Source organism: Pseudoalteromonas sp. CNAT2-18.1 (assembly GCF_022347865.1).
Classification (GTDB): domain Bacteria; phylum Pseudomonadota; class Gammaproteobacteria; order Enterobacterales; family Alteromonadaceae; genus Pseudoalteromonas; species Pseudoalteromonas ruthenica.
This window is the reverse complement of the sequence record NZ_JAKRFR010000005.1, coordinates 344032-401495: the sequence shown is the minus strand read 5'-3', so window position 1 is coordinate 401495 and position 57464 is coordinate 344032. Positions and strand designations below refer to the sequence as shown.

At 48.0% G+C, this 57464-nt stretch carries 55 protein-coding genes (2 of these 55 only partly in view); 47 read left to right on the top strand and 8 right to left on the bottom strand.

Features of this window, described 5'->3' with window-relative positions; genetic code table 11:
* The 12 genes in view from gspD to MHM94_RS13400 are tightly spaced (at most 52 nt apart) and all read left to right on the top strand, a layout consistent with a single transcriptional unit that may run on beyond the window.
* Positions 1-2010, top strand: partial view of a type II secretion system secretin GspD gene (gene gspD / locus MHM94_RS13455; RefSeq protein WP_022943734.1) — the 3' portion only. Its footprint begins 57 nt before the window's first position; the window shows 2010 of its 2067 coding nt (coding positions 58-2067); its start codon lies off the left edge, out of view; its stop codon occupies positions 2008-2010.
* Positions 2011-2062: 52 nt separating this feature from the next.
* A complete protein-coding gene (gspE, locus tag MHM94_RS13450) occupies positions 2063-3559 on the top strand; it encodes a type II secretion system ATPase GspE (RefSeq protein WP_231658024.1) in 1497 nt (498 codons plus the stop codon).
* Complete coding sequence (gspF, locus tag MHM94_RS13445; RefSeq protein ID WP_045979098.1) at positions 3559-4791, top strand: type II secretion system inner membrane protein GspF; 1233 nt, start codon at positions 3559-3561, stop codon at positions 4789-4791. Before gspE ends, gspF begins: the two co-directional genes overlap by 1 nt.
* 41 nt (positions 4792-4832) lie before the next feature.
* Positions 4833-5255 (top strand): type II secretion system major pseudopilin GspG, encoded by a 423-nt coding sequence (gspG, locus tag MHM94_RS13440; RefSeq protein WP_026110940.1) that lies wholly within the window; start codon positions 4833-4835, stop codon positions 5253-5255.
* A 5-nt stretch (positions 5256-5260) separates the two neighbouring features.
* Complete coding sequence (gene gspH, locus MHM94_RS13435; protein WP_235419464.1) at positions 5261-5839, top strand: type II secretion system minor pseudopilin GspH; 579 nt, start codon at positions 5261-5263, stop codon at positions 5837-5839.
* Positions 5836-6240 (top strand): type II secretion system minor pseudopilin GspI, encoded by a 405-nt coding sequence (gene gspI, locus MHM94_RS13430; RefSeq protein ID WP_022943739.1) that lies wholly within the window; start codon positions 5836-5838, stop codon positions 6238-6240. The genes gspH and gspI overlap by 4 nt, the downstream gene beginning before the upstream one ends.
* Entirely contained in the window at positions 6227-6883 is a 657-nt protein-coding gene (gspJ, locus tag MHM94_RS13425) for a type II secretion system minor pseudopilin GspJ (RefSeq protein ID WP_138508107.1), read from the top strand. The genes gspI and gspJ overlap by 14 nt, the downstream gene beginning before the upstream one ends.
* Entirely contained in the window at positions 6870-7868 is a 999-nt protein-coding gene (gspK, locus tag MHM94_RS13420; RefSeq protein WP_235419465.1) for a type II secretion system minor pseudopilin GspK, read from the top strand. The genes gspJ and gspK overlap by 14 nt, the downstream gene beginning before the upstream one ends.
* Complete coding sequence (gspL, locus tag MHM94_RS13415) at positions 7865-9073, top strand: type II secretion system protein GspL (RefSeq protein WP_045979102.1); 1209 nt, start codon at positions 7865-7867, stop codon at positions 9071-9073. The genes gspK and gspL overlap by 4 nt, the downstream gene beginning before the upstream one ends.
* Positions 9070-9537, top strand: coding sequence for a type II secretion system protein M (locus MHM94_RS13410; protein ID WP_235419466.1), 468 nt, complete (start codon positions 9070-9072; stop codon positions 9535-9537). The genes gspL and MHM94_RS13410 overlap by 4 nt, the downstream gene beginning before the upstream one ends.
* Positions 9538-9539: 2 nt before the next feature.
* Positions 9540-10304: a type II secretion system protein N gene (locus MHM94_RS13405; RefSeq protein ID WP_235419467.1), complete on the top strand. Its 765-nt coding sequence runs from the start codon at positions 9540-9542 to the stop codon at positions 10302-10304.
* Positions 10304-10909, top strand: a complete 606-nt coding sequence (locus tag MHM94_RS13400; protein WP_235419468.1) for a UPF0149 family protein — start codon at positions 10304-10306, stop codon at positions 10907-10909. Before MHM94_RS13405 ends, MHM94_RS13400 begins: the two co-directional genes overlap by 1 nt.
* 197 nt (positions 10910-11106) lie before the next feature.
* Here MHM94_RS13400 and MHM94_RS13395 read toward each other — a convergent pair whose 3' ends face one another.
* Positions 11107-11448: a hypothetical protein gene (locus MHM94_RS13395; RefSeq protein ID WP_152441301.1), complete on the bottom strand. Its 342-nt coding sequence runs from the start codon at positions 11446-11448 to the stop codon at positions 11107-11109.
* A gap of 187 nt (positions 11449-11635) precedes the next feature.
* Between MHM94_RS13395 and ccoG the strand changes: the two genes are divergently transcribed.
* From ccoG to MHM94_RS13375, 4 genes are read left to right on the top strand one after another with little or no spacing between them, the layout of a single operon-like run.
* Positions 11636-13069 carry a cytochrome c oxidase accessory protein CcoG gene (ccoG, locus tag MHM94_RS13390; protein WP_022943748.1) on the top strand — a complete coding sequence of 478 codons (1434 nt, stop codon included), beginning with the start codon at positions 11636-11638 and terminating at the stop codon, positions 13067-13069.
* 1 nt (position 13070) lies between these two features.
* Positions 13071-14048, top strand: coding sequence for a serine/threonine protein kinase (locus MHM94_RS13385; RefSeq protein ID WP_022943749.1), 978 nt, complete (start codon positions 13071-13073; stop codon positions 14046-14048).
* 40 nt (positions 14049-14088) lie between these two features.
* A complete protein-coding gene (locus tag MHM94_RS13380; protein WP_026110942.1) occupies positions 14089-14709 on the top strand; it encodes a thiol:disulfide interchange protein DsbA/DsbL in 621 nt (206 codons plus the stop codon).
* A 12-nt stretch (positions 14710-14721) separates the two neighbouring features.
* A complete protein-coding gene (locus tag MHM94_RS13375) occupies positions 14722-15354 on the top strand; it encodes a thiol:disulfide interchange protein DsbA/DsbL (RefSeq protein WP_130147092.1) in 633 nt (210 codons plus the stop codon).
* 65 nt (positions 15355-15419) lie between these two features.
* Here MHM94_RS13375 and trmA read toward each other — a convergent pair whose 3' ends face one another.
* The gene (trmA, locus tag MHM94_RS13370; protein ID WP_151173532.1) at positions 15420-16517 is read right to left on the bottom strand and encodes a tRNA (uridine(54)-C5)-methyltransferase TrmA; all 1098 of its coding nucleotides are present in this window, start codon (positions 16515-16517) and stop codon (positions 15420-15422) included.
* Positions 16518-16712: 195 nt separating this feature from the next.
* On the opposite strand from trmA, the gene MHM94_RS13365 reads away from it, so the two are divergent.
* From MHM94_RS13365 to MHM94_RS13345, 5 genes are all read left to right on the top strand, one after another.
* The gene (locus tag MHM94_RS13365; protein WP_235419469.1) at positions 16713-17864 is read left to right on the top strand and encodes a DUF5610 domain-containing protein; all 1152 of its coding nucleotides are present in this window, start codon (positions 16713-16715) and stop codon (positions 17862-17864) included.
* Positions 17865-18235: 371 nt separating this feature from the next.
* Positions 18236-19297 carry an OmpA family protein gene (locus tag MHM94_RS13360; RefSeq protein WP_045979110.1) on the top strand — a complete coding sequence of 354 codons (1062 nt, stop codon included), beginning with the start codon at positions 18236-18238 and terminating at the stop codon, positions 19295-19297.
* A gap of 257 nt (positions 19298-19554) precedes the next feature.
* On the top strand, positions 19555-22152 hold the full coding sequence (gene acnB / locus MHM94_RS13355; RefSeq protein ID WP_022945501.1) for a bifunctional aconitate hydratase 2/2-methylisocitrate dehydratase: 2598 nt from the start codon (positions 19555-19557) through the stop codon (positions 22150-22152).
* Between the two features lie 229 nt (positions 22153-22381).
* Positions 22382-23014, top strand: a complete 633-nt coding sequence (locus MHM94_RS13350; RefSeq protein ID WP_022945502.1) for a 2OG-Fe dioxygenase family protein — start codon at positions 22382-22384, stop codon at positions 23012-23014.
* Between the two features lie 9 nt (positions 23015-23023).
* On the top strand, positions 23024-24265 hold the full coding sequence (locus MHM94_RS13345) for a cysteine desulfurase-like protein (protein WP_235419470.1): 1242 nt from the start codon (positions 23024-23026) through the stop codon (positions 24263-24265).
* Between the two features lie 40 nt (positions 24266-24305).
* On the opposite strand, the gene MHM94_RS13340 is transcribed toward MHM94_RS13345, so the two are convergent.
* Complete coding sequence (locus MHM94_RS13340; protein ID WP_235419471.1) at positions 24306-25010, bottom strand: 2OG-Fe(II) oxygenase; 705 nt, start codon at positions 25008-25010, stop codon at positions 24306-24308.
* A 27-nt stretch (positions 25011-25037) separates the two neighbouring features.
* Here MHM94_RS13340 and MHM94_RS13335 point away from each other — a divergent pair, with 27 nt between their 5' ends.
* A complete protein-coding gene (locus tag MHM94_RS13335) occupies positions 25038-25430 on the top strand; it encodes a thioesterase family protein (RefSeq protein WP_053909906.1) in 393 nt (130 codons plus the stop codon).
* A gap of 125 nt (positions 25431-25555) precedes the next feature.
* Here MHM94_RS13335 and MHM94_RS13330 read toward each other — a convergent pair whose 3' ends face one another.
* Genes MHM94_RS13330 through MHM94_RS13320 form a run of 3 tightly spaced genes read right to left on the bottom strand, consistent with a single transcriptional unit; the run spans position 25556 to position 26288 of the window.
* Positions 25556-25783 carry a hypothetical protein gene (locus tag MHM94_RS13330; RefSeq protein ID WP_151173531.1) on the bottom strand — a complete coding sequence of 76 codons (228 nt, stop codon included), beginning with the start codon at positions 25781-25783 and terminating at the stop codon, positions 25556-25558.
* Positions 25780-26049, bottom strand: a complete 270-nt coding sequence (locus MHM94_RS13325) for a hypothetical protein (RefSeq protein ID WP_235419472.1) — start codon at positions 26047-26049, stop codon at positions 25780-25782. Before MHM94_RS13325 ends, MHM94_RS13330 begins: the two co-directional genes overlap by 4 nt.
* An 11-nt stretch (positions 26050-26060) precedes the next feature.
* Positions 26061-26288 carry a hypothetical protein gene (locus MHM94_RS13320; RefSeq protein ID WP_022945508.1) on the bottom strand — a complete coding sequence of 76 codons (228 nt, stop codon included), beginning with the start codon at positions 26286-26288 and terminating at the stop codon, positions 26061-26063.
* A gap of 266 nt (positions 26289-26554) precedes the next feature.
* On the opposite strand from MHM94_RS13320, the gene MHM94_RS13315 reads away from it, so the two are divergent.
* Complete coding sequence (locus tag MHM94_RS13315) at positions 26555-28690, top strand: winged helix-turn-helix domain-containing protein (RefSeq protein WP_235419473.1); 2136 nt, start codon at positions 26555-26557, stop codon at positions 28688-28690.
* 45 nt (positions 28691-28735) lie between these two features.
* Here MHM94_RS13315 and uvrA read toward each other — a convergent pair whose 3' ends face one another.
* Positions 28736-31558, bottom strand: a complete 2823-nt coding sequence (gene uvrA, locus MHM94_RS13310; protein WP_235419474.1) for an excinuclease ABC subunit UvrA — start codon at positions 31556-31558, stop codon at positions 28736-28738.
* A 242-nt stretch (positions 31559-31800) separates the two neighbouring features.
* Between uvrA and MHM94_RS13305 the strand changes: the two genes are divergently transcribed.
* The 3 genes from MHM94_RS13305 to MHM94_RS13295 all read left to right on the top strand — a co-directional run bounded on the left by MHM94_RS13305 (position 31801) and on the right by MHM94_RS13295 (position 35644).
* The gene (locus tag MHM94_RS13305) at positions 31801-33168 is read left to right on the top strand and encodes an MFS transporter (RefSeq protein WP_235419475.1); all 1368 of its coding nucleotides are present in this window, start codon (positions 31801-31803) and stop codon (positions 33166-33168) included.
* 19 nt (positions 33169-33187) lie between these two features.
* Complete coding sequence (gene ssb, locus MHM94_RS13300) at positions 33188-33895, top strand: single-stranded DNA-binding protein (protein WP_235419476.1); 708 nt, start codon at positions 33188-33190, stop codon at positions 33893-33895.
* 153 nt (positions 33896-34048) lie between these two features.
* Positions 34049-35644 (top strand): EAL domain-containing protein, encoded by a 1596-nt coding sequence (locus MHM94_RS13295; protein WP_235419477.1) that lies wholly within the window; start codon positions 34049-34051, stop codon positions 35642-35644.
* Here MHM94_RS13295 and MHM94_RS13290 read toward each other — a convergent pair.
* Positions 35631-36539 (bottom strand): pyridoxal-phosphate dependent enzyme, encoded by a 909-nt coding sequence (locus tag MHM94_RS13290; RefSeq protein WP_235419478.1) that lies wholly within the window; start codon positions 36537-36539, stop codon positions 35631-35633. The two genes, MHM94_RS13295 and MHM94_RS13290, sit on opposite strands and share 14 nt — an antisense overlap.
* A gap of 90 nt (positions 36540-36629) precedes the next feature.
* Between MHM94_RS13290 and MHM94_RS13285 the strand changes: the two genes are divergently transcribed.
* From MHM94_RS13285 to mreD, 21 genes are all read left to right on the top strand, one after another.
* Entirely contained in the window at positions 36630-37565 is a 936-nt protein-coding gene (locus MHM94_RS13285) for an MSHA biogenesis protein MshI (RefSeq protein ID WP_138508097.1), read from the top strand.
* The gene (locus tag MHM94_RS13280; RefSeq protein WP_235419479.1) at positions 37562-38155 is read left to right on the top strand and encodes a PilN domain-containing protein; all 594 of its coding nucleotides are present in this window, start codon (positions 37562-37564) and stop codon (positions 38153-38155) included. Before MHM94_RS13285 ends, MHM94_RS13280 begins: the two co-directional genes overlap by 4 nt.
* Complete coding sequence (locus MHM94_RS13275; protein WP_235419480.1) at positions 38152-38808, top strand: agglutinin biogenesis protein MshJ; 657 nt, start codon at positions 38152-38154, stop codon at positions 38806-38808. Before MHM94_RS13280 ends, MHM94_RS13275 begins: the two co-directional genes overlap by 4 nt.
* Entirely contained in the window at positions 38786-39103 is a 318-nt protein-coding gene (locus tag MHM94_RS13270; RefSeq protein ID WP_235419481.1) for a hypothetical protein, read from the top strand. Before MHM94_RS13275 ends, MHM94_RS13270 begins: the two co-directional genes overlap by 23 nt.
* Positions 39087-40778, top strand: a complete 1692-nt coding sequence (gene mshL, locus MHM94_RS13265; protein WP_235419482.1) for a pilus (MSHA type) biogenesis protein MshL — start codon at positions 39087-39089, stop codon at positions 40776-40778. The genes MHM94_RS13270 and mshL overlap by 17 nt, the downstream gene beginning before the upstream one ends.
* Positions 40778-41680 (top strand): AAA family ATPase, encoded by a 903-nt coding sequence (locus MHM94_RS13260; RefSeq protein WP_045979140.1) that lies wholly within the window; start codon positions 40778-40780, stop codon positions 41678-41680. Before mshL ends, MHM94_RS13260 begins: the two co-directional genes overlap by 1 nt.
* On the top strand, positions 41677-42882 hold the full coding sequence (locus MHM94_RS13255) for a hypothetical protein (protein ID WP_235419483.1): 1206 nt from the start codon (positions 41677-41679) through the stop codon (positions 42880-42882). Before MHM94_RS13260 ends, MHM94_RS13255 begins: the two co-directional genes overlap by 4 nt.
* Positions 42882-44594, top strand: coding sequence for an ATPase, T2SS/T4P/T4SS family (locus tag MHM94_RS13250; protein ID WP_328283339.1), 1713 nt, complete (start codon positions 42882-42884; stop codon positions 44592-44594). Before MHM94_RS13255 ends, MHM94_RS13250 begins: the two co-directional genes overlap by 1 nt.
* On the top strand, positions 44594-45820 hold the full coding sequence (locus MHM94_RS13245) for a type II secretion system F family protein (RefSeq protein WP_235419485.1): 1227 nt from the start codon (positions 44594-44596) through the stop codon (positions 45818-45820). The genes MHM94_RS13250 and MHM94_RS13245 overlap by 1 nt, the downstream gene beginning before the upstream one ends.
* 1 nt (position 45821) lies before the next feature.
* Positions 45822-46310: a hypothetical protein gene (locus MHM94_RS13240; RefSeq protein WP_235419486.1), complete on the top strand. Its 489-nt coding sequence runs from the start codon at positions 45822-45824 to the stop codon at positions 46308-46310.
* A 78-nt stretch (positions 46311-46388) separates the two neighbouring features.
* Complete coding sequence (locus MHM94_RS13235; RefSeq protein WP_235419487.1) at positions 46389-46967, top strand: prepilin-type N-terminal cleavage/methylation domain-containing protein; 579 nt, start codon at positions 46389-46391, stop codon at positions 46965-46967.
* A 24-nt stretch (positions 46968-46991) separates the two neighbouring features.
* Positions 46992-47534: a prepilin-type N-terminal cleavage/methylation domain-containing protein gene (locus MHM94_RS18460; RefSeq protein ID WP_275439941.1), complete on the top strand. Its 543-nt coding sequence runs from the start codon at positions 46992-46994 to the stop codon at positions 47532-47534.
* A gap of 3 nt (positions 47535-47537) precedes the next feature.
* On the top strand, positions 47538-47996 hold the full coding sequence (locus MHM94_RS13225) for a type II secretion system protein (protein ID WP_235419488.1): 459 nt from the start codon (positions 47538-47540) through the stop codon (positions 47994-47996).
* On the top strand, positions 47986-48492 hold the full coding sequence (locus tag MHM94_RS13220) for a prepilin-type N-terminal cleavage/methylation domain-containing protein (protein WP_053909885.1): 507 nt from the start codon (positions 47986-47988) through the stop codon (positions 48490-48492). The genes MHM94_RS13225 and MHM94_RS13220 overlap by 11 nt, the downstream gene beginning before the upstream one ends.
* Entirely contained in the window at positions 48492-49223 is a 732-nt protein-coding gene (locus MHM94_RS13215; RefSeq protein ID WP_235419489.1) for a prepilin-type N-terminal cleavage/methylation domain-containing protein, read from the top strand. Before MHM94_RS13220 ends, MHM94_RS13215 begins: the two co-directional genes overlap by 1 nt.
* The gene (locus tag MHM94_RS13210; RefSeq protein WP_235419490.1) at positions 49195-49650 is read left to right on the top strand and encodes an agglutinin biogenesis protein MshP; all 456 of its coding nucleotides are present in this window, start codon (positions 49195-49197) and stop codon (positions 49648-49650) included. Before MHM94_RS13215 ends, MHM94_RS13210 begins: the two co-directional genes overlap by 29 nt.
* A 26-nt stretch (positions 49651-49676) precedes the next feature.
* Positions 49677-53732 carry a DUF6701 domain-containing protein gene (locus tag MHM94_RS13205; protein WP_239348338.1) on the top strand — a complete coding sequence of 1352 codons (4056 nt, stop codon included), beginning with the start codon at positions 49677-49679 and terminating at the stop codon, positions 53730-53732.
* A gap of 109 nt (positions 53733-53841) precedes the next feature.
* Positions 53842-55059, top strand: coding sequence for a PEGA domain-containing protein (locus MHM94_RS13200; protein WP_235419492.1), 1218 nt, complete (start codon positions 53842-53844; stop codon positions 55057-55059).
* A gap of 148 nt (positions 55060-55207) precedes the next feature.
* On the top strand, positions 55208-56251 hold the full coding sequence (locus MHM94_RS13195) for a rod shape-determining protein (protein ID WP_022945533.1): 1044 nt from the start codon (positions 55208-55210) through the stop codon (positions 56249-56251).
* On the top strand, positions 56251-57096 hold the full coding sequence (mreC, locus tag MHM94_RS13190) for a rod shape-determining protein MreC (protein ID WP_022945534.1): 846 nt from the start codon (positions 56251-56253) through the stop codon (positions 57094-57096). The genes MHM94_RS13195 and mreC overlap by 1 nt, the downstream gene beginning before the upstream one ends.
* Positions 57089-57464, top strand: the 5' portion of a protein-coding gene (gene mreD / locus MHM94_RS13185) for a rod shape-determining protein MreD (RefSeq protein WP_022945535.1). It continues 104 nt past the right edge of the window; 376 of the gene's 480 nt are visible here — the first part of the coding sequence; it begins with the start codon at positions 57089-57091; its stop codon lies beyond the right edge, outside the window. Before mreC ends, mreD begins: the two co-directional genes overlap by 8 nt.

The window sequence follows — 57464 nt, the reverse complement described above, 5'->3', positions numbered from 1 at the left end:
CTTTTCGCCGCTGGGGTAAGTTTAAATCTATACGCAGTCGAATATGCGGCAAACTTTAAGGGCACAGACATCAACGAGTTTATCAATATCGTTGGTAAAAACCTTAACAAGACGGTGATCATTGACCCCAATGTACGTGGCAAAATTAATGTGCGTAGCTACGAGCTCATGGATGAACAGCTGTACTATCAATTCTTCCTCAACGTTCTCGAAGTACATGGCTATGCTGCTGTCGAAATGCCAAGTGGTATTATTAAAGTAGAGAAAAGCTCAGACGCGAAAAAGTCTAATGTGCCAGTCATCGGTGAAGATGACGGCATGGGCGGTGATATGCTGGTAACTCGGGTTGTGCGAGTGAAAAATGTAACCGTCCAAGAGTTGGGTCCACTGATCCGTCAGTTTAGTGACCAAAAAGATGGCGGCCATGTTACCAACTTTAACCCTTCTAACGTCATGATGCTGACCGGTCATGCCGAGTCGGTAAACCGCCTAGTGGAAATTATTCGCTTGGTTGACCAAGCCGGTGATAAACGTGTTGATATTGTGCGTCTGAAACATGCCACGGCCTCTGATGTGGTGTCTGTTGTCGATAATATTTTTAAAGACAATGGCAAAGGCAGCGTCCCCGACTTTTTGATCCCTCGGGTCGTTGCAGATGAGCGTACCAACAGTGTGATTGTCAGTGGTGAAGGGCAGGCTCGCACGCGCGCCATTGAATTAGTCAAGCGCTTAGATAACGAGCTAGAGACAACCGGGAATACCAAAGTATTTTACCTTAATTACGCTAAATCAGATGAGCTGGTTAAGGTATTACAGGGGGTTAGTAAGTCTTTAAAAGAAGAGCAGCAAGGCAATGGTAATGCTGCGCGCACCACACGTCGCGGCAGTGATGACATCAGCATTGAAGCGCACGAAGCGTCGAACTCATTGGTGATTACCGCCCAGCCCGACATGATGCGCTCACTTGAAAAAGTGATTGAACGATTAGATATTCGCCGTGCGCAAGTCTTGGTAGAAGCCATTATTGTTGAGGTTTCTGAAGGCGATGGTGTTAACTTTGGTTTGCAGTGGATCTCCGAACAAGGTGGCATGTTGCAGTTTAACAACGGCACCACCGTGCCCGTTGGCTCACTGGCAGTGGCAGCAGAGCAAGCTCGTGATAAAACCATTACCGACAATGTTGTTGGCTCAGAAAGTGGTGTGGTAACACCGATTAGCCGTACCGAAGAAGGCGACCTTGGTCCTCTCGCTAGTTTACTAGGTGGAATCAATGGCTTAGCCATGGGTATCGTTAAGAATGACTGGGGCGCGATAGTCCAAGCCGTTTCTAATGACACGAATTCGAATATTTTGGCGACCCCTTCGATTACTACGATGGATAATGAAGAAGCGTCGATGATTGTCGGTCAAGAAGTACCCATTATTACCGGCTCGTCGACCGGCAGTAACAATGAAAATCCATTCCAGACTGTTGATCGTCAAGAAGTGGGTGTGAAGCTTAAAGTAACACCGCAAATAAACGATGGCTCGGCAGTGCAGCTAACCATTGAACAAGAAGTATCGAATGTCGCGGGTTCAACGGCGGTGGATATTTCCATTAACAAACGTGCCATTACCACCACAGTGCTAGCCGACGATGGTGGTATGGTTGTGCTCGGCGGTCTTATCGATGAAGATGTCCAAGAAAGTGTCTCTAAAGTACCGTTACTTGGTGATATTCCTGTGCTCGGCCACTTATTTAAATCCACCAGTACGTCAAAGCGTAAACGCAATCTTATCGTCTTTATTCGCCCCACAATTTTACGCGATATTGAGAGCATGAACCGTTTGAGCCACAGTAAATATAAATTTATCCGTGGTGAGCAGCTCAAACAAAGCGATGACGGTATCGACTTGATGCCAACCGAGCAAGTGCCATTACTCCCTGAGTGGAATGACGCGCTTGTATTGCCACCTACCTATGAAGAGTATTTGAAAGAGCAAAATAAGGCTGAGCGAGACAATGACTGAGCAAATCGCCGCCCAAAGCAGCGCCGAGGTGCCCGTCACTGACGAAGCGCTGATGGAGGTATCAGAAACCGTTGCCACAGCGCCACTGCGACTGCCATTTGCCTTTGCGCGCCGCTTTCAAGTGCTATTGGTAGAGCATGATGAGACGTTACTGCTTTACCATAGCCATGATTTAGAGCCTCAGGTTATGTTGGAGGTGCGCCGCTTCGCAGGCCGAGGGTTTAGCGTAGAGCGGTTGCCGGAAGACAAATTCGAACTCGTCCTTGAAGCGGCCTATCAACGCGATAGTTCGGAAACCCAGCAGCTAATGGAAGATATCGGCAATGAGGCCGATTTATTCTCTCTCGCCGAGGAGCTGCCGCAAACCGAAGACTTGCTCGCTGCTGACGATGATGCGCCGATTATCAAGCTGATTAACGCCATGTTGGGCGAGGCTATCAAAGAGGGTGCATCGGATATCCATATCGAAACCTTCGAGCAAGAGCTTGTGATTCGTTTTCGCGTCGATGGCGTGCTCAAAGAGGTGCTCAAGCCTAATCGCAAGCTAGCTTCGCTGCTCGTATCGCGTATTAAAGTTATGGCTAAACTGGATATTGCTGAAAAGCGTGTTCCTCAAGATGGTCGTATCAGCCTACGCATTGCTGGGCGCGCGGTTGACGTGCGGGTGTCAACGATGCCATCAAGCTTTGGTGAGCGGGTGGTGCTGCGTCTACTTGATAAAAACAATGCCCGCCTTGATTTACAAGACCTGGGAATGACGCGACGCAACCAAGAACTGTTTGCGGAGCTCATTCGTAAACCCCATGGCATTATTCTCGTAACCGGCCCAACAGGTTCGGGTAAAAGTACCACCTTGTATGCCGGAATGACGGCTATTAATAGCCGAGACCGCAATATCCTCACTGTTGAAGACCCTGTTGAGTACGAGATCCCAGGTATCGGCCAAACTCAGGTCAATCCGAAAGTGGATATGACGTTTGCGCGCGGTCTGCGAGCTATTTTGCGTCAAGATCCAGATGTGGTGATGGTAGGTGAAATCCGTGATTTAGAAACCGCGCAAATTGGTGTTCAGGCGTCACTGACCGGTCACTTAGTACTGTCAACTTTGCACACTAACACCGCAGCCGGGGCGATCACCCGTATGGAAGATATGGGGGTAGAACCTTTCTTATTGTCCTCGTCGCTGTTAGGAGTCTTGTCTCAACGTTTAGTGCGCACCTTGTGTAATAATTGTAAGCAGGCCCATGAAGCTGATGAAAGTGAATGCCAGCTATTGGGTGTGCCCGCTGAAAACCCACCCACTATCTATCGCGCCCAAGGCTGTGAAGAATGTAACTATAACGGTTATAAAGGGCGTACCGGTATTCATGAGTTATTAGTGGTGGACGATCATATTCGTGAGCTGATTCATAACGGCCATGGCGAGCAAATGGTTGAGAAATATGTGCGTCAGCACAGCCCAAGTATTCGCCAAGATGGCTGCTCTAGAGTTCTTGCTGGAAAAACGACTTTGGAAGAAGTGTTACGGGTTACCCGTGAGGAGCAATAGTGGCGGCATTTGAATATCGCGCGTTAGATGGGCGAGGCAAAGAAAAAAAAGGCCTTTTAGAGGCCGATACGGCAAAGCAAATACGTCAGCAATTGCGTGACAAAGGACTGATGCCTGTTGCCGTGGAACTAGCTGCTTCTCAAGAAAAGGCCAGTGCTGCCAATAAAGGCTTATTAGGCAACGTATTTAAAGCGAAAATATCGACGTCAGATCTTGCCCTTATTACCCGTCAGCTTGCCACCCTTATTCAATCCGCTTTGCCAGTTGAAGCTGCGGTCATGGCCGTGGCTGAGCAATGCGAGAAGCCGCGCTTGAAGAAAATGCTGATGGCGGTACGCTCGAAAGTGGTTGAGGGTTACACCCTAGCCGATGGCCTCGCGGAGTTTCCTCACGTGTTTGATAATCTGTATCGGGCGATGGTCTCAGCAGGTGAAAAATCAGGGCATCTAGACCAGGTTTTAAACCGCTTAGCTGATTACACTGAGCAACGTCAACACATGCGCTCACAGATTACCCAGGCCATGGTATATCCTATCATTTTGGTGATTTTTGCCGTGGCCATTGTTTCTATTCTTCTTGGAACTGTGGTGCCCAAGATATTAAAAACCTTTGAAAAGTCAAAGCAAGCATTACCTTGGACCACCGAGTGGGTGATGGCTGCCAGCCACTTTGTGCAAAACTATTGGTTTGTGTGCATCGCAGTATTTGTGTTGCTCACAGTCGGTATTAAGCAAGCGCTGAAAAAGCCCAATATTCGTTTTTGGTATGACAGCAAGCTGCTGACCTTACCCGGTATCGGCAAAGTGAGTCGGGGCTTAAATACTGCGCGTTTTGCTCGTACTTTAAGCATCCTTTCTTCCAGTGCTGTGCCGCTGCTTGAGGGTATGAAAATTTCAGGTCATGTGCTTGCCAACGAGAAGATTAAAGCGGCCGTTGCCGAGGCGGCTACTCGAGTCAGTGAAGGGGCTAGCCTTCGAGCGGCGCTTGAGCAAACTAAGCTTTTCCCGCCCATGATGCTACATATGATAGCCAGTGGTGAGAAGTCAGGCGAGTTAGAGCAAATGTTAGAGCGCGCCGCCGACAACCAAGATCGTGAGTTTGAGACCATGGTCAATGTGTCACTTAAACTTTTGGAACCCGCGATGATAGCAACCATGGCTATTATCGTGTTATTTATCGTAATGGCCATATTGCAACCGATTATGGCGATGAACAAGGCCATTGGCTTATAAGCTAAGGCGCAGATGGATTTTAGCAATTAGAGGTAATGACAGTGAGAAAGCAATCTGGTTTTTCATTATTAGAAGTGATGGTAGTTCTGGTCATTATTGGCATGATCATGTCAATTGTGGCACCCAACATTATGGGGCAGCAGGAAGAGGCCGCATTAGACAAAGCAAAGCTAGATATTCAACAGCTTGAAGATGCATTGAGCCTGTATAAATTAAAAAATAAGACCTACCCAACCACGGAGCAAGGTCTTGAAGCTTTGGTGACCAAAACAAGTATTGAACCGGTGCCAAAACGTTTCCCTGATGGTGGTTTCATAGAGAACTTACCGGAAGATCCATGGGGTAATCCGTATCAGCTTATTTACCCAGGAGAAGTCGGTAAGATTGACGTATTTTCAATGGGTCCGGACGGTGAAGCGGGTACTGAGGACGATATCGGTAACTGGGACGAAGAAGAGCGTTAATTTGTATGGCAGTTGCTCGTCATCGTGGCTTTAGTTTAATCGAGATTTTAGTGGTTTTAGCGATCATCGCTTTTACCGCTAACCTCGTGGTATACAGCATCGATGACTCACATGAGGATGAGCTCGAGCAACACGCCCTCGCGCTGCAAACCAGTATTAATTATGCCTCTGAGTACGCCATTTTAAATCAGCGTCAATTAGGGTTGTATGTTGCCGATAATGGCTATGAGTTTTTAACCTATGCTGAGCAGGAATGGCGGCCATTGGAAGATGCCGAAGGGATACTGAAAGGCAAGCAATTCGAACCGCCTTTTGAGTTGACCTTGAATCAAGAAGATTTGCCATGGGCGCAAGATAGCCTGCTCAATGCCGTCGACTGGCAGCAGCTTTTAGGGGTCGATGAAGAGGACTTCCTTGAGCTGGAAAAAATGAAAATCCCGCAAGTGATGATCCTTTCCTCTGGAGAGGTCAGCCCGTTTGAGCTGGCGTTGGCCGTGGATAGCCGTGAAGAAGAGCTTATGCCCTACACCATTACCGGTGAGTTTATGGCTCCTGTTGCACTTGATAGAGAGCAGTGGCCATGAATCGAGGCAGAGGTTGGCGGTATCAGGGCTTTACGTTGTTGGAAGTTATGGTGGCCTTAAGTATATGCGCCATGGCTGGCATTGCGGCGATGCAAATCAGCGGCGAGCATATTAATCACTTAAGTACCATCGAAGAGCAAACCTATGCGTCTTGGGTGGCAGAAAACCAGTTAGTTGAAATTCGTGCTCAAGGTGACAAGTGGGCTGCTAAAAATAACCATAAAGGCAAAGTCGAGTTGGCTGGACAAACCTGGTATTGGCAGCAAAAAGTCACGCGCACGGCGGACAGTAGCTTTGTAAAAGTGGATATCGAGGTGTACACCGATGAGCAATACGAGCAGTTTGCTTACACCCTGTCCACCTATATCGATAAAGAGGCCAAAAGCAATGGCCGGCGCTAATGGCTGTCACAATGCGAGCGAAGGCGGTTTTACCTTAGTCGAGGTGTTGGTCGCGTTGGCTGTGATGGTGTTTATTATCGGCGCAACCCATCAGATTTTGGATGTAACCACACGCACCAAGGAAGCGTCAGAGCAAACCTTGGATGAGCTCTCACGGCTACAAAACGTATTTCGTATGCTAGAGCAAGACTTTAGCCAGATCACTAAACGCAAAGTGCGCAACGAGGCGGGTGATACGCAAGAGCAATTCCTGATGCACGAACGCTATTTATTCGATAGCGAGTTTGATGGTATCGGCTTTGTACGCAGCGGCTGGACGAACCCCGGCTACCTATTGCCGCGCAGTGAATTGCAAGCTGTGGCATACCGGGTACAAGAGGAGCGGCTAGAGCGGCTATATCGACTCTATGTCGATCAGTTAGATAGTACAGAGCCTCGTGTGCAAGTGCTGTTAGAGGGGGTGCAAGAGCTCACTTTTGAATTTTATGACAGTAAAGGAGAGCAGCCATGGCAGCCACAGTGGCAACAAGAGGGATTACCCAAAGCGGTATCTATTGAGCTGACGCTAAAAGACCGGGAGCCAATTAAACGTTTGTTTTTACTTGCAGGGCAAGGCAAGGAGGCAAAAAGTGGCGAAAAGTAAACAGTCAGCTCGTGGTGCAGCGCTGGTTATCGTGTTGTTTATTGTCGCCTTGGCGACGACTATAGCGGCGCAAATGAGCATCAATTTAATGGTGCAAGTGCAAAAGTCTACGAATTTAGACGATTTCCGTCAGGCGAAATGGTATGCCTATGCAGCGGAAGCGCTGGCACAAAAAGTGTTGCGGGAAAGTATTGAAAAAGAGCCCGATAAAATGCATTTACAACAACCTTGGGCACTCGCCGCTGACACCCCTTATCCGGTGGAAAACGGCACCATTAGTGGTGTGATAAGGGACTTACAAACGTGCTTAAACTTAAATGCCTTGCGCGCTGAGCCCAGTGCTGCTGAAGGCGGCTTTGTTAAATCAAATCCTGCGCATAAGGCGCTGCTAGCCTTGCTCAAAGAAGTTGAGGAGTTGCCTGCGCAAGAGTCGGAAGAGGCCATGGCTGACAGTGTCTTTGATTGGCTTGATGAAGACAGTATTACCATGCGTTCAGGCGCTGAAGAAGATGAGTACTTGTCACGTGATGTGCCTTACTTAACCGCCAATAACTTCTTCGCCGATATTTCAGAGCTGCGTTTAGTGAAGGGCTTTAACCCCTTAGTCATGCAGAAAATAGCCCCCTATGTGTGCGTTATTCCTGATGACGAGCTGTTTTCTATTAACGTCAATACCATTACTGAAGATCAGGCGCTGTTACTGGCAGCAATGGTCAATGGTCTCAGTGAGTCAGGTGCGCAGGCGGTGATTGCCGCTCGTCCCGACGAAGGATTCGATGAGCTCAATGAGTTCACCACAGAAGTAAAAAAACAAGGCGGACAGGATGTGAAGGCAGATGATGAGCGTTTTGTGTTGAAAAGTGAGTACTTTCAATTACAGACCACCGCTACCTTCGTTGATTTCGAGTTTACTATGACGTCATTACTACAAGCAGATAAAAACAACGTAACTATTTTGGCGCGAAAATTTGGAGGCGTGCAGTGAGAGAGTCCTTACTGATCCACGTGGGCGAGCGCCCCGATCAGCCCATACATTGGCTGGTCTATAACCGCAGTGAAAATGAAATTATTGGCAGTGGTCAACTACATGATGCCAATGAATTAGAGCAGTTAGCAACGAAAGCACATAACCGTGAGTGCACCTTAGTGTTACCCAGCGCTCAGGTGCAATGTCACCGCGTGCAATTGCCGACTAAGTGGAGCCGCAAGCTAGAGCAAGCGCTTCCTTATATGATTGAGGAGCAGGTTGCCGTTGATGTCGACAGCTTGTTTATCGCTCACGGCCAGGCGCACAGTGATGGCGAGCAGCACTTCATTCAGGTTGCTTTGGTGAACCGTCAATGGTTGCAAAATTGGCTATCAGTATTGAGCGATGCGCAATTGCTTGTCGAGCATATTCACAGTGATGCTCTGTTATTACCGGAGCCTCAGCCACAGCGAGCTACAGCGATGGCTGTCAATGAGCATAGCTTTTTGGTGCGCTATGGAGCGTGGCATGGTGCACAGCTAGAGCCACAGTGGGCCGAAGCCTTTTTAAGTGCCGTTGGCGTACAAACCTTAGACTTGTATAGCCCGCTGCCTGGTTATCACAGTGAGCAGATAGCCACCGAAGTACATGAAGAGAAGTTTGAGTTACCTTTGGCGATGTTCGCCACCGCCTCGTCGCCAATCGATCTTCGCCAAGGCGAATTTGCTTATAAAAAGCAAAGCTATGGCTGGTTAAAAACTTGGCGCCCGGCGATGGTGGCAGCAGCGGTGACCTTGGTCTTTATGCTTGGGGTTAAAGGCGCGCAGCTTTATCACTATAGCAGCCAAGCTGAAGCAACCAAGGCTCAGGTGATCAGCACTTATGAACGTGCTTTCCCAGGCACTAAAGTGCGTCCTCATTTATTACGGAGCCAGATTAACGGTGCTTTGAAAGAAAGTGGCCAAGGGCCGAGCGCCCAATTTTTATTATTACTACAAGATTTTGCCGATGTGGTGCAACAAAGCAAACAGTTTGTGCCGCAAACATTACGCTTTGACCAACGTCGCAATGAACTGCGCGTAGGGGCCCGAGGACAAGATTTCCAAAGTTTTGGGCAGGTAAAAGCCAAACTTGAGCAGCGCGGTTTAGATGTTGAGCAAGGCTCACTCAATAACGATGGTGAAAGCGTCATCGGCGAGTTAAGAATAAGGGGAGCACAATGAGCGCACTCACTAATTATTGGCAGTCCTTAAAGCCGCAAGAGCAGCGTTTACTCTTAATTGCTGGTGCGGTATTTGTGGTGTTCTTCTTTGTCATGGTGGTGTATCGGCCGTTGAATAATGCCATTGAAGACGCCAAGCAAGACCAGCTAAAACAACAAGAGTTGCTGCAATTTGTGCAGCAAAGTGTGGCCAAGCTCAAAGCAAAAGGCGCCGTTGCCAACACCGGTGGCAAAAATGTGACGCAAATCGTCAACCGCACCCGGGGCCGATATCAAATTGCGATCAGCCGTATGCAGCCAAGCGGTGATGGCTTACGGGTAAACATTGATAGTGTGCCGTTCAACCAGTTGTTAGCTTGGCTTGACGAGTTGGTGAACAATCACGGCGTTAGCATCGCCAATATTGAACTGTCGCAAGACCAAAAGCCTGGGCATGTGCGCGTTAGCCGCATTGTATTGGAGTAACTATGTCTGTGAAGAAAGCATTCGCTCTGGGAAGCTTATTTTTACTATCTTTTATTATCTTTGCTGTGGCTTTATTTCCCGCCTCTATCGCGCTTAATTTGGCGGCTAAGCAATTGCCGCCAGGATTACAGCTAGGGCCAGCAAGCGGTACCATCTGGCAAGGACAAATAAATGGTGTGCGCTATCAAGGTCAATACCTGAGCAAAGCGCAGTGGCAAGTGAATGCCTGGGCATTACTAACAGGTAAAGCGCAAGTGGATGTCACCTTAGGGAATAAACGTAACCCTGAAGAGCTCTCTGCGGGTGGGGTGATTAACTATGGGCTGTTTGAGAAGGACTTAACGGTTACTGACGCTAATGCCCGTATTCGTATAGAGCAGGCATTGGCACAAGTACAACTGCCTATTCCCACCCAAGCGCGAGGGCGGATTTTTGTTGATATTGCTCACTATCAATTGGGTCAGCCGCACTGCCAAGTTCTCGCTGGCGAAATTAGCTCACCAGATATCACCGTGAAAGGGCGCAATGGCTGGTTCAGTATTGGTGAATTAGAAGGGCAGTTAGCCTGTAAAAACGGCGGCATTAGCGTGAAAGTTGATAAAGAGAATCGCCTTGGGCTGCAAGTTGATGCAGGCCTTAACGAGCGTAGTCAACTTACAGCAAGTGGTTTTGTAAAGCCGGATGCGAGTCTACCTAAGGATGTGCATGATGCTGTACAGTTCCTCGGCAACCAAACCAGTGATGGGCGTTATAGGATCAACTTCTAATGAGCGACAGTGTGCAGCAACAACTGCAAAAATACTTGGATGAACATGACCACGCAATGGACTTTGTGCAGCTGCAAGGCTACTTGTTTGCCCTTGTGTGCGCCCCTCAGCCTATCGAGCCAGAGCAATGGTTGGTCGATGTGTTGGGCGAGCAAGCCGCGAAGAGCGATGAGAGCATATTATTTGCGTTAATGAATGCGCAGCAACAGGTGAGCGATCAGGTCTACAGTGAGGGGTTCAACCTGCGTAAGGTTGTGCAATTGCGTCAGCCTTGGCAGCATAACTTTGCCAATGATGCACCTATACTTTTGTGGAGCCAAGGGTTTGCGATTGGTGTTAGCTATTATATTGAGCCGTTGCTAACGGCGCAGGCGGTGGATGATGACAGTCGCGAGATGTTGCTACAAGCGGTGACCGTACTGAGTTTGTTCAGTGAGCAACAAGCATTTTGCGCACAAGCCGCACAAAGTGGGCAGAGCGAGCAACAGTTTGCCGAAGTCTTGTTCGATATGATGGCCGACTTTAGCCTCGGCTTTGCTGAGCTGATTGAGCTTGTCGCAGTGCAAAGTGGCTTATTTGATGATGAGCAAGAATGGGACGGCTAGGATAGCTGTAATAGCACGTCGGTACAGCCCTTTTCGCACCGTGCGCTCGCATAGCCCGGCTCACCCAGAGCTAGGATGACTTTTCCATGGCAGTGCTCGCAGCGCACCTCTTGACCTTTAGACAGTCGCTGTAGCAATTTTTTTTGCTGCACAAACGACTGGGTTTGCTTTTTGGTCAGTGACGAGAAATCCATAACTTAGTGGGTGCTGGCGATGACCGAGCAGCTTTGGCGCAAAGCATCACCAAACAGATACTCATTAAGCTCGCGGTTTAAACAGTATTTATGCTCCCATGCGTACATGCTCTTAACGGTACGCAAAGCAGACGCTAGGTGTTGATCCTGTTTGTCTGTCAAGCGTACCTGTTGGCGAATTTGCTCTAGGGCTCGTTTGGCTTTGACTTCTTTGTTCACTTTACTGGCCGCGCTCAAATCGGACATGGTCTGATTAAACAGCTTGTCGCGGGGGCCTTTTACTATTGGGTGGTCTATGGTGAAAAAAGCCAACACCAAAAAAATAATAACCAATAACTTCTTCATAACTAAACCTTGATCTAGGTAACTGCGAGCGCAGCCCTAGTTTAGTAAACTCTGTGTTTTAAAAGCAAGCAAAAGCCATGATATATGCCTGCAAAGGCATCATTTTTGTCGCTAAATTGATATACTTGCACTCTAAGCAGTTAAACTAACTGTCCCCTTCCTAAAAACGTGGCGTTGAGGAAAGACAATGGATAAAGAGCAGCGGATCAAGGTAAAAAATATCCCTACTGACGTGAAGATCGAAAAGCCCAGTGCGGCGCAAAGCGATCGATTTAATCCCCGTAACCGCATTTACGTTCGCGCCGTAACAGGCCTCCATCAATTGTTACGTCAACGTATTGGTCTGGTAGGAATGTTGGCCTTTATGTTACTTCCTTGGATTAATTACAATGGCCAGCAAGCAGTGTTATTCGATTTAATGAACCAGCACTTCACCATTTTTGGGCTGACGTTTTTACCGCAAGACCTCACCATTCTCGCGTTTATTTTTATGATTGCTGCCTTTGCGCTGTTTTTGGTGACCACCTTTTATGGCCGAGTATGGTGTGGTTATACCTGCCCGCAAACCGTGTGGACGTTTATTTTTATTTGGTTCGAAGAGAAGATAGAGGGCACTGCAAACCAGCGTAAAAAGTTGGATCAGCGCCCCATGGATTTTGATAAGTTTTGGCGTAAAACAGCCAAACATGGTAGCTGGCTGCTTTTCTCTCTCTATACTGCTATTACCTTCGTTGGCTACTTCACTCCGATTCGTGAGTTGTTGCCCGACTTTTTTACCTTTTCAGCCGGTGGTTATGCGGTATTAAGTATTGCTGTCTTTACACTATGCACCTACGGTAATGCTGGGTGGATGCGCGAAATCATGTGTTTGCATATTTGTCCTTACTCACGTTTCCAATCAGCCATGTTTGATAAAGATACCTTCACAGTCAGTTACGATGCTAAGCGCGGTGAGAAACGTGGTCCACGTGGGCGCAAACAAGATCCAAAGGAACTGGGTTTGGGCGATTGCATCGACTGTAACTTGTGTGTGCAAGTGTGCCCGACCGGCATCGACATTCGTAACGGCCTACAGTATGAGTGTATAAACTGTGGTGCCTGTATTGATGCCTGCGATGGCGTGATGGATAAAATGAACTATCCACGCGGGCTCATCTCCTACACCACCGAGCGCAATCTTGAAGCGTCGGCAGAGAAAACCAAACCCGTTCGTGGCAAGCTGATAGGCTATTCAGTCATTCTATTTATTCTTATTGGTGCGCTGGCGGCCAATATTATGATGCGCGTGCCGATGGACTTAGACATTATCCGCGATCGTAATCAGCTGTACCGGGTCAATATGGAAGGCTTGGTAGAGAATACCTATACCTTAAAAATTCTTAATAAAGCCCAGCAGGAACAACGCTTTAGAGTAGAGGTGCAGGGGTTGGAGCATTATCAAGTGATTGGTGAGCAGGAGTTCACCGTGCAGCCGGGGCGCTCCCACAATGCACCGTTGTCGGTGATCATTGACCCTTATGACTTACGTAAGCCAATGACCGAATTTGAGTTTGTACTTTACCCAGTGGATAGCCCTGACACTCAGCTTAAGCAATCTAGCAACTTCTTTAAAGGGCGCTAATGTGAGCGAGTTTAGTTTTGCATCTTTGACACCTGACACCATTTTAGATGCCCTTGATTCGGTTGAGGTATATGCCGAGTCGGGGTTATTAGCACTCAACAGCTATGAGAATCGGGTGTATCAATTTTTGGCGGAGGACAAGCGCCGCTATGTTGTAAAGTTCTATCGCCCAGAGCGTTGGAGCGATGCACAAATTTTGGAAGAGCACCGCTTCACTCAAGAATTAATGGATGCTGAGGTGCCAGTGGTGGCACCTTTAACAATCAACGGCAAAACCCTGTTTAAGCATCAAGGTTATCGTTTTACTCTGTTCCCAAGTGTGGGGGGGCGGCAGTTTGAAATGGACAATCTGGATCAGTTGGAGCAACTCGGGCGTTTAATCGGGCGGATGCATCAAACAGCTAAAGCGTCTGCTTTTGAGCAGCGACCAACGCTTGGGTGCGACGAGTATTTGCATCAAGCTAAGGTTCATTTACAGCAAAGTAACTTGGTGAGCACAGCCATGTCGCTGCCATTTTATACTGTACTGCAACAGGTTATTGATAAAACGGTACAACTTTATGATTGTTCGCAGAGTATTCGCTTGCATGGTGACTGTCACGCTGGCAACATTCTATGGTCTGCGGACAACACCCTGACATTCGTTGACCTTGATGACAGCCGACAAGGCCCTGCGATTCAAGATTTATGGATGATGCTCAGTGGTGACAGGCAAAATCAGTTATTGCAGCTTGATACCTTGGTTCTGGCATATGAAGAGTTTGCCGACTTCGACCATTCTCAGTTGCGATTGATTGAGCCATTGCGAGCCATGCGCATGGTGCATTATATGGGCTGGATAGCAAAACGTTGGTCAGATCCGGCGTTTGAACGGAACTTTTCTTGGTTTGCTGAAGACAAATACTGGGAACAGCAAACTCTGGCTTTAAAAGAGCAGTTGGCGGCGTTAGATGAGCCACCATTAAAACTTTTACCTTAAGCACCTGCTTTTGATGTTTAATGTATACATTGAGATGACTATGATAAAAACTTTAAAATATTCACTACTACTACTTTGCCTACCTGTTGCCGCTTGGGCAGCTGACTTTAAAGCGGGCGAGCACTATCAAGTACTTGAAGCTGAAGCGTCTGAAGCTGATAAAGTAACCGAATTTTTCTCTTTCTACTGCCCTCATTGCTTCAAGCTTGAGCCCATTGTTGGGGCGCTTGAAGAGTCACTGCCTGAAGGCGTGCCTTTAGTTAAGAGCCATGTAAACTTCTTACGTATTGATAAAGATGCGCAAAACCGCCTAACTCGGGCTTACCTCGTTGCCAAAGAAGAAGGTAAAGATGCCGAAGTAGCGCAGGCGATTTTCGATAGCATTCACCGTCAACGCGAGCCATTACAAACGCAAGAGTCTGTGGAAGCATTGCTCGCAGAGCAAGGCATTGATGCCCAACGTTTCGCTATGCTTGCTGCGAGCGAGCCTGTTGTAAATGGCGAGAAAGAAGCTGTGGATGACCAAACAACTTACTCAAAGCTAGGTGCTTTGACCGGTGTGCCAACACTTATCGTTAACGATAAGTACAAAGTGCATGTGCATAAAGTGGCATCGCAACAAGAGCTAAACGAGCTCGTAAACTATTTATTAGAAAAATAATCGGAGTACTCGATGAAGAAGTTCATTGCTTTAGCCATGATGGCATTGGCGCTGCCCATCAGTGCGATTGCGGCACAGTTTGAAGAAGGCACGCACTATGAAGTGGTTTCGGACAGAGCTAGCCGTAAGCCGGAAGTGAAAGAGTTTTTCTCTTTCTATTGCCCCGCATGTAACGCCTATGAAGGCTTGCTTATGGATGTAAAACCAAAGCTCAGCAAAGATGTTGATTTTAAGAAAAGCCACGTTAACTTCATGGGCGGCCGCAGCACCGAGAATCAAGATATGCTGTCACAAGCACTCGCAACTGCTGAAGTGCTGCCGCAAAAAGACAAGTTGATTGCAGCCATCTTCAGTCATATCCACACTAAGCGCGCTAAGTTTAACGAAGTCGCTGATGTGAAAGATATTTTTGTTGCCAACGGCGTAGATGGCGACAAGTTTGACAAGCTATTCAAAGGCTTTGCTATTCGCACCAAAGCCTCGAAGATGCAGCGCGATCAAGAATACTTTAAAGAAAAAGGGGCCCTACGCGGTGTTCCTACCTTTATTGTTAATGGTAAATATCGCCTACTACTAGGTCGTGAGTCAGGTGTTACCGACCCCGAAGATATTGCCGCACTGATTAACTTTCTTGCGAAAAAATAAGTTAAGAAAGACACAAAAAAACCGCATTTAATGATGCGGTTTTTTTATTCTGCAAATAATGTCAGCTACTTGCGAGTGAGAAATACACCGGATTCTATATGATGGGTGTAAGGGAACTGATCAAAAATCGCGAATCGCGTTACCTTGTGAGTACTTGCTAGCCTATCTAAGTCGCGCTCTAATGTGTCTGGGTTACAGGAGATGTAGACAATATTGTCATACTCACTCACCAACTTACAGGTTAACTCATCCATACCAGCACGCGGCGGATCAACCAAGATGGTCTGGCAGTTATACTCTTGTAAGTCGATGTCTTTTAAGCGGCTAAAGCTACGTTCTTGACGCATAGCTTGGGTAAACTCCTCGCTACTCATACGAATAATATCGAGGTTAGTCACCTTATTAGCAGCGATATTGTATTGTGCCGATTTAACCGATGACTTCGAAATTTCTGTGGCTAATACGCGATTGAAAGACCCTGCTAAGGCGACTGAGAAGTTACCATTACCGCAATAAAGCTCGAGCAAATCATTATTCAAAGGGGCGCACACATCTTGAGCCCAGCCCAGCATTAGCTCGTTCACCTTGGCATTGGGTTGGGTAAAGCTGTTTTCTACTTGCTGATAAACGTACTGCTGGCCATTTACCTGCAAGCGCTCGATAACATAGTCATTTCCTAACACTTCTTTTTGTTTGCGAGCACGACCAATGAGTTCAACATTAAAACGTTGTTGTAATCTTGCTTGTAATTCCTTGGCACCAGCTAGCCATTGCTCGTTGAGTGGCTTGTGGTAAAGCAGGCTCACCAACGCCTCACCGCTTAGCGTCGTGAGGTAATCGATTTGAAACAGTTTACGGCGCATCAACTCATCATCTTTGAGCTCGTTGATAAGCGCGCTCATAAGGTCATTGATTAACGGCGCACCCGGGTCAAAGTGATCAACGCGGATCTTCTCTTTGCTCACAGGGTCAAACATAATGTGGTAGAGCTCGTCCTGATCATGCCATACTCTAAACTCAGCACGTTGACGGTAATGCTTCGGCGGCGAAGCAAACACTTCAAGCTGTTGCACACCAAAGCGCGAAAACTGTGTCGTGATTCGTTGTTGTTTTTCTGTTAGCTGCGCGTCATAGGTGCTGGTATCGATATCAATTACTGGCATGCAAACCTCTCGTTATTAAGTGCGCCGCTATTGTAGGCAGTTGCCACGGTTTGTCCAGTATCGGCCATTATAAAGTGCACAAAATTTCTACAGTTTCTGTGCGTGCTGCCGATAACAGCGGTAGTAGTATATTAATTGACTCATGAATGTGTGCTGCCAAGGCTTGGCAACCACTGCAGAGGAGGGCCTTAGCTCATGAAAATTAGCGATTTAAATCATATCTTTAACCAAAGCAATCGTTCTGGTTTAAAAAATAAAGGTGATGCGCCGGCACAGCCCGCGATTAACTCTCCGAGGTTTGATAGTTACTCATCGGGTTATGGCCAAGTGGGTGCCAAGGTATTGAATGACAAATTGGCGCAAGCGTTGGGTCTCGAACAACCAAAACAGCAAAGCAAGCCGTTATTTGACTTCGAAGAGGTAGTGAAAAATGTGCTGCAGTTTGTCACTGGTGCGGTGAAAAAAGCGAAAGCCGATGGCGCCAATGACGACAAGTTACAAGAAATGCTGGCGCAAGCGCGCGAAGGCGTGCAAACCGGTATTGATGATGCCTACGGTGAGCTTGAAGATGCTGGGCTACTCAACGACGAAATTAAAACCGGCATTGAGCAGTCACAAAAAGGTATTGAGGAAGGGCTCAATGAGTTTGAGCAATCGCTTTTTGGTGAGCAAAGTATTGGTAATGGCGTAGCGGTAAGCCAAGCTCAGTATATGCAGCTACAAAATAATGCCGAGTATCGTTTTACTACCGCTGAAGGCGATGAAGTGGTCGTTAGTTTAGCGCAAAACTACCAAGCTGGTGCGGCAGCCAGTTTATTTGCCCCCGGCGAAAAGCAAGGGGCTGGCTATGCATCTGAACAGTTTGAGAAGCAGGAATTAAACTTCACGTTATCGGTTAATGGCGAATTAAATGAAGATGAGCAGCAAGCTGTAAATGATTTCATGGCACAACTGCAAGGCGTAAGTGAAGACTTCTTTAGCGGCCAATATGATGAGGCGTTCAATAAAGCCAGTGAGTTGCAGCTAGATAACCCAGAGCTAGTCGCTTTCTCTATGGATCTGACACAAACTAAAACTCGCGCTGCAATAAGAGAGTATGAGAGCACGGCTCCAGGTAAAGAAGTTGCCAAAGAGCTGCAACCTTTCAATGAGTCGCTGAAAGAGGCATACAAGCAGGCCGGTGACTTAGGGCTGCAAAATGAGTTATCGGGGTTGATGCTTTGGCTCAATCAAGATAAAGAGCAAGAGAAAGTGCAAGAGTTTATTGACTACAGCAAAGCGATGTTCTCGCAGCTGGAGCAGCTGTTAAAAGACTCACCATCGACCCCCAGCGATGACAGCGAGTAATAAACAAAAAGCACCATTTGGTGCTTTTTTAATGCCTTGGTTACATTCAGTTCATAGTACTTTAATATGATGCTCAGCAGCTATTCAGCAAACCTGTGTTTAAATTTGAAGTACAAAGTGGGGCTAAGCTTTTGTTTTTGCTTCACTGCGGTCTACACTTTGGGTGTGGAAATGAACTGTTGGCTTGGACCACGACGTAAACCACATTGATTAATGTGGCTACGATAAGAGCAAGAAATGCCAGCTAATAAAGTCAATAACAATCGAACGAGCTCAGATTTATTAAGCAGTATTAACCGCTTTTTTAATCTGGTGTGTGACGCACAAATGCTAAGCGCGTGCTCGATAATCGTTAACATGGGATGGATACAATGAAAATCAAATCACTCTCTGCAGCTATTGTACTGGCTTTCGCAACTCAAGGCGTTATGGCTGACGAACAAACAAACCCGCAAGAAGGCCTCCATATTGGTGTTTTTGGGGATTATTTCTGGGCCGATTGGGATCGCATCGATGGTGCGCCTGTAGGCACTGAAATTGGCGAATCTTTTGGCTCAGGTGTTGAAGTGGGTTATCGCTTTAACGAATATTGGACTGCACGCTTAGAGTTCGCTGCACTCGAGCTTGATATTGAAAATACCGACAATCATAAAACCGGCGAGCGTTATGGTGCGGACGTACTATACCACTTTAACGATACCGTTTATGGTGTGTTGGGTGCTAAGAAGTTTGATGTTTATAACGACTTCAATGCGGCAAATCTAGGTGTGGGTTTTCGCCATCACCTAACTTATAACTGGGCTGCCTATGGTGAAGCAAATTACTACGAAGGCTTGAACCAAAATCACTCAGACTTCGGCCTTAAACTCGGTCTTAGCTATCACTTTGGTGATAAGCCGCAGCCGAAAAAAGTAGAGCCGGCGCCAGAGCCTGTTGTTGCTCCAGTAGTGAAAGAAGAGCCGAAAGACAGCGATAAAGATGGTGTTATTGATGCGCGAGATAATTGCGCAAATACACCTATGACCGATGCGGTGGATGAGAACGGCTGTACTCGTTACATGGAAAAAGGCGATAAAGTGAGCTTGTTAGTGCGCTTCCCGCATGATAACTCAGACGTAAACCAGCGTTACTTTGATGATATTCAAGAAGTGGCTGACTTTATGAAAGAGTATCCAAAAACCACTGTGCTATTGGAAGGTCACGCCTCTGCAGTGGGTGATGCCGCTTACAACAAAACGCTCTCTAAAAAGCGTGCCGATCACGTAGCGAACCAGCTTATCGACGACGGCATTGCCGAGTCGCGCATCAATACGGTGGGCTTCGGTGAAGAGCGCTTGTTAAACGATGCAAACACTGCACAAGCACATGCGCAAAACCGTCGCGTTGAAGCACATATTTCTGTAACTGAACGCGTAAAAGTAAATCGCAACTAAGTATTATCTGATGAAAAAGCCCAGTGTGATGCTGGGCTTTTTTGTTGCAAATAGTTATTACTCAACATTCACCACTTTATATCTTCTCTTAATTGATATTCATCAAATTTATAGTGACTATTTCCTTACTGGGCAATGGCAGCAATTTTCTTCTATCTTTAAAGCCTTTATAATTGTATTCGTGTCAAAATTTTATAAATAGTACGTAAGCGCTTTGGCGATACGCGCTGTTTTCACGTCACCAAGAGGGCAAAATTGTGCTTCAAGAATATCGTAAACATGTTGAAGAGCGTGCAGCCCAAGGTATTGTGCCTGCACCACTAGATGCTCAGCAAACAGCTGACTTAATCGAACTTATTAAGAACCCACCAGCCGGTGAAGAAGAATTCATTTTAGACTTACTTGTAAACCGTGTACCACCTGGTGTGGATGACGCGGCTTACGTAAAAGCAGGTTTCCTTGCTGCAGTTGCTAAAGGCGAAACGCAAACGCCACTTATTGATAAAGAAAAAGCAGCAGAGCTACTAGGTACTATGCTTGGCGGTTACAATATTGCGCCAATGGTAGACCTTCTTGATGACGACGCTTTAGCACCGATTGCCGTAAAGGGCTTGTCACACACTTTACTTATGTTCGACGCGTTTTATGACGTGGAAGAAAAAGCTAAAGCAGGTAATAAGTACGCGCAGCAAGTTATTGAATCATGGGCAAATGCTGAGTGGTTTGAGAAAAAGCCAGCAGTACCAGAGAAAATTTCTGTTACCGTATTCAAGGTAACCGGTGAGACTAACACCGATGACCTTTCTCCAGCCCCTGATGCGTGGTCACGTCCTGATATTCCATTGCATGCTTTGGCAATGCTGAAAAATGAGCGTGATGGCATTAACCCTGATAAAAACGGTGAAGTAGGTCCTATTTCACAGCTAGAAGAGCTAAAAACAAAAGGCTTACCACTTGCCTATGTAGGTGATGTTGTCGGTACTGGTTCTTCACGTAAATCAGCGACTAACTCAGTACTTTGGTTTATGGGTGAAGACATTCCTCACGTACCGAATAAGCGTGTTGGTGGTGTTTGTCTTGGCGGTAAAATTGCCCCTATTTTCTTCAACACCATGGAAGATTCGGGCGCGCTACCAATCGAGTTAAATGTTGATGACATGAATATGGGCGATCAAATTGATATCTACCCATATGAAGGTGTGGTGAAGCGTCACGGCACCGATGACGTGATCAGCACTTTCGAACTTAAATCTGACGTGATTCTTGACGAAGTGCGTGCTGGCGGTCGTATCCCATTGATTGTGGGTCGTGGCCTTACTGATAAAGCGCGTGCCTCATTGGGTATGGAACCGGAAGATATTTTCCGTAAGCCGAAGATCATCACCGACTCAGGTAAGGGCTTTACCCTAGCGCAGAAGATGGTTGGTCGCGCTTGTAACATGCCAGGTGTTCGCCCAGGGCAATACTGCGAGCCGAAGATGACTACCGTGGGTTCACAAGACACCACCGGTCCAATGACGCGTGACGAGCTTAAAGACTTAGCTTGCCTTGGTTTCTCTGCTGACTTAACCATGCAGTCTTTCTGCCACACTTCTGCCTACCCGAAACCAATCGATGTGAAAACGCACCACACGCTGCCTGATTTCATCATGAACCGTGGCGGTGTATCACTGCGCCCAGGCGATGGTGTTATTCACTCTTGGCTTAACCGTATGCTACTTCCAGATACAGTCGGTACGGGTGGTGACTCACACACTCGTTTCCCTCTAGGTATTTCATTCCCAGCGGGTTCTGGTGCGGTTGCGTTTGCGGCGGCGACTGGGGTTATGCCACTGGATATGCCTGAGTCTGTATTGGTGCGCTTTAAAGGTGAAATGCAGCCAGGTATCACGCTACGTGATCTCGTCCATGCTATTCCTTATTACGGCATCAAAGAGGGTCTGCTTACCGTTGAGAAGAAAGGTAAGATCAACGAATTCTCTGGCCGCATTCTTGAAATTGAAGGTGTTGAGCACCTTACTGTTGAGCAAGCATTCGAGCTCTCTGATGCATCAGCGGAGCGTAGTGCCGCTGGTTGTACCGTGAAGCTTAGCCGTGAATCAATCGCTGAATACCTAGAGTCAAACATTGTCATGTTGAAGTGGATGATCTCTGAAGGTTACGGCGATGTACGTACTATTGAGCGTCGTATTAAAGCGATGGAAGAGTGGCTTGCCAACCCAGAGCTAATGGAAGCGGACAAAGACGCAGACTATAAGCACGTGATTGAAATTGATCTTGCAGAGATCAAAGAGCCAATCCTGTGTGCGCCAAACGATCCAGATGATGCGCGTTTACTTTCTGACGTAACCGGTGAGAAAATCGACGAAGTATTCATCGGTTCATGTATGACTAACATCGGTCACTTCCGTGCCGCCGGTAAGCTTCTTGATAACTACGGCGGTCGTTTGCCAACTCAACTTTGGGTTGCGCCACCAACGAAGATGGACCGTGACCAGCTAACAGATGAAGGTTACTACGGTATCTTTGGCCGTGTCGGCGCTCGTATTGAAACACCAGGGTGTTCATTGTGTATGGGTAACCAAGCTCGTGTTGCTGATAAAGCGACTGTGGTGTCTACCTCAACGCGTAACTTCCCGAACCGTTTAGGTACTGGTGCTAATGTATTCTTGGCTTCTGCTGAACTTGCAGCGGTAGCGGCGATTTTGGGTAAACTACCTACGCCTCAGGAATACCAAGAGTATGCCGAGAAGATCAATGCGACAGCGGCTGATACGTATCGCTACTTGAACTTCCATAAAATGCCTCAGTACACCAAAAAAGCGGATGAGGTCATCATCCAGCAAGCGGTGTAATGCAGCGTTAAATAAAAAAGCCCACGCAAGTGGGCTTTTTTATGCTCAAAACAAAGTTGATTAGGTGTTTATTTTTTCACTGTATAAAAATATTAGATTATTTACCTATTATATTCATATGTATGCATTTTTGATGCAAAAACACATAAACTAACTGGGTAAATAAAATCAAACCACCACCGAAAATAGCTTAAGATCCCCGCAAATTTGCATAAAAGGCAGGATCTTTATGACAACGTTAAATAATCAGAACCTTCTCCAGCTTCGTTTTATCGACCAAGCTCATATCGACGCAGTAAAGCCTTCGTTTGATAATCTTCCCGACAACCCGTATGCCGATGGTGCATTTCGTAAGCGACGTTACTCAGTGGTTAAAATGCAGCAAGGCGAGCTTACGCTACAGCCGACTAAAGCCTTTGTTCAGGACGACTCCATCAATAACTTCCAAGGCAATATTGAGCGTACCTACGAGAATCTAGAACAGTCGCTGTTGGCCAGTGCAGGCATGAAGCGCATTGTGGAAGAGTTTCGCACCATGACCGGCATCAGTGATGACCGTGATATTGAAATTCACCAGTTCCGCATGCTGGCAATTGAAAGTGACACGCCGCCGGCACCTGAAGGCGTGCATCAAGATGGCTTTGACCATGTCTGTGTATGTGGCGTATCGCACGAAAACCTAGAAGGCGGAGAGCTGCTGGTGTATGAGCATAAAGAAGCGAAACCGTGTTTTAAAATGGAGATTAAAGACGGCATGTTTGCCCTGATTGACGATCGCCAAGTTTGGCACAACGCCACGCCGATGAATAAAATTGATGATAGCAAGCCAGGTTACTTGGATTGCTTCGTGCTGACAGCTTAAGGGACAGCCATGAACTTAATCGAATTACGCCAGCAGTTTCCGGCGTTAATGCAGCAGGTGGATGGTCAATCTCCGATCTTTTTTGATGGTCCAGGTGGGGCGCAGGTTCCGCAGTCTGTTTTAGACGCGATGAGCAGCTACCTTGGCCACTACAATGCTAATTTGGGCGGCGCGTTTTTCTCCAGTGACAAAACCGTGGCGGTGATGAGCGCAGCGCGTCAAGCAGTGGCTGATTTACTTAATAGCCCAAGCCCTGAGCAAATTGTCTTTGGCGCCAACATGACCAGCCTGACATTCAGTTTCAGCCGCGCTTTGTCTAGAGACTGGCAAGCGAGCGATGAGATCATTGTCACCAATGCTGACCATTATTCAAATGTATCATCTTGGGTGCAGGCTGCTGAAGACAAGGGGGCGCGAGTGCATGCACTACGCGTCAACGAGCAGGATTGCACCTTGGATATGGCTTATTTCGAGCAGCTTCTTAATGACAATACTAAGCTGGTGGCAGTGACCTATGCTTCCAATACCACAGGCTCTATCAATGATATTAAGCGCATTATTGAGCTTGCTCACCAGCACGGTGCGTTAGTCTATGTGGATGCCGTGCACTACGCACCACATGAGCTTATCGATGTACAAGCCTTAGACTGTGACTTCCTTGCTTGCTCAGCTTATAAGTTCTTTGGTCCGCACGTGGGCATCGTTTACGGTAAGCGCGCTCATTTAGAGCACTTTACTCCTTACAAGGTCGCGCCGGCGAAAGATGTGGTTCCGGGACGTTGGGAAACGGGCACACAAAGCTTCGAGGGGTTGGCCGGTGTCACCGCCGCAATAGACTACATCGCCAGTTTAAGCGGTCTTGATGCCAGCACGCCACGTCGTCAGCGTTTGCAAGTCGCCTTTGCCAATAGCAAAGAGCATGAAATGGCGCTCAGTCGCCACTTCTTAACGCGTTTGGCAGAGTTTCCACAGATCACTCTGTATGGCATTAGCGATGTTGAACGAGTGCAACAGCGTACACCCACCTTTGCACTGACCATTGCTGGCTTCGAACCGCGCCAAATTTCGGAGTTTTTAGGCCAGCACCACCTCTGTGTATGGGATGGTAACTTTTATGCGCAAGGCCTGTGTGAGCAGCTCGGCGTGATGGATAAAGGCGGAGTCGTGCGTATCGGTTGCATGCACTATAACAGCATCGCCGAAATAGACCGCTTATTCGAGCTCTTGGCAACGCTCATTAACAACGCCTAATGATGTAGGTTAAAAGGCGGCGTAACAGCCGCCTTTTTTGTTAGCTACTAGGCTGTCCGTAAATTTGCTCGGCACGATTAAATAACACCCAGGAAGTGAGAATGTATTTGTCATTGGATATTGGCTTGTTGCCTCGGTGGGTGTGGGTGAAGTAACCCGGAGCAACCACCATGGTGCCACGTTTAGGTGCTATCTTACGGTTCTGATAATAAAACTCGGTTTCTCCCCCTTCGCTGACATCATTGAGATAAAACATAAACAGCAATACCCGATGCAGCGCTTCGTTGTGGCCTTGTTGGGGATATACTTCGCTGTGCCAATAGGGGTAACCGCCCTTATTCACTTCATACTTTTGCGCTTGGATATTCCCCAAACGAAACAGTTGCTGTAGTAAGGTGCCCATCTGCGGCTTTGCCACTTCATCAAAGTTATCCACGGTAACATCAACTGGCTGTCCGGTTTTGGGGTGATAAACTTTAAGGCCAAAGGCGCCAATCATCATAAAAAAGTGTTCTTGCACGTAGTCCATCACGTGTCGCGCTGTTACCTGCTGGATATGTTGTAGCGCTTGAGCATACTCGGGGTGGGCATTGAGGTATAAATCGCGGCTATCTTTTTTCGCTAAATCAATACCGCCTGAGGTGCGCCCTGGTTGGGTATGCGGGCTTTGCTCAAAAAGGTCGATAAACTGACTACAAAACTCGTCACTAAGCGCGTTATCATAAACGCCAATAAAGTCTGACATGACTCAACCTTACCTTTTGGAATTATTATGCTTATTGAGAAGGTTCAGCCCCGTTTTAGCGAAACTGATGTCCTTGGACACATTAACAATACCGTACTCCCTGTATGGTTTGAAGCCGCCCGTACCCCTATTTTTAAAATCTTTACCCCCGATCTCAATCCCCACCAATGGCGGTTAATCGTCGCTAAAGTGGAAGTGACTTTTATGGGGGAGTTATTTTACGGCCAAGAGGTCGAGGTAAAAACCATGATAGAGCGTATCGGGTCAAGCTCCTTCGTCATTAAACAACAAGCTTGGCAGCATGGTGAATGTTGCGCCGAGGGAAAAACGGTGATGGTGCGCTACAATTTCAGTGATAAAACCTCTCAGCCCCTGAGCGATGAAGAGCGCACGGCGCTCAGTGAGTATTTATCAGACTGACTACGCAGGCCTACTTAAGGGGCCGCAGAGGCGACGGCTGATACGATGGCAATGGCCTCTTGATGGTTTTAGTTAGCGTGCCATTGCTTATGCTCCAGCGTTCGCCCCTGCGGTCGCCCCAATATTTAGTCGATGGATTGTGGTTGCTGCTGAGGGGTGGTCGCGACCACGTAATTATAAGCATTGGCACTGTCCTGTTCGTGCCACCATGACAATTGCAACTGCTTACTATGGCGCTGTACCAACGCGCTACTCTCTCGCAATTGTTGCCAGTCAATACTGCTCAATTGTGCCAACGCCAAAGTGCCAAAGAGCAACAGGTAAGGAAGTGCTTGCTTGGTTGTTTTGGTCATCTTTCTTTTTGCTCCAATTGCTGCTCAATACGTGCTCTCAGCGCGCGTTCTAATGCTTTGTCATTAACCTCAATCACTAAGCCCTGCTCTAAGCGGCGCTGCATCTTGCGCTCAAGTGTAGCCAGCGAGCGCTGCTGTTGTGTATGCGCTGGGTTTTCAGTCACCGCCGTTGCTGTATTAAGGCTCATAAGTACTTGAGCTCCGCCGGCATGCGCCGAGCTCAACGTCAGCGCTAATAGGGGGACGGATAAACTGCTGGCTCTCATCACCGTGCTCCTTAGTTGCCTTGCTGCTCGATAATGCGTTTGGCGACATCTTGGTTAATACGGCCAATAGACTCATGTAACTGCATATCAAGTTGTTGTTCTAATTTATTGTTTAATTGCGTCAAACTGGTACTTGGCAGAGTCGCTTTGGGCTGTGTATTAACTTGCGGTTCGCCAGCCTGTGTTGCTGTCGCGAGAAGAGTGCTTATTAGTAATACTGCTTGTAGTGGCTTGTTCATAATTTAATCCTCGTTATGGGTGTTGTTTGCAAAGCCGCTTGGCTGTGCCGTTTTGTTGTTATCCATATTAGGTCGAGGTTTTCGCCGCGTCGCTTATCTACATCTTACGGATTTTTCATAACTTCATATTATTTAAAATAAATAATTAAAATCATAAAGATACCCTCAATTATTATATTTAAATATAACCTTTTATAAGGTTTTGATTCACTTTTTGTTCACCTGTGTTAGCATTGCGTTGGCTTTAATCAAGGGACTTTTTTCGAGTGCAGTACAGAGTTGGACCATGGACATTACTTGAGCAGCGAGGAGTGTTGCTTAGCGGGGATATTGAGCGAGAATTAGACCCGCTGCTGATTAAGCTGATCACTTTTTTTCTCCAACGGCCGCAGCAGATTGTTACCCGTGAACAATTAATTGAGCATGTTTGGCAGCAAGGCTATGTTGATAATAATGCCATAAATCGCGCCATTTCTGAGTTGCGGAAAAAGTTAAAACACCCTGACGATCCAGCCATTTTTATAAAAACCCACTACCGCCAAGGCTATAGTTTGGTCCGTGAAGTGGCGACATTGGATAACGCTGCCAGTGCAGCTGCGCCACAAACTGCGGCGCCAGAGCTGCTTGCGCACACTCAAGTTAACACCCACGAGGACAAGCAGCCGATAACACCTACGCGCTCAAAGCCCAGTTATGCTTGGTGGAAGTATGTGGCTGCGGTGGTGTTTATCGCTGTGCTTGCTAGTGCCGCTTACACGCTGAACGGGTCTGAGTTCTTTGCATCGTCACAAACAACCGCTGTTATCGCTGAGCAAAAGCCAATGAGTCGCCACAAAGTGACCTGGAAAGTGGGCAGTGAATATGTGCCTCTTATCAACGATAGCGGACGCTTACTGGCTTACAGCAATGAAAAAGACGCATCAGGGAAAGAAGGCGCCTTTGTTCTCGATGTGATCACTCGGGACGAAGTCGCCATAACCTATAAAGATGCTGAAGTGGCCGCCCTGTCTTGGCAACATAATAGTGATACCTTGGTGATACGCGCCAGAAACGCGACTGATAGCAGTTGCCAATATTTAGCCATAGATTTCAAAAACTTCCCTGAATTAGGCGAACCTAAGCCGCTCATGGAGTGTGATCATCGTTTTGATTACAGTGGCCAATTAAGTAATGATGGTCGCTATTTTTATTTTATCCGTGGCGAGCTTTACTCGCATTATATTGGGTTATTTAGGTACGATGTATACTCGGGCACGACTTCTCAGCTGATTGCGCCTATGGCGGACAAGGTCGGTCCAGGGTCCTTGTCGTTATCTCCAGATGGAAAGCACATCGCCTATTTACAGCTGGATCTCGACTTTCAGGTAGAGGTTTATGTATACAGCTTGGACACCGGTGAAATAAAACGCATGAACTCACCGCCCGCTAGTTTTTACAGAAACTCGGCATTGGATTGGTATAACAGTGAGACCTTGCTCTATGGTGATGAAAAAGGGCGGCTATTATTTATAGACATTCACAGCGCTGAAATCGCCGAGGCCTATGCCTTACCTGATGATATCAAGATGTCAGATATCAGCTATTACGACAACTCGGTGTATTACTCACCGCTTAGTCGCATAACCTATCAAGTGGTCGCTTTGGAAAGTTTTACCGAGGCGGCTCAATATCAGCAGCTTTATGCCTCCGATAGCAGTGAATATGGGTTAGTCGCTCATAGCACCGGGCACTACTTTATTTCACTACGCTCTGGCCGTCCTCAGGTATGGCACGCCCGAGATGGACAGGTGAATCAGATATCATTTTTAGACCACCCAGACCATGCTCTTTTGGACAACTTAAGGGTATCGCCTAGTGGCGAAAACATCGTGCTGACAGAGCAGAAAAAACCTTTCTTACTCGATGTTGAAACCGCAAAGGCAACGGCTATTAGTGAGCTTGCACACATTCCGATAATGGATTGGGCGTGGCATGAAAGTGGCCAATCGTTGTATGTGTTAAGCAAATCATCGTCACCACGGACTCTTTATCAGTTTGATTTTATCACTCGGGAGCTTAACAAGGTGCGCGAGACGGATGCCTTACAGCTAGTCACCGGTGCTAACGGCGAGGTCTTTTTGTTCAAAGATAAGACCTTAATATCATTAACGGATAATGCCCAGTACAGTGTGCCCTGTGAGCTATCAATGTCTTCTCATGTGCCTATCCATGTGCGCGATGGCTACGCCTATTCCATGGACTATACATACAACGTGTATCGTTGGGCTTTGACTGGAGAGCGGTGTGAGCAGGTGCAGCTACCATTTGAGATACTAAGCGCGGTGCCCGATGCTGATGGGCGGATCATTATCACTCGCAAAATGAGTGAAGATAGCTCAATCAACCGCCTTATGTGGGAATAATAAGGCCTGAGTTTAAACGATTAAATTCAGGCCCGAGAGTGGGTGCTACTTGAGCATAGGTTTTAAGTATTTACCGGTATGCGAGCGCTGGCACTCGGCTACCTGTTCTGGCGTGCCAGCAACGAGAATTTCGCCCCCGCCGCTGCCTCCTTCAGGGCCTAAATCAACGATCCAGTCTGCGGTTTTGATGACATCCAGGTTATGCTCAATCACCACGATGGTATTACCATGGTCGCGCAAACGGTGTAATACCGCCAGCAGCTGCTGAATATCATGGAAGTGCAGACCAGTCGTTGGCTCATCAAGTATATATAAGGTTTTGCCGGTATCGCGCTTGGATAATTCACGGGCGAGTTTTACCCGTTGCGCCTCACCACCGGAGAGGGTGGTTGCGGCTTGGCCAAGTCGAATATACGACAAGCCGACATCCATCAGCGTTTGCAGCTTGCGTTTTATCGCGGGGATGGCATCAAAGAACTGTCGCGCATCTTCTACCGTCATCTCTAACACTTGGTGAATATTCATGCCCTTGTAAAGCACTTCCAGGGTTTCGCGGTTATAGCGTTTGCCTTGGCAGACGTCACACGGCACGTATACATCAGGTAAAAAGTGCATTTCTACTTTAATTACGCCATCGCCTTGGCATGCCTCACACCGGCCGCCTTTAACATTGAAGCTAAAGCGGCCCACCTTGTAACCCCGTGAACGCGCTTCTTGTGTGCCTGCAAACAGCTCGCGAATGGCGGTGAAAATACCGGTGTAAGTGGCGGGGTTGGAGCGTGGCGTGCGCCCGATAGGGCTTTGATCAATATCGATAACCTTGTCGAAATGATCTAAACCTTGAATATCCTTGTACGGCGCAGGTTCAACGGCGGTTGCGCCGTTCAGTTCGGTGTGCGCCACCTTAAACAAGGTATCGTTAATAAGGGTCGATTTTCCGGAACCGGAGACCCCGGTGATACAGGTCATCAAGCCAAAAGGAATACGTATATCGACGGCTTTAAGGTTGTTGCCGGTGGCACCGAATAGCTCCAGCCATTTATCAGAGGCTGCATGGCGCTCTTTGGGCACGGCGATTTCTTTGCTGCCACTGAGATACTGCCCGGTTAATGAATCAGGGTTAGCCATGATTTCATCTCGGGTGCCCTCAGCAACTACATAACCACCATGTACTCCAGCGCCGGGGCCGATATCAATAACATAGTCGGCGGCGCGAATAGCATCTTCATCGTGTTCCACCACGAGAACGGTGTTGCCTAAGTCGCGCAGACGAGTCAGCGTTTGTAGCAGGCGATCGTTATCGCGTTGATGCAGGCCAATCGAGGGCTCATCAAGCACATACATCACCCCCACCAGTCCCGCTCCTATTTGGCTGGCGAGACGAATACGCTGTGCTTCCCCCCCGGAAAGGGTATCGGCGCTGCGCTCAAGAGATAGATAATTTAGACCCACATTGACGAGAAAAGACAAGCGGTCGCGAATTTCTTTGAGGATCTTATCGGCAATTTGCGCTTTTTGGCCGCTAAAATCGAGCTGCTCAAAATAGTCATAGGCTTGACCGATACTCATCAGGGTGACGGCAGGTAAGTTGGTGTCACCGATAAATACATTACGGGCCTCTTGGCGCAGTCGTGAGCCATGACAGCTCGGACAGGCTTGCGAGGTTTGGTACTTAGCCAGCTCTTCACGTACCGAGTTTGACTCGGTCTCATGGTAGCGGCGCTGCATATTGTTAAGAACGCCTTCAAACTCATGGTTGCGGGTAATTAAATCGCCACGGTCATTACGGTAGCTAAAGGCTATTTTCTCCCCTCCTGAACCTTCTAGAACCACTTTTTGTGCTTGCTCATCAAGGTCTTGGAAGGGGGTGTTAAGATCAAATTGATAGTGCTCGGCGACCGATTGCAGCATTTGGAAATAGTAGAAGCTGCGTTTATCCCAGCCTTTGATAGCGCCGCCAGCAAGGCTGAGCTCACTGTTGTGAACAACGCGGTTGGGATCAAAGTACTGGCGTACCCCTAAGCCATCACAGCTTTGACAAGCACCTGCGGGGTTGTTGAAGGAAAATAACCGTGGCTCCAGCTCGCTCATGGCATAGCCACAGGTCGGGCAAGCAAAATTGGCGGAAAACACCATCTCTTCCTGTAAGGAGTCATCCATAGCGGCAACCTGAGCAACGCCCCCTGAAAGCTCAAGGGCGGTTTCAAAGGATTCGGCTAAGCGCTGTTGCTGACCCCCTTTCACCTTAAGGCGATCGACAACCACTTCAATGGTGTGTTTTTTATGTAATTCAAGCGGCGGTGGATCGGACAAGTCACAGACTTCGCCATCAATACGGGCGCGGATGTAGCCTTGGGCGGCGAGTTGCTCGAGCAGCTTTACATGCTCCCCTTTACGGTTTTTGACCACCGGGGCGAGCAGCATCAACTTGCTGCCCTCAGGTAACGCCAAGACTTGATCCACCATTTGGCTAATGGTTTGCGCCGCTAAGGGTAAATTGTGGGTTGGGCAACGTGGCTCACCAACACGGGCAAACAACAATCGCAGATAGTCGTATATTTCAGTGATGGTGCCCACCGTCGAGCGCGGGTTGTGTGATGTCGACTTTTGCTCGATGGAAATGGCGGGGGAGAGGCCCTCAATATGATCGACATCGGGCTTTTCCATAAGTGATAAAAACTGTCTGGCGTATGCGGAAAGCGACTCAACATAACGGCGCTGACCCTCGGCATATAACGTATCAAAAGCGAGGGAGGATTTGCCGGAGCCTGATAAGCCGGTGATGACAATCAGCTTATCGCGAGGGATTGTGAGGTTGATGTCTTTGAGGTTGTGGGTGCGTGCACCGCGAACTTCGATATTTTCCATTCTTCGCCTTTTACCCGTGCAATTTAATAGCCCGTAAGTATCGCATATTTGTACAGGATTTAGCGATGCCTTATTGACCTAAAGAGTGAATACTGTAACAACGAAAAACTCAGTACGAAGCACAGCAGGGAGGGCGATCAGTGTAAGATTAATGCCGCTGGGCATGTCATATTGGCGCGTGGATATGCTATCATCGCCGGCCAATAAATTTAATTTGCTTTATGGCTGCTTAGTACTTCGTCATGTCCGCATCTCAACTTAATACTGTCGAAAAACGTGCAGCGGTATCGCTAGCCAGTGTCTTTGCATTTCGAATGCTTGGGCTGTTTATGCTGATGCCGGTGTTGGCTGTCTACGGACAAAGCCTCAGTGGCTTTTCTCCGTTATGGATCGGCCTCGCGATTGGCGCTTATGGCCTTACCCAAGCGTTGTTGCAAATTCCTATGGGGTGGTTATCTGACCGCATTGGTCGCAAGCGGGTGATCATCGGTGGGTTGGTATTGTTTACCTTAGGCTCGATGGTCGCCGCGTGTGCCGAATCCATGTATACCCTGACATTAGGGCGGGCGCTACAAGGGATGGGGGCGATTGCCAGTGCACTGCTGGCGCTTGCAGCCGACCTCAGTCGTGATGAGCAGCGCCCTAAGGTGATGGCTGTGATCGGCATGTGCATCGGCATGAGCTTTGCCGTCGCCATGTTGCTAGGGCCCATGGTTGCCGCGAGCTTCGGTGTTTCCGGGATTTTCTGGCTGACTGCTGCGCTGGCGGTGTTAGGCATGGCCATTGTTACTTGGATGGTGCCTACGGCGGTTAATCGTGCGCCCAAGGGCGAAACCAGTGTTACCCTTGCTGATGTGGGTAAGTTAGTGCGTCACCCAGACTTAGCTCGCTTAGATTTAGGGGTGCTGTTTTTGCACCTGTCACTGACGACCGTATTCGTGTCACTACCGACGCAACTGATTGCCGATGGGCTTGAAGCCGCCAAACACTGGCAATTATATATCCCCGTATTTGTGCTTTCTTTTGTGCTTATGGTGCCGATGATGATCGTCGCCGTTGCCAAGCAAAAAGAAAAACCCTTGTTTTTAGTCGCTATCGTGATGCTCATTGTGAGTATGCTTGGGCTGGTTGCCGGGGCGCATTCAGTGTATGTCATCGCGGCATGTATGATGCTGTACTTCGTGGCTTTTAACTTTCTTGAAGCCACTATGCCGGCCTTGGTATCGCGACTGTCTCCGGCGAATCAAAAAGGCTCAGCGATGGGCGTTTTTTCCTCATCTCAATTCTTGGGCGCGTTTTTAGGGGGCATTTTAGGCGGTTATGTGGCCCAAACCGGCAGCCCTGAGATGGTGTTTGCGGCGGCTGCTGTGGTTGGGGTAATATGGCTTGTCATAGCCGCGAAAATGCGAGTGCCGCCGCGTAGCAAAATTATTAGTTTGCTTAGTGCTGTTGATTCAGAGCAGGATGCACAGCAGTTGGCGGGTCGTTTAGTGGCATTACCTGGGGTGTTAGAGGCCACGGTGGTGTGTGATGAAAATCGCAGCTATCTTAAAGTAGACGACAAAAAATTTGATTTAGAGGCGGCGCAAAGACTCGTCGCCGCAGTGTAATTTATAGGAGTAAAAATCCATGGCGCGCGGTGTTAATAAAGTAATTTTGGTGGGTAATCTGGGTCAAGATCCAGAAGTTCGCTATATGCCAAACGGCAATGGCGTAGCAAATATCAGCATTGCTACCACAGATAGCTGGAAAGACAAAAATACTGGGCAAATGCAAGAGCGCACAGAGTGGCATCGCGTGGTGCTATTTGGCAAGCTGGCAGAAGTCGCGGGTGAATACCTGCGTAAGGGCTCACAGGTTTATATCGAAGGTCGTTTACAGACCCGTAAATGGACCGACCAAAGTGGTCAAGATAAATACACCACTGAGATTGTTGTCGATATGGGCGGGCAAATGCAAATGCTTGGTGGTCGTGGCGATAACCAGGGTGCTGCCTCAGGCGGTTATCAAGGTGCTCAGCAACAAGGCGGTTTTGGTGGCAATAACCAAGCACAAAGTAACCCACAGCAGGGAGCTCCTCAACAGGGTGCTGCGCAGCAAGGTGGTTACGGGCAGCAACAAAGCAATAACTATGGCCAGCAACAAAGCAACCAAGGTATGCAGCAAGGCAACCAACAGCAAGGTGGCTTTGGCTCTCACCAGAATCATCAGAGCAATCAGCATGGTGGCGGCCAGCAAGGTGGTGGCTTTGCCCCTAAACCACAAAATGCTCCCCAGGGTGGTGCTTCAAACCCTATGGAACCCCCCATTGATTTTGACGACGATATCCCGTTCTAACAACTAAAAAGTTGTGCGAAAAGCTTATTGATATCTCGCTATTTTATTCCACAAGCCCCATTCTATGGGGCTTTTTTATGGATTCTTGCTTGAGCTTCCCCCTTTCATGGACAACACTTTAGGCATGAGAATGATTATTCGTCGGCCTGTATTTTGTCTTTGTTTCGTCCATACCGTACATGGATCACTGTTGGTTTAGCGGCTATTACACTCGCTATATTGTGTAATGCTGTACTTGCGTATGCCTTGCATATGCAGCGCCAAGCCGATATCCATCAGCTATCACATCAGCTAGATCGGGTTACTGATGTAGATGATGCGTTATTAACGACCTTACTCGAACCTTATGGCTTTTTCCTTGAGCCTCCTCAGCATGCTTATGTTGACCCTGTGTCTGTGGTTATCTCCACCGGGAATGAACATCAGGAGATATTTGGCTCGCCATTGTGGTTGTCGAAAAGTCACTGGTTTATCATCGGTAATGCGCTGCTGGCGTACATGTGTTGGCAGGTGGTCAACCTTCTTAGGCGAAAGCGTATATCGCAAAAGAGCAAAGTACCATCGTTAGAAAAAACAGAACAAGCACCGATGAGTGCGAGTATTTTAGGCTTAAATCACTTGTATCAGAGTGTGTTTGCAATCGCCCATTGCACTAAACTGAGTGTTGCTGCAAACGGGGTCGCGAGTTTGCTCGAGGCTTTGTTGCAAGAAAGCTTAAGCTACCAGCAACAGCTGTCGGTGAAGGTGCTTAACACCGGCAGCTTCGCTATTACCATCCATGATATTCATTACCAACACCTCGATAAGCAACTTGAGGCACTCAGTGACACCATCTTACAAAGCTGCCGAGCTTTACTCCCTGAATTGCGGGCTGCAGAGGTTAAAGTGGGCATTTGTAACTACCGAAGCGGTGCTGACCAAGCCATTGTGTATCAATTAACGCAATCGGCGTTGGCATTGGCAAAGCAAAGTAAAGACAAACATTGCTACCGTATCCCCTTTAGCCATAACCACTCTATGTTGTTGGCAGCGAAGTCATGCTCGCTGAGTGAAAGTGTGCAAAAAGATCATTTTATTTGCTTTTTCCAGCCCGTATTTGATTTGCATAGCGAGCAAATACTGCATCACGAAACCTTGCTACGTGTTCGCCACCAGCAGTTGGGCCTGATTTCACCAGAGTACCTCGAAGAGCCGCAAACACGTAAAGCAGAAAGCAGTGTGGATAGCGCCGTTTTAGCCCGATTGGATAAAATGCTTGCCACCGAGGTGCAACAAGGTGATGTCAGCATCAACTTGCAACAATCAAGCTGGTTCGATGGTGAATTTTGGCAACGTCTTAAGCTCTTTCTCGAGCAGCATCGCAATGTTCTTATCGAATGTAAGGCTGAACTTTTAGAGCAGCATCAATATATCGTGCGTAGGCGGGTGCGCCGAACTAAGGCATGCCAACGCGGAATTATTATTGACCAATTACGAACATGGCCGAATGTGGATCTCGATAAATTGGCGGTGCCTGTACAAGCGATAAAACTGGCACCCGAACTTATTGCCCACATTGAAGTGGATAAAAATGTGCAAAAGCGTGTGTTGGCTTACGTTGCAAAGGCCCAACAGCACAGTATTCCAATAATTGCTGTAGGCGTTGAAAGGCAACAACAAGTTTTGGTGTTACAGCAGCTCGGGGTTAGGGCTGCACAAGGTGCATACTTCTCTGGTGCACTGCAACTGTCAACCTTCAAGTCGCTTTGAGTAGGCCGCGATAACGCAAGCCATTGAGCCCTTGCAAGCCCCCGGTATGTACGGCAATGATGCAACTGCCGGCAGGAAAATACCCTTGTGCAATCAGTTGCCACAGGGCGTACATCATTTTCCCCGTGTAAATAGGCTCCAGTGGCACTTGATAGGTGGCTCTGAAATCTTGGCAAAAGCGCCATTGTTTGTCACTAAAGCGGCCATAACCGCCATCATGAAAGTGCTGCATTAATTGCCAGTCACAGTGGTGTGTAGAAGTTAGTTGGCTTATTTCATGATTCAGGTAATCTGCATTTTTGAGCACGGCAATACCAAGTACTTTTCGCTGCGTATGGCCTGCGCATAACCCTGCTAAGGTACCGCCACTTCCTGTAGCGCACACTAGATAATCGTGTTCTGGTAAGGTTTGGGCTAGCTCCGCTACACCGCGTAGCGCCGCGTGGTTGGTTCCGCCTTCAGGGAGAATGTAGACATTACCAAAGCGTTGCTTAAGCTCATTGAGGTAATCTTTTTGCTGGCGCAAGCGGTAGTCTTTACGCGTGACCGCCACTAACTTCATACCGCAGGCGTGGGCAAAGCGCAGTGTGGGGTTGTGCATATCAAGTTCAGGGCCGCGCACGATGCCAATGGTGCTTAGACCAAATAGTTTTCCAGCGGCGGCCGTTGCATATAAATGATTGGAGAAAGGACCGCCAAAAGTGAGCAACTGCCTACATTCAGAAGCCTGAAAAGCCGCTAAGTTGTACTTTAATTTTCGCCATTTATTACCTTGGATCAGAGGGTGATACAAATCGTCGCGTTTGATGCTTAGTTGCACGTTGTGATGCCGCAGCAGCGGATGGTGAATTTGCTGCATTGGCGACTCTTTGATGGATGTAATGATTGAGCTCATAGTTTTGCCCTAGTTTTCCCCTAATTAACTTGCTAAATTCCGCAAATTATTGATACTTTGTATATTCTTATAGGTGATACTGCAGACTATATGGCATCTAAACTCTTAGCCCGTGTTCCTTGGCTAAATACAAAGAAAAAGTCCGAAGCAATAGTGGGCGTTGCCTTGTACGCAGACGTGTTACGCGCGGTGCAGTTAAAGCAAAAAAAGCAACAATGGTTTGTCAGTGATACCGAAGAGCTGCCGCTCAACGACTCAGCTAACTATCCGAAAGCATTACTTAAATTGCTACGCAAGATCTCTTCTGACGCTTGCGACTTGTACGTGGTGTTACCACAATCCTATTATCAGATAGTACAGGCCGAGAAGCCAGAGCTGAGCGAGCAAGAAATCACTCAGTCACTGCCGTGGACATTAAAGGACTTGGTGAGCATAAGCGCCGAGAATATCATTGCTGATTATATCGATTACCCGATTCAAAGCACCGGTCAAAAGGCCAAGATTAATGTGTTTGCCACCGATAAGCAGCAATTGCGGCCGCTGGTCTCTGAGCTCGATAAGCTCAATGACTGCCACCTTCAGCAGCTATCGGTGAAAGAAACCACCCTCGCGGCGATGACCGCCAAAGATAACTATGCCCGCTTGGTGGTGTATCAGGAGCCTGGTGATGAACCCAGTGTGTTAATCATTCGCGATCAACAATTGCTGCTTAATCGCAGGCTACGAGGGTTCAGCGCGTTACAGCAACAGCCCGATGAAACCACTTTGTCGCACTTAAGTGATTCGTTAGGGCTTGAGATTCAGCGCTCCATGGACTTTTATGAGAGCCAGCTCAAGCAGCCACCAATAAAGGAAATTCTTATTCAAGGCATCGATGATGCTCAGGCGGTTATCTCGCGTTTGCAAGCGTTTCAAACCACCCCTATCGTGGAGTTTAAACCGGTTATGGATTTGGCAGATGTGATTGACCCTAAATTCCATATGGCTTTGGCAGGCGCCTATTTTCCGATGTTGGAGCAGGCATGAAAAGCAGCATAAATTTTTACCAAGAAAGCTTGCAGCCGCGTCATGATCCGTTGCCGCTGGCTCTAGTCGTAAAAATATTCATCGCTGCATTTGTCGTGTTGGCTGTGGTTATCGCACTGCAAGTATGGCGTAACAATCATCAGCAACAGCAGTTGCAGGAGCTTACACAGCAACATAGCCACCTAAAGGCTGAAGTGGCAGAGCTCAACAAGCAATTAGCGCAGCGGCGCGATACCAAGAACTTACAGCAGCAACTAGAACAGCAACAGCGCGCAGAGCAGCATCGCCTTAGTTTACTCGCATATTTACAAGGGAAGGGCAGCGGTGCGCCGCTTACTTACAGCGTCTTGATGAATGATTTGGCGCGCTATCACAACCCACAAGTGTGGCTGACAGAAATTAATATTAGTCAGCGTCATGTGCAGTTACAGGGCAAAACGGCGGTACCCAGTGAAATAGCTCCGTGGCTTAAACAATTAAGAAATTCCAACTACTTTTTAGGTAAAGAGTTTTCGGTTTTGGAGTTCGATCAAAGTGATGAGCTAAGACAGTTTAATGTGTCTACTCGCATTGATGGGGAGCAGCCATGAAGCGTTGGCAACATATAAGTAACCAGTTTAGCCAGTTGCAACAGCGGGAAAAGATGCTGGTGCTGACAGTGGGGCTGTTCTGTATTCTGTACTTAGGTGGGTGGTTTATAAGCATGCCATTGATGGAAAATCACGACCACGCAGCCACCCAAATTGCCGGTTACCAGAGTGAGAATGCATCACTGCGCACACAGCGACAGGCACTCACTCAAGCTTTGGCTATTGATTACAAAGCTAATCTCAAGTTGCAGCTTCAAGAGCTGCACCAGCGTAACCGCGATTTAGACCAACAATTACAACAGCTCAGTGATGGTTTTGTGTCCGGCGACCGTATGCCTGATGTTCTCGGCGATTTACTAGCTCAGCAACAAGGGGTGCGGTTACTGGGTTTTAAAGTGATGGGTGCGGAAGCGGTGCAAACAGGCGAGCAAAGTGAGTCATCGTCACCACAATTACAGTTTTATCAGCACAATATGCAGATGACCTTGCAAGGTAATTACTTTGCTTTGCGAGATTATATGGCACGAATTGAGCAAGCAGCCACTCGGGTACTCATTACAGGCTTTCATTATCAGGTGCAGGAGCATCCGAGAGCGCAACTCACCTTGAACTTAGCAACGGTAAGTAACAATGAAACATTTATTAGCCTGTAGCCTGTTCATGGTCGCAAGTGTGCCAATAGCGGCACAAGTTTTACAAGACCCAACACGCCCCGCCGTGCAGGCGCAGATCTCACGTAGTACTGAGTCGGTACAGCAGCAATGGGTATTGGAGTCGGTAGTGAGTAAAAAAGGTCAACATAAGGCCATTATTTCTGGGCAGTTATACGCTCAGGGGGATAAGTTAGCCGATTACACTGTCACCAATATTAGCGCCCATGCTGTGCTCCTTGTTCAAGGTGCAAAGCAATTGAAGTTAGAGTTATATAGCAATGAAATTAAACAATAAGTTATTAGTCCACTGGTTTATAGTTGGTACCTCTTCGTTGCTGGTTAGCGCCTGTGCGACTTTCGGCACCGGAGAACGAGTGCAACCTCATATTGCCAAGGAACTAGAACCCGCAAAACAGTCGCAGGTTAGTGAGGCGCCGCAACCCCCGAAAGATTTTGAGCAAGAATTGCTGAGCTCGGTATCAGCACACACTAAGGTGCAGCCGAGCACGGCTATTGAGCGCTTCGATGTGGTCGCCAATGAAGTTGCACTGCGGCCATTTTTCAACGCCCTGGTAGACGATACCCCTTTCAGTGTCGCTATTCATCCTGAGGTGTCCGGCGCTATTAGTTTGAACCTTAAGCAGGTCAGTATGGATGAAGTGCTTAAGATCATCACCCGCATGTATCCACTTGATGTGTTTCTTGAAGGCCAGGTGGTGCAAGTCTTACCAGCAAAAATGCGCACCGAGTCTATAGCGGTAAACTATCTGATGATGCGTCGCTTTGGTGTATCGAATGTCAGCGTCATCTCAGGCGGCGTGAGCGATTACGATCAGAATAACAACGGCAACAGTGGCAACGGAAATAACAACTTTAGTGGCAATAACGGCGGTAATAACAACGCCATTAATAACAATAATGGCAACAACAGTGGCTCTGGTAATATTCAACAGCTTAATGGCTCAAATATTCAAACCAGTAGCGAGAGTGATTTTTGGGCCGACTTGAAAGAGGCGTTGCAGTCACTCGTGGGCACACATGGTGGTCGTTATGTCATTGTTAGTCCACAAGCAAGCTTGGTAACAGTGCATGCACTACCGAGTGAAATCGCTGCCATGAAAGAGTTCTTGCGCCACAGTGAGGAAAGCTTGCAGCGGCAAGTGATTTTAGAGGCGCGCATCATCGAGGTGACACTCAAAGATGAATATCAGCAGGGAGTCAATTGGTCTGAAATAGCGGCAAATATTGGCAGTACATCACTGTCATTCTCCTCGACAGCAGCGCAGCTCGGTAATCAAATTTCTGCGGAATTAGGGGGGGCTGCTAGTTTGGTCTTCTCTAATCCTGATTTTGCTGGGGTGATCAATCTATTGCAAACCCAAGGTGATGTGCAAATGCTCTCGAATCCTAGAGTGACTGCAACTAACAACCAAAAAGCAGTGATTAAAGTAGGGGAAGATGAATACTTTGTAACCGATGTGTCTAGCAGCGAAGACATCGGCAATGTCACCCAACAAAATAACAATGACATTGAACTTACGCCGTTTTTCTCTGGCATAGCCTTGGATGTAACGCCTCAAATAGACAAATATGGCTCGGTTATTTTGCACGTACACCCGTCAGTGACGCAAACCGAGGAGCAAACCAAGTCAATTAAATTAGGGAGCGAAAGTATCGAGCTGCCTTTGGCCCAAAGCAATATTCGTGAGTCTGATACGGTAATCAGGGCATCGAGCGGTGAAATCGTGGTTATCGGAGGCCTAATGCAAACCATTACTTCCGACGAGGTTTCGAAAACGCCGGTGTTAGGCGATATTCCTCTCGTTGGTAATCTGTTTAAAAGTATTCGTAAGAAGCAGAATAAAAAAGAGTTGGTAATCTTACTGCGCCCAACCGTGGTTATGCCAGACACATGGAAGAAACAACAACAACGCTCACGTAAATTGTTAGAAACCTGGTACCGCAATTAATGTATCTCAGCTTTTTTAACCTAACGGAAATGCCGTTTTCGCTCACCCCGAACACGCAGTTCTACTGTGCTCTTGAGCCTCATAACGAAGCGCTGAAAGTGCTGCTCAGTGCACTGAGTATGTCCGAAGGGTTTATAAAAGTCACTGGGGAGGTAGGTACAGGCAAAACGCTGATTTGTAGAAAGTTGATAAACCACCTTGAGGATAATTATGTGGTTGTTTATTTGCCCAACCCTTATTTGACCCCAGATGAATTGCGATGGGCGGTGGCGGCTGAACTGGGGCTGGAACTTGCGCCCGAGCAAGATCAACAAACATTGAGCCAATCCATAGAGAAGCGCCTGTTAACCCTGAGTCAAGAAGGGAAAAAGGTAGTTATGATTGTTGATGAGGCACAATGTTTTAGTTGGGAAGCGCTGGAGGCGTTGCGGTTATTAACCAACCTAGAAACGGAGCAAAAAAAGCTGCTCCAAGTAGTCCTCTTTGGACAACCAGAACTAGATACTAAGCTGGCCAATCCGCAAGTAAGGCAATTGCGTCAACGTATCGGTTTTTCCTATCAGCTGAGGCCGATGACAGCAGCGGAAGTGGACTACTACATTAATCATCGCCTTCGCCGCGCAGGCGCGCAGTCACCCCTCTTTTCACCGCGTCTGAACCACCATATAGCACGGGCTTGTCGCGGTATTCCTCGGTTAGTAAATACGGTATGCCACAAAGCGCTGCTATTGGCTTATGGGGAAGGGCAAACAGCACTCAATAAGCGCTATATTCGTGCGGCAATTGCCGATACCGAAGATTGCTACGCACCAACATCTATGCGGCGCTGGTGGTTATTTGCAGTGCTCAGTGCGACAGTGTTAGGCGTGGCGGCTATTTGGTTGTGGAGACAAGTGTTGTGAGTCTACTAAACAAGGCCCTCAAAGACATTGAGCAGCGTGATGGCGAACATGAACTGGCGTTAGAGCCGACCGTAAAACTGCCGCAGGCGCGGCCTTGGCGAAATGTCATCACCATTGTTGCGATGTTAGTGAGCGCCATGGTCGTCATCGCCCTTGCTTATTTACTGATCCCCGTAGCTCCTAAAAGCACAAGTGACAGCGTTGAAGAAGCGACAGTCGCTGATCCCTCGCACCAGGCAAAAGCGCCAACGCTCGTTATCGAAGAGACAGCATCGCAGCCCAAGCAAACGACCAGTGTGGCTTTAACGGCACCTAAAGATGATAACAGTCAGCCTGTGTCAGCCATCAATGCCGAGCTCAATAGTCCACAGCATGCCGACGTGGTAGAGAACGAGCAAACTGAGCCCCCGACATCATCACAGCAGCTACCTAGCAGCACCAAACCGGTCGAGGCAGCGCAAGCAATGGTGGCCACTGAGGACGAGCCAAGTGATAAGCCAATAGCAACGCATTCAAAATCACCTCAAGTTGAGCCACCAACGAGAGCGGCTAACGCCTCGCAGCCAGTGGCGTCATCCAGTGATACCGCTGTGAAGGTCGTCAAGGCGCTAAGTGTTCAGCAGCGCGCGCAGCGCTGGTTTGAGCAAGGACAACAGTCACTGCGCTTTGCCATGACGAACGAGGCTATAAAGCAGTTTGAACAAGCCGTTATTCTTGTACCCGAACATGAACAAGCCCGGTCATCACTCGCTGCGACCTTATATGGACAACAGCGCTTAGAAGAAGCATACAGTGTGCTTATTAATGGCTTAAAAGTGGCGCCAGAAACCCTTTCATGGCGTGTCATGATTGCCAAAATGGCCATTGAACAACAGCAATATCAGCGCGTGCTTGAGGTGTTAGGGGATGGCCAGAATGCGCGCGCAACGCAACTGGGTAATAACGACTATTGGATCTTGAAAGGATCGGCAGCGCGCCAGCTAAAGCAGCACGATATTGCCAAGGTATGCTTTACTGAATTAGTAAGGCGTCAACCCAATGTAGCGAAATGGTGGTTGGCGTTGGCCACATCAGAAGACGCACTAGGCCAATACCATAGTGCCAGAGGGCATTATGCTACCGCTTTACAATTAGGTGGCTTATCAGGGCCGTCACAACAATACGCTCGGGCTCGCTATGATAGTTTACAGGACACGCCATGATTAGACCTCGCTTAAAAATGCGCTTAGGGGACCTCTTAGTCCACGAGCAAATAATTACCGAAGAACAGCTTGAGCAAGCGCTGGCGGCGCAAAAAAGCTCAGGGCGGAAACTTGGCGCGACCCTAGTTGATTTAGGCGTGATTGCCGAGCCACAGTTACTGCGCTTTTTGGCTCAGCAACTGAATGTTCCCTTTTTAGATATTTCGCAACGTCGCATCGCGCCAGAAACCGCCACCCTCTTACCTGAGGTTTATGCGCGCCGTTACCGTGCGCTAGTTATTGAGGATAACGGCGACAGCGTGTTATTGGGTATGAGTGACCCTGCTGATTTAAGTGGCCTCGACCAGTTAGGGCCTATTCTGGGTTCGAAGCGCATTGACCTTGCGGTGGTGCAAGAGTCACAAATGTTAGAGGCGTTCGATACCGTATACCGACGCACCCAAGATATTGCTAACTTTGCTGAACAACTTGATGAGGAATATCAAGAAGGGGAAGAGTTCGAACTCAACGCCCTTGATGACAGTACCTCAGATGCAACGGTTGTTAAGCTACTGCAATCCATTTTTGAGGATGCGGTACAGGTTCGAGCTTCAGATATCCATATTGAGCCCGATGAAAAGATGCTGCGCATTCGTCAGCGGGTGGATGGTGTGTTGCAAGAGAATATCTTAGATCACGTCAAGATTGCCTCAGCTTTAGTGCTACGCCTTAAGTTAATGTCTGGCTTGGATATATCAGAAAAGCGCATTCCCCAAGACGGGCGCTTTAATATCAAAGTAAAAGGCCACAGCATAGATGTGCGGCTCTCGACCATGCCGGTGCAAAATGGTGAATCGGTGGTGATGCGTCTGCTGGATCAATCCGCCGGGCTGCTCACCTTAGATCAAACCGGTATGCCAGCACCTTTGCTACGTAAGTTACGGGAAACGCTGAAGCGTCCGCACGGCATGATCCTTGTTACCGGCCCCACCGGCTCGGGTAAAACGACGACCCTGTATGGGGCCTTGAGCGAACTTAATCAGGCTCAGAATAAAATAATCACTGTGGAAGATCCTGTTGAATACCGTATTAGCCGTATAAATCAGGTCCAGGTGAACAGTAAAATAGGCTTGAGCTTTGCGAATGTGTTACGTACTACCTTGCGCCAAGACCCTGATATTATCATGGTCGGCGAGATGCGAGACCAAGAAACCGTGGAAATAGGGCTGCGAGGTGCACTAACCGGACACTTGGTATTGAGTACTTTGCACACCAATGACGCCATCACCAGCGCCATGCGTCTTATCGATATGGGCGCGCCACCTTATTTGGTTGCCAGCTCCTTGCGAGCGATTATCGCTCAGCGCTTAGTGCGCCGTATTTGTCAAAACTGTCAGCAACCCTATGAAGCCGACGAGCAAGAACGTGCCTGGGTACGTTATTTACAGCCTCACCTAGCGGATGCGCAATTCTACCAAGGGCGAGGCTGCAACAGCTGCAATCACACTGGTTATAAAGGCCGTATCGGGGTGTTTGAGCTACTAGAAATGAACGAAGATATGATGGATGCGCTGCGCCAAAGTGATACCCAAGCCTTTGCACAAGCAGCGAAGAATAACCCAGATTTCTCACCTTTATCACATATGGCAATGGACTACGCTCAGCAAGGGATCACCACCTTGGATGAAGTATTCAAAGTAGCTGAATATGTACCTGAGGTGGTAAACAGCTAGTGGCGCACTTTCGTTATCAGGCCAAAGATAGCCAGGGCAAACTAATTAAAGGCGTGGTTGAGGCTAATAGCGCACAAGCGGCTGCGGATCAGTTATTGGCGCGTCAAAGTGTGCCCATTAAGATAGATGAAACTCAGGTGGTAAAAAGCGCCGATAACAAACCGCTTATGGCTTGGCTTCAGCCCAAGGTCGGCCTTGATGAGATGATTATCTTTTCACGGCAAATGTATTCACTGCTCAAAGCGGGGATCCCGATTATCCGCGCTATTAACGGCCTGGCTGAAACCACCACAAATCCGCGTTTTCGCGAGGTATTAAAAGAAATTACCACTCAGCTTGAGCAGGGGCGCAATTTATCCGCTGCTATGGCGAGCCACAAGGAGGTTTTTCATCGTTTAATGATCTCTATCGTGGTGGTGGGTGAAAACACCGGTAAGCTTGAGGATGCCTTTTTACAGTTGGCTGAATATTTTGAACGCGAGCAAGAAACGCGAAAACGAATAAAAGCGGCGTTGCGCTACCCAACATTTGTGATCATCGCCCTCATCGCGGCCATGTTTATCTTAAATATTTTTGTGATCCCCGTGTTCGCGCAAATGTTCTCTAAATTCGATGCTGAGTTGCCGCTGATGACGCGTATTCTCATTGGCACTTCTAATTTCTTTGTTCATTACTGGTGGTTGTTGCTAGCACTGATGGCGGCAAGCTATTACGGGATACGGCGTTACTTAGGTACCGAGCTAGGACGATTGAAATGGGATCGCGTGAAATTACGTTTACCCATTATTGGCAGTATCATTGAACGCTCCTTGTTATCTCGATACAGCCGCAGTTTTGCCATGGTGTTACGTTCTGGTGTACCAATGACCACCGGGTTATCCCTTACGGCTGATGCCGTTGATAATGCCCATATGCATCAGCGTATTGTCGAGATGCGACGCGGCATAGAAAAAGGCGACAGCCTGTTGCGGGTTTCACGACAGAGTGAGCTCTTCTCGCAATTGGTGTTACAAATGGTTGCAGTCGGAGAGGAAACCGGTCGCGTTGACGAACTGTTGCAAGAAAGTGCCGACTACTATGAACGCGAAGTGGATTTTGATTTAAAGAGCCTGACCGCGAAGATAGAGCCCATTTTAATTGCTTTGGTGGCGGTAATGGTGCTAATACTGGCATTGGGTATTTTTACTCCTATGTGGAACCTGATGTCTGCGATTAAAGGAGGCTAAAGTGCGTAATCAGCAGCAGGTGAGCCGGCGTTTGAGCCGGGTTTATCAACTGCTTATTAGTGGGCTGCTGATTTGTGTGTTTATCGGCTTTTTTATTTACTATATCAGCCAGTTATTTAATACTGTCAATGACGTGAATTTGCATAAAGCGGTGGCGGAGTTCCACCACAGTGCCGTTGCTATTCATGGTAAGTGGCTAGCCCATAAACAAGATATCATTACCTTAGAGCAGGTGAGCGCGCAAATGCAGGTGGTGGGTCAACAACAGTTTGTGGTTAATCGCTTTGGCTGGCCGACAGGTCTTGAGGGCGATGGGGCTCCCTGTCAGGGCTTATTTGCCCGCATGCAAGGGCAGGGCAACCTAGCTGGGGTCAGTGTTAAGCCGATATGGGCAGGGCAAGCCTTAGTCGGGTGTGAGTTTCTTTTTAATGAGCGAGCGTGGTTTCGCTTTGATGTACACACGGGTCAAGTGGCTGTTACACTCAAATAAACAAAATATAATGATTTTTGAGTAATTTAGCCTTTGGTCTAGAATGAATTTAGGTACTTAACTCTGTTGGAGTAGGCAATGAAACGCAAACAACAAAGTGGCTTTACACTCATAGAGCTTATTATAGTAATCATTATTTTAGGGCTTTTGGCTACAACCGCATTGCCGCGCTTTATCGGTGTTACCGATGATGCTCGCGAAGCATCGGTTGAAGGCGTGGCTGGTGGATTTGCAGCGGCGATAGGATTAGTGCGCTCACAATGGGAAGTTGACGGTCGCGTAGTCGATAATGGTGGCGCTGATATTACCACTGTGGTGTATGACCAAGTTACCTTAGGTGTTGATGGCGATATTGGCTACCCCACCAACGATGGCAGCTCCGATACCACTGTTGGCGCTATGGCGCGACAAGATTGCAAAGATGTGCTTGATCTTATTTTACAATCAGCCCCTATTAATACTATTGACCCAAATCAGGCCGCGCAAAGCCGTTATTACGTACAATTTAACGCAGCCAATTCGCAGTGTATTTACTATCTTTCAGATTCGCTCGATACCACCAATGTCGCGAATCTACCTGACGACTCTGTGCCGGATGGTACAGCCACTGATGGTTTTTCTTACTTTCCCGCAACGGGGCAGGTAACCGTATTTTAAGTTTGCTATAACGAGGTACAGACGATGAAAGCAACAAAACAACAAGGTTTCACCTTAATCGAATTGATTATTGTGATTGTTATTCTAGGGATTCTTGCAGTCACAGCGGCGCCACGCTTTTTAAACTTGCAGGGTGATGCCAATGCAGCAACGGTACAAGGTGTTAGAGGCGCGATGAACTCTGCCAAAGATATCGTTTACGGAAAGGCTATTATTGAAGGTATTCAGGGCGATGCAGGTGATGGCACCATAGGGGTTGACTTAGGCACTGATGGAACCGTTGATGTAACGACTTCCTTTGGCTACCCACAAGCCGCAGCTACTGGTATTGCCGCAGCGATGGATATTGATTTAACCAATGACTTTGCAAGCAATGTGATTGCCGCTGCAGGCGGGACACCCGCTATCTTTGTGGTAAGAGCTACAGGTAGTGCAGCACCGACTGCGGTAGTGGCAGGCAATGGCACCGGCGGTGAAGCTAATGATGGCTGCTATGTGGCCTACACCGAAGCAGCCGATGCTAATACACCGCCAGTGATCACCTTAAATCTTGACGATTGTCAGTAAACAATGAACAACCGTGGTTTTACGCTCGTTGAGCTCATAATCACGATTATCCTTATTGGGGTATTGGCGGTGACTGCCATACCCCGATTTCTCGGCTCTAATAATGAAGATGCCTACACTTTAAGAGACCGCACGCTGGCGATGATCCGCAGTATCCAGTTGCAGGCGATGCACAATCTTAATAGTGATACTTGCGTTAAAATTACCACCACGTTAATCGCGCCCCCCGCCAATCAAAATTGCGCAAATACCATTTCTACAGCCTATGACGACTACCTCGTTGTTGATAGCACCGGCACTGATATCACTTTTACCACCACCGATAACAACGGTGGCAGCTTTAGTTCCTTGTCTTTTAACCATCTAGGGCAACCAGATCTTAATTGCGCCAATACCTGCCGTGTACAGGTGGGGAATCAAGCCGTGTGCATTAGCGGCGAAGGGGCTGTGTATGGCTGTTAAGCGCCCGCGAGCGAGAGGCTTTACGCTAGTCGAATTGATTCTGGGCATTGTAATTTTTGCCATCGCGATGGTCATTGTATTCACCTTGATTGCTCCGCAAGCAAGGCAAAGCGCTGAACCGCTGGTGCAAGTAAAAGCAGCCAAGCTCGGGCAGTCATTGATGAATGAAATTCTGGGTAAAGCCTATGATGAAAACAGCGATCGTAGTCCGCCCTTTCAGCGCTGCGATGAAAAACCAGTTGGTTGTAGCACCACCATGGGCCCAGAGGAGGGCAGTCGTGATCTGTATGATGATGTTGACGACTACAATGGGTTAAGTATTACTGATGTCGGCGGCACTTATTCTGGGTTTGCGGCCTCAGTGTTGGTCGCGATTGACGGTGATTACGACCAATCCAGCAATGATAACATTGAACAGGCAAAGCGCATCGAGGTAACCATCACCGCCCCCAATGGTGAGCGCTACCGCTTTGATGCCTATCGAGGCAATTATTGATGCGTGGATTTAGTCGCAATCAGGGCTTTACCTTAATAGAGCTGATCATAGTGATTGTTATCCTAGGGATACTTGCAGTCGGGGTGACCCAGTTTATTCGCTTTGCTATGCAAATTTACAGTGAGGGTAATCAACGTTCAGGGCTGGTGGCGCAATCGCGATTTGTCATTTTGCGATTAGAAAAAGAGTTACGTAATAGTGTTCCTAACTCCATCGCGGTGGATGGCACAAACGGATGTTTAAGCTTTTACCCCATCAAGAGCAGTGGCTCTTATCTGGGGGAGGCAGACCAAGCTCCTTTGCCAGTGGTTGACTTTGACGGCAGTGCTGTTGAAAACGTTGATAAGATTGTTATTTTTCCCACCAGTGTGAATGATATTGAAAATAACGCGTTGACTATTACTGATATTGACGATCAGGGTAATAACGACAATATTTATGATTGGCAGCTTAGCGCCCAGCCACAGCGAAGTTCACCCGGTAAGCGCTTTTATGTGATTGGCTCCCAAGTTGAACTATGCGCCGAAGTGGTCGATGGCCGGGCATCTTTGGTACGCAAGCAAAATGCAGCGACCAACCTATTGGCTGTGGAAGTCAGTGATTGGCAACCACGCTATGAACCGGGCACATTGGAGCGTAATGCTTTGGTTACCCTTGATTTAACTTTTAGTTCTGAGCAAGGTGAACAGCTTAGGCTAACGCATGAGGTACATATTCCTAATGTTCCCTAGCAGCTCTTTTCGTCAGCAGCGTGGCTCAATGTTGGTTGTGGCGGTCGTGGTGGCGGTGCTGCTATTGGCGCTTGGCCTCGCGCTCTCTCGCGTGATTAACGCGGGTATCAACCAAAACGCCCTAGAATATTATGGGGCGCGCAGTTACATGGCTGCGCAAAGTGGCATAGAGCGCGGCCTGCAACGGTTGATTACTGACAGCACCCCCAGTTGTGCGCTTATAGCTGGGGCGAATTATAGTTTTGTTAGCCGCGCCTTGGAGAATTGCACCGTGGCAATAAGCTGTGCCAGTGAAGAAGGTGTTCCTGAGCCGACAGTGGTCAGTGGCGCAGTTAATTTTTATCAAATAACCAGTACTGCACAATGTAGTACAGGCAGTATCGATGTACAGCGCAGTATCGCTGTGGAAGTGAGGCTCGAAGGGTGAAGCAGTTATATCAGCAAAAACTCACAATGACAGTAAATGTGCTTCGAGTCGCTTGCGTGTGTATTTTCGCATTGTTGTTTGCACCTATCGCTTATAGCGCCCCAAATTGTGAGGACATATTTACAGGTGCCATCAATGACAACTTATTAACCTCGGGTAATGGCCTTGATCCTGGAGACTTAGCTAATGTGCCTTGGCAAAGTAACCCTTGGCCTGCTAGCGGCAGTACTTTAAGAGGTGGGAGTTATTATTTTGGTAGCCTTAATGTCAATAGTGGCCAAGGGTATCGTTTAAATATTGCTGCCAATGAACAGGTAACCATTTATGTAAATGACTCTATTAATGTGAACAACCGCTTAGAGCTTAACCCTCTTGGCGATGCTTCACAGCTTACGCTAGTCGTCCGTAGCAGTGTGATGATCAATAACCTCGCTACCATAAATGGGCTTATATTCGCAGCAGGTAGCATCTCTATTAATGCTAATAACGTTGTGGTCGGGGGGCTGGCAGCGAACGGTGCTATTGCCGTAGGGGGCAATACCAACGTCATATACGACCCTGAAGCAGCCGAAAATTTAGAGCTCCCAGGGTTGTGTATTTCTACACCAAGTACGCAGCTTTTAGCAAATTACCCGCTTGATCTGTGTACTGACTTAGACTCGGGCATATTGGAAGATTTAACCGGCAACTACCCAGCGAATGGGTATTTGCTTAGCGCTGAGCCGGGGCAGGTTAATAATGGTGCGGGTTTAAACCGCAGTGGCAATGATTATATTGCCTTACCAGCGGCCCTTCTCAACGGCCGAAATGACTTTTCTTTATCTTTGTGGGCGCAAGTTGATGATACTGGGCGCTTTAATGAGTTACTCTCTGCCAGTAACAATCAAACCAATACTGAGATTGAGTTATATGTGCGCCCAGGGGGCGAGGTACGAGTTGGCTTTAAAGGGCAATATTATGCCTTCTCTAATCCCACGCCTTTAATTACCAGCGGCACCTGGAATCACATTGCTTTGACCCGTTCGGGGCGTGATATCTGTTTATATATTAACGGGGTTAGCTTTGGTTGCCGTCAGGCTGCTTCGGGCAGTCTCAATGTGCTGCGTACGGCGTTGGGAGTATGGTGGCGAAGTAATGGCTCATTTGCCGATGAGCTCAATGGTGTGCTGGATGAAGTGCTTGTCTATGAAGGGGCGCTATCCACTGAGCAAATAACCACTATCTACACCAACCAGCTTGCAGGGCTGACCAAAGATGGCAATGTGCGTCCAGACACCTGCTTAAGTTGTATCAGCGATGACTTCAGTGGCGCATCGCTCAGTGAGCAATGGATCCCGTTTCGTAGTCGCGGTAACTTTACCCCACAACCGGTGAATGGTCGCCTACGCCTTACCGAAGCGCGTACCAACCAGGCCACTTCGGTGAATTTTCAGCGCTTGTTTCCGGCAGAGAATAACTTAGTTCAGGTTGAATTTGATTACTTTGCTTATGGTGGCAGTGGTGCCGATGGGGCTGCGTTGGTTTTTTCTGATGCCTCTGTCACTCCGCAGCCTGGCTCTTTCGGTGGTCCTCTTGGCTATGGTTATAAACCTGGGGTGCCTGGTTTTGCTGGCGGCTGGCTAGGGATTGGCTTGGATGAATACGGTAACTTTTCTAACGAAGGTGGACAGGGTTCCATCGGTCGGCGGCGACAATCAGTTGTGGTGCGCGGCTCTGGTGATGGTCAATCGGGATACCGCTATTTACGCGGCACCTGTAACAATGGCACCACAAACACCAACGGCGATTGTTTATCACCGGGAGTGGATGAGGCAACCTCCTCGCAACCCCATCGTTATCGCATTACTATCGACTCGAGAATCGCTAATCAGAGCATTGTAAAAGTAGAGCGTAATACCGGTAGCGGTTTTGAAGTGCTCATTGATAGCTTTAATGCGCTAGATAGCGGTTTTGGTCAGGCGCCGGTACCGGAAAACTTTTTATTATCTTTTACCGGCTCGACGGGCGGCTCTACTAATATCCATGAGCTCGATAACATCGAAATTTGTGCATTGCGCTCTGAGCCTGTTGGTGTCACCGTCGATCATTTTCGCTTATCGCATCCGCAGCAAACCGTGCGCTGTTATAGTGCCGACATACAGGTGCAGGCCTGTGCCGATGAAGACTGTACAGCGTTAGTTGAGCAAGATGTTGAAGTACAAATGAGTAGCACCGCTGGGACATTTGTCGGTGGTAACCCGTTTACATTGACGAATGGCGTTGGCACGACGAAGTTACAGCTACCACAAGGAGGCAGTGCGCAAATTGGTGTGGCAAGCTCCACACCGCCAGCTAAACCATTTAGCCAAGATCGCTGCTTTATTGGCGGTACATTATCGAATTGCACCATCGACTTCGTCGATGCAGGACTGGCATTTTTTGCCAGTGACGGCGTGTCTGCACCGCCAACCCTACGTGCAGGAGAATCTAATAACCTGGTATTAAAAGCAGTTGCCGCCAATGCCGTAACCGGAGCTTGTGAAGCACGGGTGGCAGGCGAACAGCAGGTGCAGTTAGGGCTTTCTTGTGAAAACCCGGGGGTATGCCAAAGTGGCCAGCAAGCTCAAATCAACGGCACAGCCATTGGCCTCAATAACCAAGGGCAACAAGCGAATAAACAGAGCGTCGCGCTAACCTTTAATAACCAGGGGGCGGCGCCGTTAGAGTTCAACTACAGCGATGTAGGTCAGCTGCAATTACATGGGGCAATGACTGTAGCGGCCACCCCCACCGAGCCAGAATTCACCCTGCAGGGTAGTAGCGCCGCTTTTGTGAGCCAACCTTACCAGCTGGAGATCATAGCGGTAGCTGCCAGTGATGGCCGCATAAATCCAGCAACTCAAGGCTCAGGGTCTGGGTTTGTGGCCGCAGGCGAGGCGTTTCAAGTGCAAGTGGCAAGCGTGAATAAGCAGGGGAATGTGACGCCCAACTTTGGTTTAGAGTCACCTTCGCAGCGCGCTCAAGTGACCTTATTCGACCGTGTCTATCCAAAGCCTGGATTTGGTGATGGCAACCTATTAAGCTCAGGGTCGTTCGCACTGACGAATACCTCAGGTGTACAACAAAGCCAACAAGTGGTGTGGGATGAAGCAGGAAGTATTCGCTTAGACGCAGCCCCGGTGAATGATCAGTATTTAGCGACCTCGTACTTAGGTGAGCAAGTGGCCAGTGCCGTGATTGGTCGTTTTTACCCCGAGCATTTTGCCATGAACTCCTCACAGCTACTTGATAGCTGCACTGACTTTACCTACATGGATCAGCCGCAGATTAGTCTGAGTTGGCAAGCACACGCTTTAAGCGCCACCGGCAGAGTATTGCAAAACTATGGTGAACATTACCAAGGCCGCGCCGAGTTTAATTACGTAGCTCGCAGTTTAGAGCCACAGCAGGCAAGTTTGGCGTCGCGCTTTAGTGCTGCTTTAGGCACATGGCAGCAAGGAGTCTACAGTGTAAATGTCAGCAATGGCATGTTTGCACGCTTGGCAAATGCGCAGCCTGATGGCCCCTTTAATCGATTGCAGCTAGGGGCTGAAATCTCGAGCGAAATTGACAATCGCCCATGGCGCAGCGCCGATATGGTAGGAGACTCGGTGGCCAGCTGCAGTAACTGTACCGCTAAAGCCTTTAGCGGTTTGCTGGATATGCGCTACGGTAGATTGCGCTTAGAAAACAACTTTGGCAGTGAGTTCGAACCACTGTTGGTGCCAATGCAAGCTCAGTACTGGCAAGGGCAGCGTTGGGCGGTGAATGGCAAAGATCATTGCAGTGCGTATACGCATAACGATTTAATCGACAGCAGTGGTGAGCTAAGTACAACGGGTAGTGGAGCGTTGGTCTCGGGGGATTACGTGGTTGACCAAGGGATTTTTGCCGACTCAGAGGAAAACCCTGGTACCTATCCGGTGAGCTACCCTGCGCCTGATTGGTTGCTCTGGGATTGGAGCGGCAATAACGCGGCTGATGAAAACCCCAGTGCGACACTCAAGTTTGGTACTTTCCGTGGTAATGACCGTATTATTTATTGGCGCGAGCAGCTCAACTAACTGACCTTTTTTAGGTAATGTGCTGGTTTTTATTCATTTTCTAGTAGAAATGGTTTTTTATACTACCCTTAACAAAACAAGATGATGCTTATTTGTTAGGAAGGAAACCATGCGACTAGCTCTGTCATCACTACTACTATGCGTCCTTGCAGTATTCAGTATGGCGACTAACGCACAAGATACCTCAAAAGTAGCGGAAATCGCCGCGCAGCTCAGTCAGAATCAACAGCAATTCGAGCGCGATCAGCTGCAAATAAAAGCACACCAAGATGAGCTTACTTTATTGCACACTCAGTTGCAGCGTATGCAAGCGCAGGTCAAGCAGGCTGAACGTCAACAACAGCTCGCCAAGCAGGCGTTAGATGAGGGGTATCAGGCTTTTCTGAAAGACCCAAACACGCCTTTGAATAGCTTACAAAAAGACTATCAACAGGCCACTCAAACTCTGCATGATAAGCAAGCGCAAATTCACGCTCAACAAGCGGCAATCAATGGTCAGCGTGAAAGTATTAGCGCACTGAATACTGCTGTGGCGCAAAACCGAAAAAGTAAACTGGCATTGCAGCAATCGCTTGACCAAGCTCGCGTTGAACGTTTACGCACCGAATTTGCCCGCAAAGGAACCTTGGAAGTGGTGCATACTATCAACTGCCAGCGTGATGAAACCTTAGGGCAATGCGAGCGCCGTGGGCAGCAACAAGGGCTTAGCAAAGCGACCTCTCGCTTTTTAGATCAAGTGTACAACAATTTATCCGAGTACCGTTTAGTCAGTGCCAAGCGTGATTTGGCCAACGCTCGGGTCAAAGTGGTATCCAGCCATGTAGTTGACAGCGCCTTTAGCGGCCAAGGTAATTTTAATGTCAATTTGAGTGTGGCCATGGCTGGCGAAATTGATTATTCGCAATTGTGTTCGTTGCTCGAAGTTGACCCAGGTTATTGCCAAAGTCGCACAATCACAGTGAACCGATTACAAAATCACAACATCAATAATAAGGTGAGTCAGGGGCAGTTAAGTGAGCAAAGCGATAATACCGGCTCGGCAATCGAGGTTGGTCGCATAGCCGCTTTAGGAGACTTCCAAGAATACCCTAAAGACGCTAATCCGGTAACGTTAACGGTACGCTCTAACGTTGTTGATGACACCGTATTTATCAATGGTGAACCATACGGGCAAACTAAATTGGATGTCACATTGCCACTGGGTGAGTATCAAGTGGAAGTGCGCAAACCGGGGTACAAAAGTTACCAAGTAAAGGTGGTGCTCGAAAAGCCCCAAGTGGTATATGCTCAACTCAGCAAAAGCGCCGTAAAATTAGCCAGTAAATAAGCGTTATTGTGGCCGTTTGTTAAACAGTTTTGCCCTTGGCGCTGTTTTTTCGTGCTAGCGCAAGCTTTATGTTGCCGCGAGGGGGATGCATTGGTAAAGTGTCTCAAGCTTTCAGATAATAAGAATTTTTCAAAGGTCAACCAGTTCCATGTTTAAGAAACTCCGTGGTCTCTTCTCCAACGATCTTTCGATCGATTTGGGTACTGCCAATACCCTAATTTATGTAAAAGAAGAAGGTATCGTGCTTAACGAGCCTTCGGTTGTAGCTATTCGACAAGAACGTGCTGGTGGACCAAAGAGTGTGGCCTCGGTAGGTACAGAAGCAAAGCAAATGCTGGGCCGTACGCCAGGCAATATAAAAGCGATTCGGCCGATGAAGGACGGCGTAATTGCTGATTTCTATGTTACCGAAAAAATGCTGCAGCACTTCATTAAGCAAGTCCATAACAACAATTTCTTACGCCCGAGTCCGCGCGTGTTGATTTGTGTTCCTTGTGGTGCAACTCAAGTTGAGAAGCGTGCTATTCGTGAGTCAGCAATGGGTGCGGGAGCTCGCGAAGTGTACCTTATTGAAGAGCCTATGGCGGCCGCAATTGGTGCCGGCTTACCCGTGTCTGAAGCAACGGGTTCAATGGTTGTTGATATTGGTGGCGGTACCACTGAAGTGGCCATCATTTCACTTAACGGAGTCGTATACTCTTCTTCTGTACGTATTGGTGGTGATAAGTTCGATGAAGCCATTATTAACTATGTACGCCGTAACTTCGGTAGCTTGATTGGTGAAGCCACGGCTGAGCAAATTAAACATGAAATCGGCTCGGCATTTAAAACCGATGATGCAAAAGAAATTGAGGTCCGTGGTCGTAACCTAGCTGAAGGGGTGCCGCGCTCGTTCACTCTAAACTCACATGAAATTTTAGAGGCGCTGCAAGAGCCGCTTATGGGTATTGTTAGTGCAGTCATGGTTGCTCTAGAGCAATCTCCTCCCGAGTTAGCCTCTGATATCTCTGCTCACGGCATGGTATTAACCGGTGGCGGAGCACTATTAAAAGATTTAGACCGCTTGTTAATGGAAGAAACGGGTATCCCCGTCGTGGTTGCTGATGACCCATTAACTTGTGTTGCTCGAGGCGGCGGTAAAGCCTTAGAAATGATAGACATGCACGGCGGTGATGTATTTAGCTACGACTAATGAAGCTATTATTTGGTCGTACTGTCTCAATGCAACTGCGGTTGACCATCGCAGTTGTTCTGAGTGTTATCTTGATTGTTGGCGATCGCTACACCAGCGGTGGCACTGCTGTTCGTACTTCGCTTAATACGCTAGTTAGCCCTTTACTTTATCTAGCAAACCTTCCTTATGAGCTGATTTCCACCAGTGCCAAAAACCTCACCTCTCGAGAGCAATTACTGCGAGAGAACCAAGCGCTGAAGACTAAGCAACTATTGCAAAGTGAACAGCTGCAGCAATTTGAATTCTTAGCTCGTGAGAATGACAAGTTACGAGCGTTATTGGGTTCGGACCCGAGGCAACAGAATAACAAGCTAGTTGCGCAAGTGCTGTCGGTGCACTCTAACCCCTATAGCCACCAAGTGGTTATCAATAAGGGCACCTCCGACGGTCTAAAAGAAGGCCTGGCGGTAATTGATGAGCTCGGCGTGGTGGGGCAAGTGGTGCAGGTGGGCGCGAATACCAGTCGTGTCTTGTTGATCACAGACACAACTCATGCCACCCCCGTGCGCGTATTACGCAACGATGTGCGAACTGTGGTTGAAGGCATTGGTAAAATTACCCGAGTTAAACTCTCGCATGTGCCCCACAGTTTAGATATTCGTATTGGCGATGTGCTGTTAAGTTCAGGTTTAGGGGAGCGCTTTCCAGAGGGTTACCCGGTAGCGGTAGTTACGGAAATTAACCGTGATGAAGGACGACCGTTCGCGCAGATTTATGCGGAGCCCGTAGCGCAACTTGATCGCATTCGTTTGTTAGTGGTCTTGAACAGTGCAGCGGCGACGCCTGAGGTAAATAATGATTAATCGTCAATTTTGGCTCATTATCGTTACCATCTTTTTTGCATTGGTGCTGGCGCTGATGCCATTGCCTATCTCTTTTGAACCCTTTCGCCCTGACTGGGTGTTACTGGTACTCATGTATTGGTCCCTTGCGGTCCCTCATCGTCTTAATATTGGCAGTGCATGGTTAACAGGGCTCGTAATAGACCTCGCAACGGGTTCACCTCTGGGGGTGCATTCGTTGACTTATGCCATTACTATTTACATTACTGCGAGTAATTACCAAAAGCTGCGTAATTTCTCTATTTGGCAACAAGGGTTGCTTGTGGCGGTGTTTTTGGCTCTGCATCATTTATTGCAATTCTGGCTGCACCACTTTTTGCTTGAAGTCT

What these genes read in the sequence shown, in the direction of transcription:
- gspE (WP_231658024.1), top strand. Translation starts at nt 2,063, where the DNA reads ATGGAGGTATCAGAAACCGTTGCCACAGCGCCACTGCGACTGCCATTT.
- gspH (WP_235419464.1), top strand. Translation starts at nt 5,261, where the DNA reads ATGGCAGTTGCTCGTCATCGTGGCTTTAGTTTAATCGAGATTTTAGTG.
- gspI (WP_022943739.1), top strand. Translation starts at nt 5,836, where the DNA reads ATGAATCGAGGCAGAGGTTGGCGGTATCAGGGCTTTACGTTGTTGGAA.
- gspJ (WP_138508107.1), top strand. Translation starts at nt 6,227, where the DNA reads ATGGCCGGCGCTAATGGCTGTCACAATGCGAGCGAAGGCGGTTTTACC.
- MHM94_RS13410 (WP_235419466.1), top strand. Translation starts at nt 9,070, where the DNA reads ATGAGCGCACTCACTAATTATTGGCAGTCCTTAAAGCCGCAAGAGCAG.
- MHM94_RS13405 (WP_235419467.1), top strand. Translation starts at nt 9,540, where the DNA reads ATGTCTGTGAAGAAAGCATTCGCTCTGGGAAGCTTATTTTTACTATCT.
- MHM94_RS13400 (WP_235419468.1), top strand. Translation starts at nt 10,304, where the DNA reads ATGAGCGACAGTGTGCAGCAACAACTGCAAAAATACTTGGATGAACAT.
- MHM94_RS13395 (WP_152441301.1), bottom strand. Translation starts at nt 11,448, where the DNA reads ATGAAGAAGTTATTGGTTATTATTTTTTTGGTGTTGGCTTTTTTCACC.
- ccoG (WP_022943748.1), top strand. Translation starts at nt 11,636, where the DNA reads ATGGATAAAGAGCAGCGGATCAAGGTAAAAAATATCCCTACTGACGTG.
- MHM94_RS13380 (WP_026110942.1), top strand. Translation starts at nt 14,089, where the DNA reads ATGATAAAAACTTTAAAATATTCACTACTACTACTTTGCCTACCTGTT.
- MHM94_RS13375 (WP_130147092.1), top strand. Translation starts at nt 14,722, where the DNA reads ATGAAGAAGTTCATTGCTTTAGCCATGATGGCATTGGCGCTGCCCATC.
- trmA (WP_151173532.1), bottom strand. Translation starts at nt 16,517, where the DNA reads ATGCCAGTAATTGATATCGATACCAGCACCTATGACGCGCAGCTAACA.
- MHM94_RS13365 (WP_235419469.1), top strand. Translation starts at nt 16,713, where the DNA reads ATGAAAATTAGCGATTTAAATCATATCTTTAACCAAAGCAATCGTTCT.
- MHM94_RS13360 (WP_045979110.1), top strand. Translation starts at nt 18,236, where the DNA reads ATGAAAATCAAATCACTCTCTGCAGCTATTGTACTGGCTTTCGCAACT.
- MHM94_RS13350 (WP_022945502.1), top strand. Translation starts at nt 22,382, where the DNA reads ATGACAACGTTAAATAATCAGAACCTTCTCCAGCTTCGTTTTATCGAC.
- MHM94_RS13345 (WP_235419470.1), top strand. Translation starts at nt 23,024, where the DNA reads ATGAACTTAATCGAATTACGCCAGCAGTTTCCGGCGTTAATGCAGCAG.
- MHM94_RS13340 (WP_235419471.1), bottom strand. Translation starts at nt 25,010, where the DNA reads ATGTCAGACTTTATTGGCGTTTATGATAACGCGCTTAGTGACGAGTTT.
- MHM94_RS13335 (WP_053909906.1), top strand. Translation starts at nt 25,038, where the DNA reads ATGCTTATTGAGAAGGTTCAGCCCCGTTTTAGCGAAACTGATGTCCTT.
- MHM94_RS13330 (WP_151173531.1), bottom strand. Translation starts at nt 25,783, where the DNA reads ATGACCAAAACAACCAAGCAAGCACTTCCTTACCTGTTGCTCTTTGGC.
- MHM94_RS13325 (WP_235419472.1), bottom strand. Translation starts at nt 26,049, where the DNA reads ATGAGAGCCAGCAGTTTATCCGTCCCCCTATTAGCGCTGACGTTGAGC.
- MHM94_RS13320 (WP_022945508.1), bottom strand. Translation starts at nt 26,288, where the DNA reads ATGAACAAGCCACTACAAGCAGTATTACTAATAAGCACTCTTCTCGCG.
- uvrA (WP_235419474.1), bottom strand. Translation starts at nt 31,558, where the DNA reads ATGGAAAATATCGAAGTTCGCGGTGCACGCACCCACAACCTCAAAGAC.
- MHM94_RS13305 (WP_235419475.1), top strand. Translation starts at nt 31,801, where the DNA reads ATGTCCGCATCTCAACTTAATACTGTCGAAAAACGTGCAGCGGTATCG.
- ssb (WP_235419476.1), top strand. Translation starts at nt 33,188, where the DNA reads ATGGCGCGCGGTGTTAATAAAGTAATTTTGGTGGGTAATCTGGGTCAA.
- MHM94_RS13290 (WP_235419478.1), bottom strand. Translation starts at nt 36,539, where the DNA reads ATGAGCTCAATCATTACATCCATCAAAGAGTCGCCAATGCAGCAAATT.
- MHM94_RS13285 (WP_138508097.1), top strand. Translation starts at nt 36,630, where the DNA reads ATGGCATCTAAACTCTTAGCCCGTGTTCCTTGGCTAAATACAAAGAAA.
- MHM94_RS13280 (WP_235419479.1), top strand. Translation starts at nt 37,562, where the DNA reads ATGAAAAGCAGCATAAATTTTTACCAAGAAAGCTTGCAGCCGCGTCAT.
- MHM94_RS13275 (WP_235419480.1), top strand. Translation starts at nt 38,152, where the DNA reads ATGAAGCGTTGGCAACATATAAGTAACCAGTTTAGCCAGTTGCAACAG.
- MHM94_RS13270 (WP_235419481.1), top strand. Translation starts at nt 38,786, where the DNA reads ATGAAACATTTATTAGCCTGTAGCCTGTTCATGGTCGCAAGTGTGCCA.
- mshL (WP_235419482.1), top strand. Translation starts at nt 39,087, where the DNA reads ATGAAATTAAACAATAAGTTATTAGTCCACTGGTTTATAGTTGGTACC.
- MHM94_RS13260 (WP_045979140.1), top strand. Translation starts at nt 40,778, where the DNA reads ATGTATCTCAGCTTTTTTAACCTAACGGAAATGCCGTTTTCGCTCACC.
- MHM94_RS13235 (WP_235419487.1), top strand. Translation starts at nt 46,389, where the DNA reads ATGAAACGCAAACAACAAAGTGGCTTTACACTCATAGAGCTTATTATA.
- MHM94_RS18460 (WP_275439941.1), top strand. Translation starts at nt 46,992, where the DNA reads ATGAAAGCAACAAAACAACAAGGTTTCACCTTAATCGAATTGATTATT.
- MHM94_RS13225 (WP_235419488.1), top strand. Translation starts at nt 47,538, where the DNA reads ATGAACAACCGTGGTTTTACGCTCGTTGAGCTCATAATCACGATTATC.
- MHM94_RS13220 (WP_053909885.1), top strand. Translation starts at nt 47,986, where the DNA reads ATGGCTGTTAAGCGCCCGCGAGCGAGAGGCTTTACGCTAGTCGAATTG.
- MHM94_RS13215 (WP_235419489.1), top strand. Translation starts at nt 48,492, where the DNA reads ATGCGTGGATTTAGTCGCAATCAGGGCTTTACCTTAATAGAGCTGATC.
- MHM94_RS13210 (WP_235419490.1), top strand. Translation starts at nt 49,195, where the DNA reads ATGAGGTACATATTCCTAATGTTCCCTAGCAGCTCTTTTCGTCAGCAG.
- MHM94_RS13205 (WP_239348338.1), top strand. Translation starts at nt 49,677, where the DNA reads ATGACAGTAAATGTGCTTCGAGTCGCTTGCGTGTGTATTTTCGCATTG.
- MHM94_RS13200 (WP_235419492.1), top strand. Translation starts at nt 53,842, where the DNA reads ATGCGACTAGCTCTGTCATCACTACTACTATGCGTCCTTGCAGTATTC.
- MHM94_RS13195 (WP_022945533.1), top strand. Translation starts at nt 55,208, where the DNA reads ATGTTTAAGAAACTCCGTGGTCTCTTCTCCAACGATCTTTCGATCGAT.
- mreC (WP_022945534.1), top strand. Translation starts at nt 56,251, where the DNA reads ATGAAGCTATTATTTGGTCGTACTGTCTCAATGCAACTGCGGTTGACC.